The sequence below is a fragment of the Reichenbachiella sp. 5M10 genome (genome assembly GCF_002742335.1).
Taxonomy (GTDB): Bacteria; Bacteroidota; Bacteroidia; order Cytophagales; family Cyclobacteriaceae; genus Reichenbachiella.
Genome location: NZ_MDGR01000007.1, coordinates 2465658 through 2523328, shown reverse-complemented (window position 1 = coordinate 2523328; position 57671 = coordinate 2465658). Strand labels below are relative to the sequence as shown.

Here is a 57671-nt window from a genome sequence, read left to right as displayed (position 1 = left end):
GCTAAAAATGCCTACGACTATGCGAACGTCAAGACCATTGATAACCTGCACGCCGAACTGTGGCAGCACTATGATCGTGTGATTCAGGGGTACAGCCTCAGAGAAGACAATCACAAAGAAGAGCCTGTACGTGAAGTAGCGCTGAGTTATTGCAAAGATTCATAAGGTAGAAGAACTAGTTTTCTAGTTCTTCTACCTCCATGACCAATTCTTCCCATCTATTGTTTTTGCTTTCAAGGTCTTCTTGTAGCTTTTTGTAAGATTGATCGAGCTTGCTGAGCTTGTCGAGATCATTGAAGTGTTCTGGGTTAGCAAGGTCTGCTTCCAGTTCAATCTTTTTTTCTTCCAGTTTTTCGATGTTTGATTCGACAGTTTGGAGCTCTTTCTTGAGCTTGGACAACTGATTTTGATCGACGCTCTTTGTCTTTTTCTTTTTTTCTTTGGGAGTCTCTACTTTCTTAGGAGTGGGTTTGTGGGACTGTTGTTTTTGATTTTTGCTAGACCACCACATGTATTCGTCGTAGGTGCCTGGATACTCCTTGATCTGTTGGTCTTCGAGCCACCAAATTTTGTTGGCGACCTGACTGACGAAGTAGCGGTCGTGAGAGACTAGGATGAAGGATCCTTCGTATTGCTGGAGGGCCTGTATCAGGATGTTGACTGATTGGATATCAAGGTGATTGGTAGGCTCATCGAGTAGGAGGAAATTGGCTTCCGAAATCAATGTTTTGGCTAGTGCTACTCGAGACTTCTCTCCTCCTGAGAGTACTTTTATCTTTTTGAATACATCTTCGTCCGAAAACAAGAAACAACCCAAGACTCCTCGGAGTTCTTGTTCGGTCTTGCCTGATCCAAATTGCTTGAGTTCCTCGAGGATTTCGTTTTCAATGTTGAGAGATTCGAGTTGATGCTGTGCAAAGAAGGCAGGGTTGACGTTGAATCCCATCTTGGCTTCTCCTTCGACAGGATCATCACCATCGATGATGCGTAGCAGTGTGGATTTTCCTTTGCCATTGGCACCTATCAGTGCGATTTTGTCACCTCGCTCGATGTTGGCACTGGCGTTTTTGAGAATGTCAATGCCTGGATAGGATTTAGACACCTTGTTGATGGTGACGACATGCCTACCGGATTGCTTGCCGAAATTGAAGGCAAAATTGATGGCGACATTGTCTTCTATGATATCTTCGACTTTGTCCATGCGCTCCAGGGCTTTGACACGTGACTGTACTTGACGAGCCTTGCTTGCTTTGGAACGGAAGCGTTCGACAAAGCGTTCTGTTTGTTTGATGGCCTGCTGTTGGTTGAGAAATGCATTTTTTTGTAATTCATTGCGCATTTCTTTTTCCTCGAGGTAATTGGTGTAATTGCCAGGGTAAGCGGTCAGCTTTTGCTGGCTGACTTCTACGATGGTGTTGATGGTGTTGTTGAGGAACTCCCGGTCGTGAGAGACGACGATGACGGCTCCTTCGTAACTTTTCAGGTAGTTTTCTATCCATTGGATAGAGGGTAGATCAAGGTGGTTGGTTGGCTCATCAAGCATGAGGAGCGAAGGAGATTCTAGCAGGAGTTTGGCTAGAATCACACGCATTCTCCATCCTCCAGAAAATTCTTTGAGGGGTCGCTGGAGATCTTCGGTTTTGAAACCTATTCCTTCGAGTACTTCTTCTGCTTGGCTTTGCAAGGTGTACCCTCCTTTGGCCTCATATTCTTCTTGCAATCGGGCCAGTCGCTCTACGAGTTTGTCCTCGTAGTTGGTTTCCATTTGGTGTATTGTCTTGTCTATGTCATGTTGGATGTCGATCACATCCTGAAATGCCTCCATCACCACTGAGAGGATGGAATCTTCCGACTGGAAAGAAAGCATGTCTTGGTTCAGGAAACCAATGGTGCAGTCCTTGGATTTACTGATGTCACCACCGTCTTTCTTGAGCTGATTGGTGATGAGTTTCAATAAGGTGGACTTTCCTGTACCGTTGAGTCCAATCAACCCAATTTTGTCCTTGGGCTTGATGTGAAGTGATGCTTCGTGAAATAAGGCACGACTGCCCAAATAATATGATAAGTTATTGATTGAAATCATTCTGCAAATATGAAAAACCTACCTAATCTTTTCGTGTGTTTTGCGTTTCATTTTGAAATCCTTGAAGATTGGGCATAAAAAAAGCCTGACGAAACGCCAGGCTTATAAAAGTTATACCTTTGGTAATTCCTTATTTTATCTCTACAGTCTTGGTGACGCTGTATACGTCGTTGGATACTGTGTAGGAGTATTTGCCTGCTGGATAGTGAGACAAATCAAATGCCTTCGCATATTTTGCGCTATCTACATCTTTGTCCGAGTAGATCAATGTTCCGTATGCATCGTATATTTTTACTTTGACCAATTCTCCTTCGAGTTTGTCAAATGTCACAGCCACTTTAGACTCTGCCATAGCTGAAATCTGAACGTTGAGCTCAGGGCTTACAACTTTGTCTGCAGTCTTTGCAGCGAATGCTGAGCTAGACAATGCAACGAATAGGGACAGGGCGATTGTTTTAAGTGTCGTTTTCATGTGTGTAATGTTTTCGTGTTTTTGAATTTGATTACAATGCAATGATAGGGGAGTATGGGGAGGTACTAAAGCTGAAATCGGTGAGCTTCATATTTTTCTAGGTGAAGTGACAGATTTTTTATATCACCTGTTTTGCTCCCTATATTCCCTTCCTTCGTATATAAGGGGTTTGTTGACAAATTGGGGTTTAGATCCTATTAGATGATCTTAATCATGATTTTGGTAAGGGTAAACGAGTCCGTTGATGACCCAGTGTTGGTTTGCGAAAAGTCTGGATACAAAAAAGCCTGATGCGGAAGGCATCAGGCTTTGCGTTGATTTCTAAATTAGAATTACTTCAATTCTACAGTCTTAGTGACGCTGTATACACCGTTGGATACAGAGTAAGAGTACTTACCTGCTGGGTAAGCTGATAAGTTAAAGCTTTTGGCATATTTGGTATTGGCTACATCTTTGTCCGAGTAGATCAATGAACCGTATGCATCGTAAATTTTCACTTTGACGACTTCTCCTTCGAGCTTGCTGAATTTAACAGCTACTCTAGAATCAGCCATGGCTTGAATCTGTACTTTTAGCTCTGGGCTAAGTGCTTTTTCAGACTTCTCTCCTGCATATGCGAGGGATGACATTGCTACGAATAGCGTCAGGGCGATTGTTTTTACTGTTTGTTTCATAGTCGTAATTTTATCGTGTTTTGAAATTGATTACGATGCAATGATAGGCGAGGAACTCATGTTGCTAAAGCTGAAATCGGTGAGCTTCACTTTTTTTCTGGTGAAATGAAGGAATTTACATTTAGAGATAATTCTTAAAAGTGTGATTGGGAAGAGACAGGCTGGTTTTTTAGACGTGAGGTATCTTGTTCTGCATTGAGCGATTGGACGGGGGCGTTTGGCGATTAGTTTACCAAGAGGAAATTATTTGCTCTACATTTATGCCATGAGAAAATGTATTCTTTTTTTGATGCTAGGAGTGAGTGCGGCAGTGGCTCAAGGTTCAACTTCATGGAACCCTACCCACGCTTTTGCTATCGCTGCGCCAAGTGCAGCACGGGTAGATGATTTTGTCAAGTTCATGGAAGAGGAGCTAGGACCCAACGGAATCAATACATTGATTTTGCGTGTGGATTTCAATTACCGCTATCGCTCTTATCCGCAATTGAGAGATAAGAATGCACTGTCTAAGCAGCAAGTGAAGCAGCTAGTCGAGGCGGCTCGTCGGCAACAGATCGAGTTGATTCCGCAGATCAATTTATTGGGACATCAGTCTTGGGCGGGGACTACTCATGCTTTGTTGCGTGAATTTCCAGCATTTGATGAGACTCCTCATGTTGTGATGCCTGAGGAGTATGTTTGGCCCAATGAGGATAGTTTGTATTGCAAGAGCTACTGTTCGCTGCACCCCAAAGTCCATGAAGTCGTGTTTGCATTGGTCGATGAAATCATGGAGGTGTTTGAGGCAAGAGCATTTCATGCGGGGATGGACGAGGTGTTTTATATTGGAGATGCGCATTGTCCCCGTTGTGGTGGACAGGACAAAGCAAAGTTGTTTGCAGATGAAGTCCGTCGCATTCGAAACCACTTGTCGAGTAGAGATCAGACACTCTGGATATGGGGAGACCGCCTACTGGACGGTAGGACGACCGGTATGGGGATGTGGGAGGCTAGCGAGAATGGGACAGCTGCTGCCATCGATCATATCCCTCAAGATGTTGTCGTTTGCGATTGGCACTACAATGAGGCGATTGCTTCTCCGGCTTATTTCGCGATCAAAGGTTTTGATGTGGTGTCATGTTTTTGGAACAAACGTGACGTAGCGATAGCTCACATGCAGATGATGGAGGAGTTGCGATCCAATAGCAATGAGACCATGCGTTCACGTTTTAGAGGTACAATGCAAACGGTGTGGAGTCCTGCAGGGCGGTTTTTGGATGCGTACTATGGGGACAGTATGGATGAGTCCGCATTGGCTCAGGTCGCTAGTTTTCGAGCGATGGTGAGTTACCTAAGAGGCGCAGTGATTACTGCGGATTGATCCAAGACGATTTGCTGGGCGTAGGGTGTCGGTGCAGGAGGTATTTTGCTCTTGCTTTTTTCCATTCTTGGGTTTGCATATATAACCCGTGTAGATCCCCGGTAGTGTCAAAGGTCTCCTGAAGTTTGTCGGTTCCAAATTGCCCTACAAAGTACTCCAATGTAGGTTGGCCCAATTTCAACTCATCGATCCAACGGTACAAAGCTTGTTTGGCATGTTCTGCATGGTCATGATGTGTCGCTTTTTTGAATAGGTCAAAGTAATAGGCTTCTGAAGCACGGTAGGCTTTTTTGCGTTGACGGATCGTATGGATTATGCGGCGTATGGTTTTTGCCAATAGGTACAGAACCAGTATCCCCAGCACTGTGGCGAGGGCCAGTTGTTCTGGACTCAGTCCCATAAAGCTCCAAGGTTGTTCTTCCTCTTGCTGGGCAATGACTTCTTGCTCCTGCACCAGTAGGCTGTCACGTACACTCTTGAGAATACCCAAATCTGGGTTGGCAGCTACATCGATAGTGATGGCTTTTAGGGTTTTTTTGTAGAGACGCTTTCGGTAGGGGTGGAAGTACGTGAATACCATCTCTGGGAGAGTGACTTGGCCTTCCTCTTCGAAGAGGTAACGCATGCCGTCTGTTCTCGATGAACTGATAGAGGTCTTCCCTTTGTTGTTTTTGGTCAGGCTGCGGTCGGGATACATGCTTATATGACCGATACTGTCCCATGCGGTGGGAGGGATGAGTTCACCCACGGTACCATATACGGTACGTGATATTCTCCGCTCCAGTACGTCACCAACTTTTACTTGTTTTAGGTTGCCAGTCCAGTAGTCAGAGACATACATGCCGTTGGCCACTAGCCAGTCATTTTTGTCAAAGCCTGGGGGGACGGGCTTGATTTTGATGGTTCGTTCTTGAGTTTTGAGATGGTGCTTTACTCCGATGTAATCTCCGTCCTTTGGTGTTTCTACTTCGAGGGTTAAACTAGGGAATACAATGTCGCGCTCACTGTGAGGAAACACATGGTAGATCAGCTGTATGCCCGGATATGTCGTGCCACCTTCACTCAAGGAGACACTCACGGGTCTAAAGTATACGGTGTATGCTCCTTTTACTTGGATGTTTCCTGGGTCCAACCCACTAGTAAACCATGTCGATGTGTAGACGGTGATGCTGACCTCTATGGGTTCTCCTATGTAGGCAGAAGTACGATTGAGTTTTACTTGGCTCCAAAGTTTTTGGGCCAGGCCATCCTGCGGGGTTAGACATGCGATCAGTAGGGCTAGGAGTATGCCCAGCTGTAGGACGATCCTGCTTGCAGCGGTTTTGTTTCGCATCAGTTTACCACTTCGTCTCATTCGCCTTGGGTTTGATGTTTTGCTTCTTGATCTGGTACTCAAATTTTTTCCTGAGAAACTCACTCGGGTCATCATCGACTTTTTGCATGATGATTTTGGTACCATCTGGTTTTTGGATATCAATATCCATGTCTTTGGGGACTTGATCCAATTCTTTGCCTTTGTGGATATTGCTGGCGACCTCTTCTTCGAGACGTTTTTTTTCCATGTCTTTTTTGGTGGCTTCTTGTCCACCACCACTGAGGTCCTCCATGCTTTTGTTGCGTTCCATTTTGGCGATGGGCTTGTTGTCCTCTTCGGTAGCTGTACCTACACTCATCCCGTCCGTTCCGACTAGACGGCTTAGGGTTCGCTGATTGCGGAGTGCAGGTTGTAGGGTGGAGTCGATCTCTACGGCTTTGTTGAAGGCCATCCATGCAGCGACGGTGTCTCCGTTTTGGAAGTAGGCCAAGCCTAGGTTGTAAGCGGCTTGTGCTGTGGTGTCTTCATTGAAGGCTTTGATCGCTTGGTCATAATCTCCAGCTTTGTAGTAGGCGACCCCTTTGTGCATGAAGTCCGTGTAGCGGTCACCGGCATCTTCATACTCACCTGCATTGCTGAGTCGCTGTGCTTGGTAGTTAGGAGTGAACCATAGGTCGTCGAAGCTATTGACTTGACTGCATGATAATAGTAAAACAGGCAGGGTGTAGATGACCCAGCCCTTTCTAAACCAAAACAAGGCAAGAAGAGCCATAGGGAAAATGAAGAGCAAACCAGCGTCTCGCCAGTCGTCCTTTTTTTCTTTGGGTTGCTCGGTGAATTTGAGGTGTGCTTTGATTTTGTTGCTGATGACTTCTACATCGCTATCGTCTAGTGTCAGCGCATGTACTGTCACCCCGTCGAGAGAGCCTAGCTTGTTGAGTGCAGACTGATTGATTGAGGTATATACGGGGTGCCCGTTGGCATCTTTCATCGTGCCTCTGCCCCATGGTATAGGTATGGTGCTGCCAGAGGGTGTATTCATGGGGAGGATTTCTATTTTGTTGTTTTTGTCTTGTACAAAATCCTTGAGCATCGAGAACTGCTCATCGCTAAAGTCATCGGACAAGAGCACTACCGTACCGGGGGCATCAGTGACGGACAGTATGGTGTCAGCCAAGGTCAGTGCAGCTTGCAAGTCTGAGCCCGGATAGGGCATGACGCTAGGTTTTAGTGACTTGACATGGCTTTTGATGATTTCATAATCCCAAGACAAAGGGACAATCGTGTGTGCTGTGCCTGCAAACCCAATGAGAGCTGCTCGTGCTTGAGGGTTTTTGTTGAGTAAATCTTCGATTTTAAATTTGGCTCGTTCTAGGCGGGTGGGTTGGAGGTCTTGGGCCATCATACTCTGCGACAGGTCCAAAATCAGCACCATAGGAGTCTCTAAGATCCTTCCCGGCAATTTGATTTTCTTCCATGTCGGTCCAGCGAGGGCCAATACACCGAGACAGAGCATCAGTAGCAAGGCCAAGTTCATCCAGGCTTTGGTTCGTTGATTACCCTTTTGGATCACATAGGGACGTAGGTGTGGGGCGATGATAGATTTCCACTTGATTTCTTGTGCAAAGCTCACCAAACCGATGAGCAAGATCACAGCGATAGGAATCAGCAACCAGAGAAAAACGGGTCTGATGAAGTGGAACAACTCCCAGTCGATAGGAAATAACCCTTTAAGCATAAGCCTCCTTTCTGTCCCGTAGGACTTTGTACACACTGATCAATACGGATAGCAAGGTCGATAATATCAAGATGCCTAGAGCAGCACCTAGTGGATAAGGATAAAGCATCGTGATGGGTTTGTTTTCTGCTTCTTCAAACTCCATGGGCTGTAGTTTGTCTAGTTCTACATAGATCTCCTTCAATCGATCTTCGTCTTTTGCTAGGAAGTATTCACCGCCAGTCATGTCTGATATTTGCTGCAGTGTTTTTTCATCCAGATCCGATCCGCTCTGTCCTGGAGTACCGATTCCAAGCGAGTAGATCAATACAGAGTCCTTCTTGGCTGCAGCTGCCGCATCGAGAGGGAGGATGTCGTCCCCCGCATCGATCCCGTCAGTGAGCAGGAGCATGACTTTGGTTTTGATGGTGTCATTATCAAACATCTCCAGACCTTTGTTGATGGCCTTGCCGATGTGGGTCATTTGTCCAGCCATGCCTACATCTGCTTCGTCGAGCATCTGTTTTACGGTTGAAAGGTCAGGAGTGAAGGGGGCTTGAATGTAAGCATTCGTTCCAAAAAAGATGAGTCCCATGCGGTCGCCCTTTCGTTTTTCGATGAACCCACTCATGACGTCTTTGACTGCATCCCATCGACGTGCTTTCTTTCCATCGATGCGCCAGTCTGTTTTGGCCATGCTAAACGAGATGTCTGCTACTATGAGGAAACTGCGTGAGGTTTTGATTTTCATCTCAGGTTTGCCTACCAACTGCGGGTTGGCCATGGCGGCTACCAGTAGACACCAGCTCATCATCAAGATCAACCAGCTAAAAAAACCTCTGCGTTTGACGAAGGCTGATTTTTTTGGTTTTTGTCCTGTGTATTCGACGGCCTTGTGGTAGGTAGGCAAGAGCAGGGCTGCACTTCGCATGTGGAGGGAGGGCAGCAGCCAATATACCAGTAGTGGGACTGGAAGCAAAGCGAGTGCCCACGGAAATGCGATATGAAAATTATCTGGCATGGTTGCGGATCCATTTTTGTGCGTTGGACATGATTTTTTGTTGTAGCACTGTATCGACCGGTTGATCGGTGTATAGGGCTTTTTGGATGCTTTCTTCGTAGGTGACGAATTGAACTCCTTTGGCGGATTTTTCTAAAAACTGTAGCCAAGAGCGGCCACTTGCTGGACCTACCGCTTCTCTACCGAATACGGAGATAGCTACTCGTTTGAGGATGATCATGGTTTGTGAGAGCGGTGCGTTTTTCAGGGTCGATAGCTCGGCGAGTGCTTCGCGACGGTAGCGGTTCTTTACGTATTTTCGGATTTGAAGAATAATCAGGATACACGTAGCACATCCTAAGATGCAGGCCAAAATGAGCCATCCAATAGTCTCGAAAGTAAAGGCAATCGGAGCGGGTTCGTACAGCTGCTGTAGTACGACTTGTGTAGTGTCTTGCGTTTGCTGTACCGTGTCTTGGATGGTATGTACGGGTACTGATTTCATTTTTTCCTTCCGGCAAATACGTCCTTCAATTGTTCATCGAGCGAGTCCACGGTATTGATTGTAAATACAGGCACGTGGTGTTTCTTCATTTGGGTCTGAAAACTTTGGTAGTCTTCGTCAAACCCTGTGACAAAGTGCTGGTTGAGTGCTTTGTGTTTGCCATCTACAGTTACTTGTGTGTCACGGTTTCCCGCCACAAATTTGATATGGGGTATATCCCGTTCCATAGGGTCCATTACTTTGGCGAGGATCACATCGTTGTGTTGTGCGATTTGGGAGATAAACCGGGTCACCTCTGGGGAGTATTTTTTGAAATCACTGATGATGACTACTAGAAAATCGTGGGTGACGATATTTCGGACTTTGTGCATGGTGTCGCGCAGAGAGTCATCGAGCGTTCCCTCTGTGTGGTTCTTCAACTCATGGTTCTTTTCTACGATCTTGTCAAGAAAGCGCAAAATATTGCGCCGGTCTCTTTTGGGCTGGATGATGTCTACACCATCATCGCCGATCACTACTCCACCGACGCGATCTCCTTGCTTGAGTATTCGAAAAGCTGCCACAGCAGCTAGTTCGGCTGCTACGACTGATTTTGTTCTTTTTTGTGAACCAAAAAACATAGACTTAGATTGGTCTACGACTATGAGGGCGGGCTTTTCTTTCTCTTCGCTGAACACCCGGGTGTGAGTGACTTTGGTACGAGCGGTGACTTTCCAATCGATATTTCGGATGTCATCTCCCATCACATAGTTTCTGACTTCTTCGAAATCTAGTCCACGTCCACGTAGTTTGGACGAGTGTTTGCCTCCTAAGATGCTTTTTACTTTCTGTTTGTTTGCCAAAAGACTCATGATCTGAGCAAAACGCTCCATTTCCAGTAGTTCACGCAAGGAGGTGAAAACGTCTTTGGGGAGTTCGATATGTTGTTTTTGGCTTTTCATGGTTTTTGGCTTTGTCTCCTCACCGAGGTTGAGGCCGTTGAGGGGCTCACAGGACGAGTAGCAGGAGGTAGGAGGATGGTTTTATCCCACTACAGCGACTTGTTTTAGAATCTCGTCTAGTACTTGGTCTGCTGTGATGCCGTCTGCATTAGCTTCGTAGCTGAGTATGAGGCGGTGGCGAAGACAATCATGCACTACCGCTCGGACATCGTCTGGAGTCACGGCAGCATGGCCATGCATCCATGCATGAGTACGTGCGGCACGGTCCATGGCGATCGTGCCCCTTGGGCTGGCGCCAAAGTCTATCCAGGATTTGAGCGTATCGTTGTATTTGTCTGGGTAGCGTGTGGCAGAGATTAGGTCCACGATGTATTTTTCCATATTCTCAGAGATACTTACCTCTGCTATTTCTTTTCGAGCAGCAAATACGACATCAGGGGATATCCTTTCTTGTTTTTCCGTTTTGGATTGGTTCTGTTCGCTTCGGTTGAGACGCAGGATTTTAAGTTCGGAAGCATCGTCTGGGTAGCTGATGATTACATGCATCAAAAAGCGATCCATCTGAGCTTCAGGTAAGGGGTAGGTGCCTTCTTGCTCGACGGGGTTCTGAGTGGCCATGACCATGAAGAGAGGGTCCATCTGGTAGGTTTTGCCTGCCACAGACACTTGGCGTTCTTCCATGGCTTCCAATAGTGCTGATTGTACTTTGGCAGGAGATCGGTTGATTTCATCTGCTAGGATGAGGTTGCTGAAAATCGGTCCTTGCTGGAAAAGGAACTTCTCTTCGGATTCGGGTTGGTAGATCTCCGTACCGGTGATGTCCGAAGGCAGTAGATCTGGGGTGAACTGTATCCGGCTCAGCCCACAATCCAATTCTTTGGATAGCGTTTTGATGGCTCGCGTTTTGGCCAATCCAGGCAGTCCCTCGAGCAGCATGTTGCCATCTGCCAAAAGTACGAGAATGATGCGCTCTATGAGTGGGTCTTGGCCAATGATGGAGGCCGACATGCGCTGCTTAAGTTCTTGTATGGTTTCTAATGTTGTCATATCAGTTTAGATGTATTGCTAGCCACGAGATGCTGCTTCAAAAGATACTATGAAGTCGTATCGGTCAATATCGATGTGACACTAATATATAAAAAATGCCTCAGCATCTCAATCAAGAGATCGGGCTGAGGCATTTTGACTAGGTCATTTTATTGTGCGGATGGGTGAGAGGTGAGGCTCTGTACCACCTTGTCAATAGAGAGAGACGACCCTTGTACTGCAGGGTACTCTTTGAAAGTAGACAAGAACTGTCCGGCAATTTGCTGTGCAGGAACAAACAACCACATGTTTTCTCCATACCATCTGACATACATACGTGAATCAGGAGATACTTCGTATGGATCAGCTCTCAAATTGACGATGAGAGGCCAGCTTGGTGATTTACGGTAGGCTTCCGTGATGTCACCTTCCATTATGGTAAAGTGGAGTTTCCAATCACCGTAGCGAATTGCGTTCATGTTGCCACCAGCATCAAAGTAGAAAATCTCTTTTCTTGGTGCTTCGGCTACTTTGCCTTCGAAGAATGGCATCAAGTTGTATCCATCCAAATGGCTTTTGAAGGTCTTGCCATTCGCTTTATACCCTTTCAATAATTTTTCTTTTATTTTGGGTTCACCCGCTGCAGCTACCAAGGTAGGCATCATGTCCTCGTGAGAGAAGATGTCGTTGTAGATGGTGCCTGGCTTGATGACACCTGGCCAACGGATCGCACAGGGTACACGGAATCCACCTTCCCAAGTTGTTCCTTTTTCACCTCTAAACGGAGTACTACCACCGTCAGGCCAAGTCACTTTCTCTGCGCCATTGTCTGTGGCATACATGACGATTGTGTTTTCGTCAAGATCGAGCTCGTCGAGCAAGTCGAGGAGTCTACCTACAGAGAGGTCGTGCTCTGCCATGGCATCAGGATAGAGCCCAATACCAGTCACTCCTTCGCTTTCAGGCTTGAGGTGTGTCCATACGTGCGTACGTGTACTGTTGAACCAGCAGAAGAATGGTTTGTCATCTTCTTTGGCCTTTTTGATGAATTTGATGGCTGCTGCTTCGAATTCATCATCCACAGTTTCCATTCTTTTCTTTGTCAATGGTCCCGTATCTTGGATTTTGCCATCGGCAGAACTCTTGATTACCCCACGTGGGCCATATTTCTTTCTGAATTCTGGATCTTTTGGATAGTAGTATCCTTCTGGTTCTTCCTCGGCGTTGAGGTGGTACAGGTTGCCATAGAATTCGTCAAACCCGTGGTTGGTTGGCAAGTGTTCGTCTTGATCACCCAAGTGGTTTTTTCCAAATTGGCCAGATACATAACCTTGTGGCTTGAGCAATTCAGCAATTGTCGGCTGATCTGCTTGGATACCTTGCTTCGAACCAGGCATACCGATTGTCAATAGCCCAGTACGGAAAGGGTGTTGGCCTAAGATAAAGGCAGCACGTCCTGCAGTACAGGATTGCTGTGCGTACCAATCGGTAAACATGGCACCTTCCTTGGCAATACGGTCAATGTTTGGTGTTTTGTAGCCCATCATACCGTTGTTGTTGAAGCCTACATTGCCCCAACCGATATCATCCCCCCATATCACGAGGATGTTTGGTTTTTTCTTTTGAGCGAACGCCAAGGCGGGCAGCAAAAGAAACATCCATACCATTTTTAATTTGTGTTTCATACGTTTTGAATTTAAATAGGTGTTTACAGTATTATTTTCCTTCTCCTAAGTTCATAAATGAAGCCATGACTTCATCCAGGTTGAAAGAAGCGGGTTTTTGTCTTGGTGGATAATCCTGGAATGTTGAAATCATTTGTCCTGCATAGGCTTGTGATGAACCACCGAGCCATTGGATGTTGGCCTCCAACCATTCGTAATATGAATTGGAATTGTGTTGGGCTCGTTCGAAGGGGTCCATGCGCAGGTCAAAAACCAAAGGAATACGCAGCTGTACAAAGGGGTACATCCATACGCCAAATTTAGAAGATTGTTGTTCCATGAATACAAGCTTCCAACGGTCATACCTCATGGCTACCAACTGTCCGTCATCGTTCCAGTAGTAAAACTCTCTTCTGGGAAAGTTGGTCGCGCCATATTCGTCTTTGGTGATTTCTTTTTCGCCCGTGAGGTAGGGCAAGATGTTGTAGCCATCGAGGTGTACCTTGTACGTCTTGCCATTGGCTTTGTGGCCTTTGAGTAGTTTCTCCTTGATTTTTGGTTCTCCTACAGCAGCCATGAGGGTAGGTACCCAATCATTGCCTGCTACTATCTCATTGATGACTGTGCCTTCTGGGATTTTGCCTGGCCATTTGATGATGCAAGGGACTCTGTATCCGCCTTCCCAGTTGGTGTTTTTCTCTCCCCTAAACGGAGTGATGCCTCCGTCAGGCCACATGTTGAAGTGCGGGCCATTGTCAGTTGTATAGATGACGATGGTGTTTTCATCCAGTCCCATTTCTTCGAGCTTGTCCAAGAGCTGACCGATTTGATCGTCATGCTGCATCATGCCATCGGCATAGGTGTTGAGCCCTGATTTGTCTTCGTATTCGCTGGGTACATGCGTCACGTAGTGCATGCGCGTGGTGTTGAACCAGCAAAAGAAGGGTTTGTCGTCGTTGTTTTGTCTTTGGATAAAGTCAATGGCTGCATCCATAAACTCCTGATCAACCGTCTCCATGCGCTTTTTTGTCAAGGGTCCTGTGTCTTCTACTTTGCCGTCCGCGGTACTTTTGATGACCCCTCTAGGGCCAAATTTCTTTCTGAAGTCTGGGTTCTTCGGGTAATTCGGGTTTTCTGGTGTTTCTTCGGCATTGAGGTGGTATAGGTTTCCATAAAACTCATCAAAACCATGATTGGTAGGTAAGAATTCGTCGAGATCACCCAAGTGGTTTTTGCCAAACTGTCCTGTGGCATAGCCCATTGGCTTCAGCAATTCTGCCAAAGTAGGGTCTTCAGGTTGTATACCCAATGTAGACCCAGGGATGCCTACTTTGGTCATGCCTGTTCGTACGGGCATCTGACCCGTAATGAAGGCCGCACGTCCTGCCGTACAGGATTGTTCGGCATAGTAATCTGTAAAAATGGCTCCTTGTGCGGCGAGCTTGTCGATGTTGGGGGTTTGGTACCCCATCATGCCACGGTTGTTGTAGCTGAGGTTCCAATAGCCTATGTCATCTCCCATGATGACGAGGATGTTTGGCTTTTTCTTTTGTGCATAGACAAAGCTGGTCAGTAGGAGTACTGAAAGTAGTAGGTTGATTTTCTTCATGTCAATTGAACGGTATGGTACGGTAGCCTTAAATTAGAAATTTTATTTGTCTTTCACACAGCGAAACCCTAAATGTTCTTGCCCTGAGTCGTAGGCTGTCGCCATTCGGGCACTTGGTCGGTAGTTGCTGCAGTATTGTTCGCTGCACAAGAATGATCCGCCTTTGGTGACACGCTTGGGGACCAGTGGTTCTTGAGGGTCGTAACTTTTCGAAGGGCCTGAGGGGTTGATGCAGGCGGTGATGCCTGCCAATTTGTTTCGGTCATAGGTGTCTACCCTGTACCAGTCGCTGGTCCACTCCCAGACATTGCCGATCATGTCGTAGAGCCCGTAGCTGTTGGGCGCATAGCTTTTGACAGGGGCTGAGCCTTCAAATCCATCCAGTTTGGAGTTGCCATCTGGGAAGGTGCCTTGAAAGTAGTTGGCCAAATACTTGCCGTTGGGTGTGAGTTGGCTGCCCCAGGCATAGGGCTGGTCTTTTTCGCCACTCTGAGCGGCGATTTCCCATTCTGCTTCGGTAGGGAGTCTCTTGCCGGCCCATTGGGCGTATGCCTGTGCATCTGCAAAGGCGATATGTACCACGGGATGATCATCCTTGCCCTCGATGGTCGAGCCTGGACCATGGGGGTGCTTCCAGTCTGCTCCATGCTCCCATGCCCACCATTGGCTGATGTCATAGAGGTTGGAGGCAGCGGTAGGCTCGAAGATCAGCGAGCCGGGTGCCAATAAAGAGTCATCGGGTTTGGGAGTGCCAGGGGGCAATTGTTTCTTGATTTCTTCCCAATCTACCGGACGCTCTGCGATGGTGATGTATCCTGTTTCTTCTACGAATTTTCTGAATTGGGCATTGGTGACTTCTGCTTCGTCCATGTAGAACCCATCGACTTGCACTTCGTGTACGGGGCCTTCGGACTGTTTGGCTTGCTCACTTTCGTTTCCAATCTGGTAGATGCCTCCTGGGATCCATACCATGCCGTCGATGGACTCCTGACTGTCCGTAAGTAGGGAGGTGGAGGGGGTGTCTTGGGTAGCGGTTTGACCTGAGCTTTTGTCAGATTGACATTGATAAAAGACACTAGAGAGGAGAAGGAGCAATCCGTAATGGAGAGTGCGTGACAGATGTTTGTTCATACTACAGGTTCCTGATTCATAGAAAATAGATGGACTCATCTGAGTCCATCACTTGCACGAAACTAAATATTACTACCAATAGTATGTAAGCCTATGGGCTGTTTTATTTCATTTTTTGTAGTGTATGTACAAATGTGCCACTGCGAGGCTATTTCGAAGCGGTTGGGCGGTTGACAAGTAGAAACCCTCGCATGGGGTAGGGCTGTCAGCGGTTTAGCTGTTGGCGAATTCGGCTATTGTTTCGAGTTTCATGCGGTCGGTCAAGTTTTTGGCGTAGTGTACTTTTTTGACCATGCCTTTTTCGTCTAGGAGGAATTCGGCAGGGATCGTTTTGATGGATTCTTTGCCTTCCATCATGTGGACAGGTAGTCCTTTCATTTTGGCTTGTATGACTGTCTGAAAAAATGTAGTCGCGTGACTGATGGCAGACTTCATGCCGGATGATTCTATGCCGTACTTTGTGTACCAGACCTTCTCTGGGTCAGCGATGAGTGGGATGGGGTTGACGTCTATGTGGAACGCATGGCTTTTGAGCACCTTGGCTTCCGATTCGAAAAAGAATATCATTTCTAGGCCTAGGGCTTTGAATTCAGCGTGCCTTTTTTGCAAGCGATGTACACGGATGTTGCAAAAGGGGCAACCAGCATGTCTGAAAAACGCCACGAGCACTTTCTTGCCACGGTAGTCTTTGAGGTTGACCCTGCGGTCAAAAATATCGATGAGGTCAAAATTGGGGGAGGGCGTGTTGATGGTTAGTGTAAGGCTTTCGGACATGAAGATTGTGATTGTTATGGTTGATATACGAGGCTGAAGTTAGCGGTGGATTTGCAAATAGCCATGTTTTTTTCAACCCATCACTTGCGACGAGTTGGTGACGGTAGGGATTGTGCGATGTCTGAGGTAGCTCGTGTGTTTTCAGTCTCTAGGGGTTTTGTGGATTACTCGTGCATGTGGACGGCTGTCAGTTCTTTGATCATCGCTTGTAGGCTGTTGTTTCGTCGCACTGCGACATAGTTGCCTTTGCCTTCTTTGGCGAGGTGTTCTAGATCTTTGGTGTTGGGTATACGGCTGCCAAATCCAAATACCGTCAATGCTATGCCTTCCTTTGTTCCCGATTTGATGAGCCGGTGGGTCTCCTTGGAGATGTCAAAATCACCGTCAGTCGCCAGTATTATGCGGTTGTTGCCTTGGGGGATGTATTCGGAGTGGGCCAACTGATAGGCCAGTTGGATGCCTTTTTGGGCGTTTGTCTTCCCTTTGGAGCTGAGAGAATTGAGAGTGGCGATAGCGTCTTGGTCCGTGAAGGGTACATTGGTGAGCACCGCATGGGCATCGTCCGAATACACCACCACGGACAAACGGTCATACTCCCTCATGGCCGTGGAGAGCTGCTGAACGGACTCCTTGATCAAGGGGAGCTTGGTCGGGTGATTCATGCTGCCAGACACATCCAGGAGGAGTACCATGTGGTTGTAGGCATAGCCTTCCATGGAGATGAGGGTGTTGGTGGGATGGGGTGGTGTGGGAGCTTTGGATTCCGGGTAGCTCACGCGATAGAGACCTTGTTCTTTGGTCGTCTGGAGCAAGTAGGACGGGCTCTCGGTCATGTCTGCTTGCGCACTGAGTCGAGCAAACTGGTTGTAGTGTTCTACGGCTTGGTTGAACTCCACCACGATGTTTTCATAGGCGGGGGGAGCATAGGCAGTGACCCGTCTAGCGCCGTGGTATGCGTCTATCATCCTGTGGAGCTGGCGGATGACTTGATCGTACCTGGCTGGGGCACTGTTGCCGTTGGTGGGGCCGAGATCACGGATGTTGCCGAGGTTGCCGTCTCGGTTTTGAGCCAGAGTGCGGAGCATATGGTTTAGTTGAGTCGTATCGAGGGGGTGTGATTCAGTGTACACGCCTGCTCGGGTTTGGATGAGGTAGCCCCTCGCTGTATCGAGTGCGGATTTTAGTCCTTGTGCGCTGTTGATCCATGCAGTGTTTGATTCGCCGATTGGGGAGTGTTGGCTATGGATTTGTATGGCCATGTCTTCCATTTTCGTCGAAAGACGACCATACTCCTGTCCCATATGATCGAGTTGAGCGAGTAGCTCATAGACACGGTGACGTAATATGGTGTCGGATAGGCTAGGCTGGCTGCTGGTGATGTCGTGTAGAGTGATGCAGACTTTGTTTTGCCCGAGCTGTAGCTCCCAGAGCGAATCAAAGAGGGTGGAGAATGTATCCCTGTAGTCTTGTGGAATGTCTGTTTGCGTACTTTTGGCCCTTTGGTATTGGGCAGTAGGGAGTGCGACTGCTTTCGCAGAAAAGGAACTGAACTTGCTCACCTCGCTCATGGAGGCTACTTTCTCATCGAGTCGTTGGTTGTAGTAGAAGTAGGTCCGTTGTCTGCGGTAGGTCGACCGTACGCAGAGGTTGATGACATCTAGGTGCAGGTTGAGGGCTTGGGCAATCGCCACGGGCGAGTCATCGGGTAGATGGTCGCTGCTCTGTAGTGGGGAGGGCTGTGCAGTGACACATGTCAAGATCAGTATCAATGACGAAAGAAGGTGTTTCCAAAAGGGGTGGGGCATAGGTATCGGTTGATGCATGACGATGATGAAGGTAGAAGCTTGGACGTGAATCGTCCAAGCTTCTACCGCTAGGTCAAAGGTATCTATTTCCCCGGATGGGAAGAATAAAAAGGGCGAAAGAAGCCTGCATCGTGGTGGGGTCTGAGTCCTATGGTGAGAGCCCGTTTGGTGCTAGGTCAGTAGTGTGGCCAGTTCATTTTGAGTACTGAGTCCCTTGTCGGCATTGTACCACTTTTGTAGCTCTTTGGAGAGTTCTTCGTAGGCGGGGCGCTCTGCTTCGGGGAGGGCTTTGTAGTCCATGACTTTTTGCTGTGCCACGGCAGGTCTGGGACCCCATACGGCGAGTTCAGACCAGTTTTGGTCCAGTATCGCGAGGATAGGGATGGAGGTCGATCCGTTGGTTTTGTAGTATTCCATGAGTTCGGGATTGGAGTCTCTCAGTACGATGTGTAGGGAGATGTTGGGGTTTTGGTCTGCTATCCGAGCGATGACCGGCACTGTTTGTGAGGCATCTCCACACCACGATTCGCTGATCAGTACCCAGTGTTGGGGACTCTGAATCGCCGTGATTGCTTGAGTGATGTCGGAGTTCAATTCGACTTTTTTGTAGATGCGCTGCATGCGCGCCAAGCCCAGTACGGAGTAATCGTAGTAGGATTTTTTGTCTGGAAAACTAGTCGCTTTCTCCTCGGTGTGCAGTAGCTCGATGCGGGCGATGTATTGCTCGAAAGTATAGGCATCTGCTACTGCGGCTTGGATTGTTTCTTCTTTGGTCATGATATTGTTTTATAATCGCTGTTTTGCGGTTGCTCTTACCCAACGCATCTGATTGGGATTTGGTTCCGTGAAGGTAGGGATATTGTGGAAGGGGGGAGCTCCTCGTGGAATGGAGTGATTGCAGGGTGACGTGGGATGAGTAGGTGCCGACAAGGAGCGAGGACCTATACTCCTATTTGCTGTGATGAAGCTCGCTTGGAATTGGTTAGAGTCGGCTTGTCCAAACTGCGGGGCATGGACCACTAGAGATATTGTAGGGGTATTCCGTTTGGTCCTAATCATGGCCAGATCTCACGGCGGATGTAGACAATGCTCACTGGGACAACAATATGGGACTTTTAGAGGGCTTTAAGATCTTTTGGCTAACGGACAGATCAAGTCTAATTTCACTCTTGACATTCGACTAAAAATCTAGCACCCATCTCATAGGGGGTTGTGATATTCGAAGGGATTTGCCTGTGGCCTTGGGAAATATCGACAGGAAATACTAGCTTGGCGTCACCAAGCCGGTCAGCAGTCGGCTTCCTGCAGCATAGTTCGAGAAGAGAAAAACATTTTTTTAAACGTTTATAAACACGTACAAACGGATTTATTATACATCTGATGCAGTGCGGATATAGTGCACTGTGCACTATACACAAATGTTGTGATCAATAAATAAACCATAGAATATGTTTCAACAGCGAAAAGATAATTATAAGAAAATAGAAGAAAAACGAGGGTCGAAGCTTTTAGTTTACGTAACAAGTGACAGACCGAATATTGGTGCTCAAATATCTTCTGATATTCTAAGTCCATTTACTGAACATCTCGATAAGATTGGAGACGTGGATAAAATAAGCCTTTTAATTTACACAAGAGGTGGCAATACTTTGGCTGCATGGTCCCTAGTTAACCTGATAAGAAGCTTTTGTAAAGAATTAGAAGTAATAATACCTTTCAATTGTCACAGTGCTGGAACATTGATTTCCTTAGGGTCTAACAAGATTATCATGACAAAGCAAGCTACCCTAGGACCGATTGATCCAAGCGTAAATGGACCTTTAAATCCTTCGATACCAGGTTCTCCGGATCCCAACTCAAAAGTCCCTGTGAGTGTAGAATTTGTTGATTCATATTTACAAATGGCCCAAAAAGAACTAGGTATAAAGGATGAACAAGGATTGTCGAATATTCTCATTGATTTAACAAAGCACATACATCCTCTCACCTTAGGACAGGTTTATAAGTCAAAATCACAAATTCAAATGTTGGCAAAAAAACTTCTGGCCCACCATGAAGTTGAAGAGCAAAACGAGGATGAGATTATAAAATTTTTATGTTCCGAAAGTGGATCTCATGATTATACCATAAATAGAAAAGAAGCCAAGAACTTAGGCCTCAATATAGAGAAACCTTCAATGGAACTTTATCGAATAATAAAAGATATCTATGATGACATTGAAAAAGAACTTCAGATGAGATCCCCTTTTGACCCAAATATTTTACTTGGTACTTCAAATCAAAATAGCTATCAATTAAGAAGGGCATTGATTGAGAGCATCGACTATGGGACTGATGTTTTTCTTAGTGAAGGAACTATAATTCGACAAGTAGTTCAGCAACAAGGAGGACAAAGAGCAATAATTCAGGACAATCGGACGTTCGAAGGATGGAAAAGAGAGAATTCTAATTAATTTTATAACTTAGAAGCATGTATTCAAGCACAGGTTACTCAACTACAAGTACAGGATTTGACACCACAGGTACAAAACTTGTTCAAAATGAAACTTCATCAATAAAAGGAACACTAATTGATGATTTGAAAAATGGGATATTGGTTGAACAGCAACTTATCGTTCAAGATTTTATAGAACCAATTAAAAGACCAGAAGAGAAAAAAGATCATAACAGAGTATAAAAGCAATGGCATAAAAATATAGTGGGATTCATTGTCCTAATAATGTTATTTGGTGGCGACTATAATCAATTATGGTCACCACTGCTTTTATACAAACGTTATATGTAAGCGAGTATTTGAAAAAGTTCTATGTTAAATAAATCCTTAATAATTTTAACTTTGATTCTTCTATTTGCTGAATCTACTTTTGCTCAAATTCAAACTAAGGAACAGGCAATTGAGTCAATCAACTGGGTAATAGACAACCCACAACTAGATAGCGACAGTGAACTAGAAAAGAAACTAGCAGACCTTTTGCGATGGCAGATGAGCAGGAACCCACATGTAGAAATGAACGTTGGTGGGATGTCCGAAATCCAAAACACCGCTAGCAACAAAAAACTATTTAGAGCAATAATCTCGATTTACACTTGTAGCACATTCATCAATGAAGATTATAGTAAGACTGAATCGGCAGTGTATGCAATAAACAATGTTCTTACATATTACAAAAATGCCTTGGAAATTGATGACACGCTAAGAATCGAAATACTGGACGAATACATCTCATATTCAGATTCAGAACTCAAGGGTAAGATGAAAAAACTAAGCTCTTACAAATAAAAATCCCCTAACATAGTGTAGGCACGAATGCCCTTACATTCTTGCCGAATCAATGCCAGAAACAGCACCGCCACTTCGCTCAGCAATCAATAGAATACCGAGGAATGGTCATCCGTGACTCAAGCGCTCACGACTAACAGGGACTTAAGAAAATAACTTTTGCAGTTGGAGGCGGTTTGGCTCTTTTGGTGCACAAACAAGCTCTATGGATACGAGAGATGAATGGTCGTTAGCGGTAATGAAATCAAGGCATCAATTGAGCATCACCAAGAAAAAAACAACGGACCTTATATCAGCCTACAACAAAGGTATATTCGCCTACAAGTACCAGTCTGGTTTTGCGGAGTTTTGCTTGGCAATTTTGCAATGAACGTAAAACAAAACAGATGAAAATTACACTTTCAGGCTCATTGGGTCACATAGGGAAACCCTTAGCGGAAGCGCTAGTAAGTAAAGGTCATAGCGTAACAGTTATAAGCAGTAATGCGGATAGACAAAAGGGGATTGAAGCCATCGGTGCTAGATCAGCTATTGGTACTATAAGAAACGCTGACTTTATCGCCTCGGCATTTTCGGGTGCAGATGCAGTTTTTTGTATGGTGCCTCCGGCAAACTATTTTAATCAAAACCTTAACTTACTTGATTATTACAGAACATTAGGAAATAACTATGCAAAGGCCATTTCACAAGCAGGGGTAAAAAATGTGGTCAATTTAAGTAGCATCGGAGCTCATATGAAGGAAGGCAATGGCATACTACAAGGCACCTATCATGTAGAACACATCCTTAATGGACTGCCTTCGGATGTTGCCATAACCCACATTCGCCCTACCGAATTCTATTACAATTTGTTGCCTCAAACCCAATCCGCTAAGGCCAATGGGTTTTTGGCGTCAAACATTGAGGCTGAAGTGACTAATTCGTGGGTTTCGCCCAAGGATATTGCAAGCGTTATTGCTGAAGAAATTACAACACCATCATCAAGTCGCAAAGTACGTTATGTAGCTAGTGATGAACTTACTTACAATGAATTGGTCTCTAGTTTAGGTGAAGCGATAGGAAAGCCTGACTTGAAATGGGTAACGATAACGGATGAACAAATGAAAGATGCTTTGGAATCTGCAGGTATGCAACCAGCTATTGCCGCGGGTATGGCGGAAATGTATGCGTCTATAAACAGTGGGGTACTGTACGAACATTATAAACTGCACAAACCCGAAACGATGGGCAAAGTCAAAATAAAAGATTTTTCTGCAGATTTTGCTAAAGCATATCAACAACTATAGAAATAGAATGATGAAAAACATACCTCCCCATCATATCAAGACCATTAGCGAATATCATCGCTTCCGAGGTTTGCCCAAACCAGAACATCCATTGATGAGCGTTGTTAATTTTGATGAAGTAGATCGTTTATTTACGGATAAGCAAACGAGTTGGGTATTTGATTTTTACTCAATTGCGCTAAAAAGAAACCTTGGTGCCAGTATAAAATATAAATATGGTCAGCAAGAATACGATTTTGATGAAGGTGTCATGTTTTTCATTGCTCCTAAGCAAGTCTTTTCTGTAGAAACAGAAGGAGAGTACAAACTTTCGGGATGGATGCTGCTCATTCATCCCGATTTTTTGTGGCAAAGCTCGTTGAGAAAGAACATCAAGCAATACGACTTTTTTAGTTATGCGGCCAATGAAGCCCTACACCTTTCGGATAAAGAAGAGACCCAGATCATAAATATTTTTCAAAGCATTCAGCAGGAATATAATGCCAATATTGATAAGTTTAGTCAGCCACTTATCGTGTCCCAATTGGAGGTGTTGCTGAATTATGCAGACCGCTTTTATCACCGTCAGTTTATTACCAGAAAGATCACTAGTCACTCGATATTGGCTCGATTGGAAGAAATATTAGAGGATTGTTTTAGTCAGGGATCTCTAATGGAGAAAGGGATACCTACAGTTCAAAGTGTTGCCAATGAACTCAACGTGACTCCAAATTATTTGAGTGATCTATTGAAGACTATAACAGGGCAAAGCACCCAACAGCATATTCACGAAAAATTGATTGAGAAAGCCAAAGAAAAATTATCAATCACCAACTTATCAGTAAGTGAAATTGCTTATGACTTGGGTTTTGCACATTCACAGTCATTCAGTCAATTGTTTAAAACCAAGACAAATCTATCCCCCGTGGAATATAGACGGTCGTTTAACTGAACGTGGACCAAAGAAGCAAAATACACACCGCTAAAATCGGCTATACATAATACGAGGCGATAGTGCTATAAGGATAATAAGTGCAATAAATAAGCAGGTAGTGATGTGCTACAAAATCCCGCACTATGCGTATCCGGATCGTTGACGGTAATATCACCTGTAGGGGTGAAAGGGAAATGTAGAAGGGCGACCGATGGACAAGGCAGACACTCAGGCTAAAAGCCCTATAACGAAAAACGGTCTCACTGCTGCGAGACCGTTTCATGGTCTGATACTAAACATTGCTGTTGATTTAAGTGAACTTATGGGGCAGGCGCTACATCGCTGGCCGTACTTACTTTCTCATACTTTAGCGTTTTGGCCAAATTCTTGAGCCTTGCGCCGGGTCTGAATCTGATGCGAGCCTGTTTGATCCTGTCGCTGCGATACTCCTCTGGACGCTCTACCCCTTCGCTACTCAGGGTCAAAAACAAAGTGCCTAGATTGCTCAGCCTCACTTGTCTACCAAATGCAAGCTGCATCTCGATCACCTCCAGCAAGGTACCGATCGCACCTAGCACTGTGCCGTAGTTCAAACTGGATACTTTGCTGATGATACCGACCAGTTCCTCAAAACTGACATCATCGCCATTGATGATTCGTGCATAATACTTCTTGGGGAGGGTAACATCATTTGGGTTGATACGCTCCGTGACTTTATACTGTACTGACATAATTGATAAAATTTAAAAGGGTGAAAAAATAAAACTGTGATTAAGAATCCTGACGGAGCGCTCTGTGTGGGATTTGTCTTATTGAAGACAAGTATGATGCCAAAAGGAAGGCTGGTTTTGCTAAAAAACGTTAAAAAATCACAGCTTTTTCATCACTCCAAACCCGTCAAAAATGGGCTTTTGAGCAGGATTTATGCGCTTTGAGCAAAAACTAAGCTTACCTGAGCCTGAAGGTAAGCTTACCAAAGCCCCAACCTAAGCTTACCGCAGGGTGAACCTAAGCTTACCTCGACCCTGAGGTAAGGCAACATAGGAGCCGAACTAAGCTTAGGTTGGACAGCTCAGGTCTCATCCCCCTCCCAATCCCAAATACAGCACCCACCTCATCGCATGAGGTGATATTCGAAGGGGTTTGCCTGTAGCCTTGGGAAATATCGACAGGAAATACTAGCTTGGCCTCACCAAGCCGATCAGCAGTCGGCTTCCCGCAGCATAAGTTCGAGAAATAAGTACACGATCAAGGGAAGCTTGCTATAAGCTTTGAACCCTTCGCCTGAGGCATTACTCAGAATCCGAATAGCCCTTCTGTAGGTTTTTGGAGCAAGTAGGTCTCAACCTAGGATTGTTGTTTGGTCACTAGACTATCACTATCTTCGAAGTGTGCAGCCATCTCTATCCTGTGAGCTATTCACTCTATTGAGAGCTGTCACTACGTAGAAAAATAAAGAACAGTATAAAAGACATAGTAGATATAAAGTGCACTGTGCACTTTACACAAATGTTAGGGCATATTGCGTCAGAAATGAAGAATTCCATAAACCTAATCTTTTGCATTCTCTTAATTTCATGTTCAACTCATGAACCAGCCTATCATAAAGGACTGACCAAAGTTTGGCAAAGTGATCAACTTCGATGGAACGCAAGCTCCTTAACACTTTATGACGGTAATTTATTTGGATCAACTCTAGACAAGACGATCTTCAGGCTTGATTTTAAGACGGGAAATTTAATTTGGAAAAGTCAATCATCAACAAGTTATGCTGGACAAAAACCACTCGTTTCGGATAGTCAAATTTTCATTGGAGGATCAGATGTTCTTAACTCATATGATCATGATGGGAACCTTATCTGGTCAAATAAAGTAGGCAATAAGATTGGACATTCAATAATTGAGTTCGATTCTCTAATATTCGCATCCTTAACAGGGAAAGGTCTTAATGCATTCAATAAAAGCGAAGGAAAGAATGCTTGGAAAATTGAACCAGAATATCAAATGCTTTCAACAAGTGACCCTGTGATTCTGGATAGTGTTATCATATTAGGCAACTTTGACTATTCACTTGAAAACAACCTGGATCATACAATTGCTATCAATGCCAAGAACGGGGAAACAATTTGGGCTAGACAAAATAAACACTATATAACAGGAACAGGTTTATTTCTAAAGGACAAGGTATACATCTGCTATGATTCTTCATATGCCAAGGGGATAGTTAGAGCACTTGATGTAAGAAACGGATCAACTCTCTGGGAAGTCGCATCTCAACCTGAGTGTCTCTATAAGCCAATAGCTTTCAATAGCAATCTTCTGATTCCATCTTACGATAGAGGCTTAGACTATTTGGATTTAGAAAGTGGTGAATTGATTTGGAGTTTGAATAGAGATGACCTGATCCCAGCAACTGAACTAGTTGAGTTCAAAAACAAAGTCTATTATGGAAGTGTAAACAGAAAACTGATCTCTGTTGACTCATCAGGTAACTCCTACGAAGTATCTGAATTTGAGTACGGATTAGGAGACCCAATGATTTTTAAGGACGAACTATACATCCCAGATGGAATTGGTAATATGTTCAAAGTGAATAACATGCCCTAACAAATGCTATGAATGAATGGGGTTTTATCGGTCAGGATATTTTGGTGGGGATTGGAAAGTCCGCCACAAGTTTTAAATTTAAATCAAGGCTTGGCTATGTGCGAGACGAAAGGTTAGTGCTGTCTAATCCCCACTCATCATAGCTTATCGTTGTGTGTCATTGGTGCCACTATGAAAAAGCTGAACTTCTCAACTCTTTTCGCTCTTCAATTTCTTCTAATTGGAGTGGTCATCGGAATCTTTATCTCGATGAACGCAACAAGTGAGGACTATCGGTTCTTCTATATTTACTCAGGAACGTCTGGATTCATAACAGCCTGGTTAACCTCATATTTTCTTATAGAACGCCCTAACAAACCAGCTGCCGCTCGATTTGTGCTAACAACTGTAATAGTTGGACTTTTCAGCCATTGGTTATGTTGGTATTTAATAGACATTGAGCTCAACATTCGCTATTACCTCTTAAACGAATATTTTTACGAACCTCCCATGAACCTTTTAACCTCATTGTATGGGGCATTCGCCTTTTGTCTATGGAGTTGGATGTTTTTTGGCTGGGCAACTGGTCTTGGAGCTGCTGTAACTCTCTATTCAACCAAAGTAATCAAACGACGAACGAACAAACTGGTGTAAACGACACACAACAGACGCTGATCGGGCATATGTCTAAGTGCTTTCTGGCTTGTTTCGGTGCAACTCGACCGTGAATCTGCCGCTGAGAAAAGACAGTGCCTTCTACCGTCTTTTGCTCGCAGGATTTTTAGACTTTCGGAACGCAGTGGTATTTGAAACCGTTGTGAGCTTCGGCAGATTCACTATTTTAGTGCTATTAGCCAGTGGGGCGCACTCAGCGCCATACACGGGCGTTAGCGGTAATAAGAGAAAAACCAAGCTGTAATCTTGAATTTAAATACGTTTATCATTGATTTGAAAACTTTCTAAATCTGTATGCCTTGTAGCTTTGTGAAAAACAAAAATCATGGATACACAGAAAGTTTGGTTCATCACAGGAGCGTCTAAAGGGATGGGACTTGAAATCACAAAAGCAGTTTTGAGTAATGGCGATAAAGTCATCGCAACTTCTCGAAATACGGACACCCTTATAGAAAAAATTGAGGAACACGAAGGAAATTTGCTTCCAATAAAGCTGGACATCACCAATGAAAAAGAGGTTGAACATGCGATTTCAAAAGGCATAGATGAATTTGGACAAATAGATGTTGTGGTCAATAATGCAGGGTATAACCTGTTGGGTAATATCGAAGAAATAAGTGATGCCGAGTTTAGAAAAACAATGGATGTCAATGTTTTTGCAATGACCCATATCATCCGAAATGTTTTGCCACACCTACGCAAGCAAAAATCGGGGCATATCATCAATACTGCGTCTATGATGGGTTATATGAGTTATCCCGCTAACGGAAGCTATAGTGCATCTAAATATGCGGTTATTGGACTGTCAGAGGCTCTTGCTCAAGAAGTCGCTCCTTTTGGCATAAAAGTATCCATCCTTGCACCGGGAACATTTCGTACAAATTTTATGAATGAGGACACGCTCAATGTTGCGCAAAATAAAATTGAGGCCTACAATTTAGATAAACAGGTAGAACAGTTTACAGGCTATGACGGTAAACAATTAGGTAATCCTAAAAAATTGGCAGAGGTAGTTGTGAAACTTGCAGAAATGCCCAATCCTCCCTTGCATCTTCCACTAGGTTCTGATAGTTACAATGCCATTTTGGAGGTTCGTAAAAACGAAAAAGGAGAAATGGAACAATGGAAAGCCTTATCTTCATCAACTGATTTTGAACAAAAATAGTGTGAAAAAAGCTGCTCCATATAAAATTGAGTCAATATCTGAACTTCATAGATTATTCAATTTGCCAAAACCAATTCATACTTTGATAAGCGTGATTGATTTTGAGCATTTGAAATTCGATTCCAATGAAATTTGGAGCAGCTTTTATTATGATTTCTATTGTGTAGCTATTAAAAAAGAGGCTTCAGGCAAGTTTAGGTACGGGCAAGGTCATTATGATTTTGATGAAGGCGTGATGAGTTTTACCAAGCCAGGTCAAATCTTTTCTGTCACGAATCCTGCGGATGACCCCGTGTCAGGGTATATGATGGTTTTTAAACCTGACCTTATACGGCATTATGAATTAGGTAAGATTATAGGTAATTATGGATTCTTTTCCTATTCCACCGCAGAAGCGCTTCACCTTTCTGAAAAGGAGGACAATATCATTATGTCCCTGATGCGTCAAATGCAGGATGAACTAAAAAATAGCATTGACCATTATAGTCAGGATTTAATAGTATCGCACATTGACTTGCTTCTCAATTACGCAAAGCGTTTTCACAATAGGCAGTTTTTGACACGAAGTTCTGTGAATACGGACATTGTAGTAAAAATGGAAGAAATAATGGATGTGTACCTAAAAAGTGATGCTGCACTATCGGGTGTTCCAACGGTCAACTATTTTGCAGAAAAACTCAATATCTCTCCCAATTATTTGAGTGATTTATTGAAAAATACAACCGGCAGAAATGCGCAATCCCATATTCAAGAGTCCATAGTTGAAAGAGCGAAAGAACTGCTCTCCACAACTAATTTAAGCATAAAGGAAATCGCTTATGATTTGGGGTTTGAATACCCTCAATCATTCAGTACCATGTTTAAAAAAAACACACAACAAACACCATTGCAATTCAGAGCTTCATTTAATTGAAAAACTACTCCCCCTAATAAAGTAGCCTATAAAAAATAACGGTTCAATTGCTTAATCCAAAGTGATTTTCATAAATTCATCATCAGTATCGAACCGAAAGTCCGTGCGTAAAAACCGCTACTTTTCATATACACGACTGTTACCTTCCACTACAGATGAAACTTAAACGCGTAATTTGTATGCTATTAATGTCATTATTTGGAGAGGCTCAATATAGTTAAGCCTAACTCAGACTCATCCATTTAGGTTTTGTTATGTCGAGTTGGCTCATCCATTTAGTTTTCTAGTCTCTAGCTTCGGCCTGTAAATTAATTCTGGCGACACTTTAGCTTTTTGTGATTCTGGTACTACCTTTAGATACATATGTACTACGAATAGAAACCATTCCAAAAACCAATCAAAATGCCTGTGCCTTCTCTCTCCAAAGCTTTTCTTTTATTGATATGTTTCAATGCTTTTTTCTTTTCTTCTGAGGCTCAAGTGGCCGATGCAGCAGTGGATGCGCAGACGGCTTCTTTCCTTGAGGGGTTTCGAGCTGGTTTCTCACAGGCATTTCGAAACGAAGACATTGATGCACTTCTCAAAGCTTCTTCGGAAGAGGCAAGGTTAATGCCTGAGTTTCAACGGACTGTTTTGGGCAAGAAGAATAGCTCCGACTACTACCAAGCTTTTTTTGACAAGTTTGACATTCAGTCCTACCAAAGAGAGGCAATTGAGATTCTAAGTATTGATAATGTACTCATTGAATTGGGGTATTTCAATCTGGAAATGACAGATCCGCAGCTACGCAAATTCGAGTTGGCAGGCAAATACCAGGATGTCTGGCAGAGGGCAAGCAACGGAGAGATGAAACTAATCTCGCAAGCGTGGAACTACAATCATGCTGTGGATTTTGCAGATCAGTTGCGTTTTGAGGATGTGCCGGCTGTAATCATGGCCTATCAACCACACCTTCCTGTCAACAGTGACATCACACTGGAGTTGGCGGCACTCAATTTGCTGATGGTGGAGACAATCCCACAAAAAGATGCCAAGCTGTGGGCTCAGTTTTTTACCGAGGATGGGATGTTCATTTATAGCAACAATCCGATTTATGAAGGGAAAGAAGAGCTGGATACCTATCTCGACCAACACGTCAATGAACTGCCCGTTTTTGAAAAGCTCCAAAATAGAACGGACAAAATCATCGAACTACATGGGTATGTCCTTGAGTATGGAAGCCACATTGCGGTTTGGCGAATGAATGAGTATTCGGGGGTGAACACAGGCAAGACACTTAAAATATGGCGTAGACAGAACAATGGGGCACTCAAAATTTTTCGTCAAATGGCCATGTATGACTGAGGTCCGATGGAAGGGGTAGAACCCCGATTTGACGATGTGGCTTTGGGGAGCAATTGTCTTGGATTCGGCCTGCACCTAACCACCGAGAAGCGACAAGTCCGACACCTAGTGACTTGTCACAGGGAGTGTGCTCAACTGAAACTTTTGAGAGCTCTTCATGTAGGTACGACTTAAAAAAGGATAGGCGATCCAACTATTGTCGATGACAACATGTATCATTCATAGCCTGGTTCGTATTGGGCCTATGGTTTTTTGTATATTTAGGTTTTTTGCTAAACCAAGTGTCAACGCACAAGATCTACTACTTTTCTTGTGGGGTGACCACAATGTGTAAATAATGAATTCATACCCATTCAATGAAACTCCGATACGTGTTAAAAAGGGGGAGATTTTGCAGATGGCGGGAAAAAGCCAAGCTCAATCTTATGCTGTTGTCAAAGGGTTGCTGAGAAGTTATATGATCGACCAAAAAGGCAAGGAACATATTTTTATGTTTGCACCCGAAGGTTGGATTATTGGTGATGTACATGCTGCATCAAGCCAAACCAGTACGAGGTTGTTTATAGATGTGCTGGAAGATTCAGAAATAGTGCCCATTCGACGGTCTATAGATGAGTTGTCACTTGAAGATCTAAAATACGGGTTGGTAAAAGCACTTAAGCGAGTCGGTGTTTTGCAAAACCGTGTGATTATGCAAATGAGTTCTTCTGCTTGGGAAAGATACCAATACTTCATAGATGTATATCCAGACCTACTATCGAGAGTTCCTCAAAAAATGATTGCTTCTTATTTGGGCATCACACCGCAGGCATTGAGCAGAATAAGGGGTGAATGGGCAAGATCTTGAATCAAATTTCATTTATTAACCTAGGTGAATGTTTAGAGAATGTTTTCTCAGGATGTTTGTATACTTAACACAACAAATAGGAAAATATGAGCAAACTAATTCTAAGTATTTTGGGCCTCTTTTTAGGCATACAAACAATATCGAGTCAACATACCATCAATGGAATCAAGTCGAGTGTAAAGTTTGAGATTTCAAATTTTGGGTTCAATACAGTAGAAGGGACTTTTACGGGTATGAAAGGATCTGTTTCGTTTGATTCTAAAGCACCATCAAATGGATCATTTGATGTATGTATTGAGGCCAATACCGTGAATACCGATAATCAAAAAAGAGATGAACACCTTAGGAGTGAAGATTTCTTTTATGTAGAAAAGTTCCCTGTAATTTGTTTCAGATCAAAGAAGATAGCGAAGAAGCCTGAAGGCTATCTAGTATCTGGGACTTTGACTATGCGGGGGATATCCCACGAAGTTGAAATACCTTTTGGTTTCACAGAGGGTGTTTTTAAAGGGGCTTTGACATTGGATAGAACAGACTATAAGGTAGGGGATGATGGCAGCATTATAGTAGGGGAAGAAGTAACACTAGAAATTGTTTGTGCAGTAAATTGAGTCAACGATGAGTTGGTCTACTCTTCGCAATAATGTAGGAAGCATTGAAAAAGCATGACTCGACCACTTATCTCTGGGGCAACGGGACTTTCCCTTGTACATTCCCCATATCATGGATATGTACAAAGGTTACAACCGAATAGAGGGTTTGTGTGTCTATGTGGGTGAAAACTCTAAAATAAATTCAATCCATGAGATACGTAGTTATAATCACACTGATGGGAGCTCTGCTATCAGCTTGCCATGAAGAAGAACCAACAACAATCTGTTGTTTTGAACCAGCAGGTGCTGCCCACTATTATATCAATAATCAAACATCATCGGAAATAACCTTTTCTTTCGTAACCTCCGAAGAATTAGGCAGTCAATTGATTGACTCACTTCCTCCCATAGCTTCCCGCATATCTGTGAAGATATTGGAAGATGGAATAATTGGAGTTAATCCCCAGCCCTCTAATTCGTTGAAATCATTGTCAATCGTGCGAACTGATAACGGATTGGGTTATCAAATCTCTCGTATTGATGATGATTCTTGGGAGACAACGAGTAGAGATTTTGAAGCAGGGGAGTATGGGTTGACAAACTATCAGCTCACTATCAATGATTCTGATTTCTAAATTGAGAGCATGGCAAACGAAGGCATGTGTCTCTCTGTTTTGGGACTTATGGTTTACTTATGCTTCGGACAGCTTGCCAAACCCATGCAGGTTTCTGTCATGAGCAAACGGCGAACGCATCGGACCGATGCCTCACCCAAACCAGCCACGGGTTGCCCCTGTGGCTAGGCAGGAGATTGTTATACAATCACATCGTACTTGATGTGCTCATAGGTGTCTAGTTTTTTGATGAGTTCGTCATCGGGGCTGACCTTGATCTTGCGCGACATGAGGTTGACCTTCATGCCTTCTTCTGGATCAAAGATATTGACTTTGAGTAGGCCGTCTCCTTCGTGGGCTGCAGTCAGCTCGTTGATATCCTTGATCAGTTCGTCGGAGATGTCCTGCAGTCTCAGGTTGAGGGTGATGCCTTTGGTCTTCTCCGCACGAATGTCCGTGAGCAGGGAGATCGAGTTGATTTTGAATTCCAAATCTGGTCCTTGCCACTTGAGTTTGATTGCGCCTTGGAGGTAGAGAAACCATCCTACTTCGAAGTACTCCTTGAACTTGACATAGTCCTCCGAAAACAAGAAGAAGGTGTAGGTATCGGTGTAGTCTTGGATCTCCAGTGTGCCAAAAGGTTTGCCGTTTTTGGTTTGCCGGTGCCCTACGGCGGTGACCATGCCTGCCATGCGGATGTTGGCGCCTTTCTTTTGTAGTTCGGCCATGTTGTTGAGCTCACCTACGCTGGTGTTGCAGAACTTATCGATCTCGAACTTGAACTGATCCAAGGGGTGTCCCGATATGTATAGCCCGACGACTTCTTTTTCCAGTCGGAGCTGTTCTAGGTTCGTAAACGGCTCTACATCTGCGACGGTAGGGATGGGTTCGGACACGCCTGAGTCTCCACCGAAGAGGGATGCCTGTGCACTGGCCGCCTGTGCTTCCATGCGGTTGGCATATTTGACGACCTTGTCGATGAGGTTGGTTTCATTGCCCACTGCTGCGAGGTACTGCCGTCTGTGGTAGGATTCGAAGCAGTCAAATGCTCCGGCCTGTGCCATGACTTCCAGTGTTTTTTTGTTGACCTGACGCAGGTTGACACGGATGGCCAAGTCGAATATGTCTTTGTAGAGCCCGTTGGCCTCACGCTCTTCGATGAGCGCCTTCACTGCTGCATCACCGGCACCTTTCATCGCTGCGAGTCCAAATCGTACCTGCCCTTGGTCGTTTACATTGAACTTCGTGATGGATTCGTTGACATCCGGTCCGAGTACTTCGAGTCCCATGCGCTGGCATTCTTCCATGAAGAAACTCACCTGTTTGATGTCGTTCATGTTGTTGGATAGCACAGCCGCCATGTATTCGGCAGGGTAGTTGGCTTTGAGGTAGGCCGTTTGGTAGGCCACCCATGCGTAGCACGTGGAGTGAGACTTGTTGAAAGCGTAGGAAGCAAAGGCTTCCCAGTCCTTCCAAACTTTTTCGAGTATTTTGGCATCATGCCCTTTGGCGGAAGCCTGTTCGATGAACTTGGGCTTCATCTTGTCCAGTACCGCCATTTGCTTTTTACCCATGGCCTTACGCAGTACATCGGCTTCCCCCTTGGTGAAGTCCGCGAGCTTTTGGGAGAGTCTCATCACCTGCTCTTGGTAGACTGTGATTCCGTAGGTTTCCTCTAGGTACTCTTGCATGTCGTCCAGATCATACTGGATCTCTTCATCGCCATGCTTACGCTTGATAAATGAGGGGATGTACTCGATCGGTCCCGGACGATAGAGTGCGTTCATTGCAATCAGATCGGCAAATACAGTAGGTTTCAATTCCCGCATGTATTTCTGCATACCAGGAGATTCATATTGGAATATCCCGACGGTTTCTCCACGCTGGAAGAGTTCGTAGGTCGCTTGATCGTCGATGGGGAACTCATCAGGATCGAGCGTGATGTCGTGTCGTTGCTTGACCAGACGGCAAGCATCTTTGATCAAGGTGAGGGTTTTGAGACCCAAAAAATCCATCTTGAGTAGGCCGGCATCTTCTACGACGGAGTTGTCAAACTGCGTACAGTACATCTCCGAATCCTTGGCCAGTGCTACAGGGACGAACTTGGTGATGTCGTCTGGTGTGATGATGACCCCACAGGCATGAATCCCCGTGTTTCGCACCGATCCTTCGAGCATTTTGGCTTGGTTGACGACCTTAGATTCTGGCGTAGATTCTGTCGCGATACGTTTCAGTTCGTTGGCTTGTGTGATCGCTTCGGGGTTGTTTTTGAGTTTGTCCGCTAGGTCTTTGTCGCTGAGGCTAAATAGCTTCTTGAGTTTGATGTCCGGGACCAATTTGGCGAGTCTGTCGGCATCTGCCAAATTGAGCTCCAGTACACGTGAGGTGTCTCGGATGGCTGACTTGGCTGCCATCGTACCGTAGGTGATGATCTGGGCGACTTGGTTTGCCCCGTATTTGTTGATTACATAGTCAATCACGCTCTGACGACCCTCATCGTCAAAGTCAATATCAATATCGGGCATGGACACCCTTTCTGGATTCAAGAAACGCTCAAAAAGTAGATCGTACTTGATCGGGTCTACGTTGGTGATCCCGATGCAGTAGGCGACTGCTGATCCAGCGGCTGATCCACGACCTGGGCCTACCGATACGCCCATGTCACGCGCCGCTTGGCAAAAGTCCTGTACAATCAGGAAGTAGCCAGGGTATCCGGTGTTTCGGATGACATCCAGCTCAAAGTCTAGGCGCTCTTCGATGTCTGGGGTGATCTCGTCGTAGCGCTTTTTGGCTCCTTCGTAGGTGAGATGGCGCAGCAGATTGTTTTCGCCCAGTTTGAGGGATGCGTCGGCTTTGTCTCGTTCGTCTTGAAACTCCTCCGGTATGTCAAAGGCAGGGAGGAGAATGTCGCGCTCGAGTACGTAGCTCTCGATTTTGTCTACGATCTCGTTGGTGGTACTGATGGCATCTGGTAGATCTGCAAAGAGTTTTTTCATCTCTGCCGGTGACTTGATGTAGAATTCGTCGTTGGGGAAGCCGTAGCGGAACTCTCTGCCTCGTTTGCCAATGTAGCGTTTGGGTTTGGATTGCTGTTCGCCATCTTTGACGCAGAGCAGGATGTCATGGGCATTGGCCTGTGACTTGTCGGTGTAGTAGGTGTTGTTGGAGGCGAAGTACTTGACGCCATGTTTCTCAGCGAAGCGCAGCAATACTTGGTTGACGACTTCTTCTTCTTCCACACCGTGACGCGTCAGTTCGACATAGAAGTCCTCTCCAAACAGTTCCTTGTACCAGAGGAACACTTCTTCTGCTTGTTCTTCGCCGATGTTTAGGATCGTAAATGGAATCTCCCCCCAAAGCCCACCCGTCGTTGCGATGATGTCTTCCTTGTATTGCTCGATGACGGACTTGTCTATACGAGGCACATAGTAGAATCCCTCGACGAAGGCAATGGAGGCCATCTTGGCGAGGTTGTGGTAGCCTTTTTTGTTCTTGGCGATGAGTACCTGTTGGTAGCCGTTGTTTTGTTTGCTCTTCGAAGTGCGATCATCGGTGACGTTGAACTCACAACCTAGGATAGGTTTGATATCAGCAGCCAGCGCTGCACGCACGAAATGGAAAGCCGCCATCATGTTTCCATGGTCTGTCAGGGCAATGGCAGGCATGTTGTGTTGTTTGGCTGTCTGTACGATGGAGTCTACTTCGGAGACCGCTTGTAGTACAGAGTACTGTGAGTGCACGTGCAGGTGTGAGAAGGGGAGATCCTCGAGCGCCTTGATTTCTTCGGCGGTCGCTTTGGGAGGCATCTCTACTGTTTGTTCTTCTGCTGCAGCGGCGAAGTTGGCTGCATCGAGGGTAGGTGCCTCGTAGGTGATTTGTTCCTTGGCTGTGTCGTCTAGTGGTGGGATGACTCCCTCCGTGATCAGACCAAAGAAACACTTGGCTGTTGCATCCACATCGTATGCCGCGTCATGGGCGTCATCGAATCCTACGCCGAAGAGTTTGGTGTGTAGCTCGGTCAGTGTAGGCCATTTGAACCGTCCGCCTCGACCGCCTGGGATGGCGACATAGTCGGTGGATTCATCTTTGGTGTCGATGGCCTTGATGTCCGCGAGATCATTGTTTCTTTCTTTGCGCAGGTACTCTGCACCGACGATGTTGTTGTCAAACTCGACGTTGTGCCCGACAACCGATTGGGTGCGCTGGAGGTCTGCACTGAACTTGCTGAGGACTTCATTGAGATCGTGTCCTTCTGCTTCGGCACGTTCTGTGGAGATGCCGTGGACTTTTTGGGCGTTGAAGGGAATCGTGTAGCCTTCTGGTTTGACGATGTAGTTGTGTGCTGAGATAAGCGAACCGTCGTTGGCGTGGAGTTGCCAAGCCAGCTGCACGAGTCTAGGCCAGTTGTCAAAATCTTCTAAGGGGGCGTTGTAATCCTTAGGTAAGCCAGTAGTCTCGGTATCAAATATCAGGTACATACTATCGCGTTGAAAGTTGAAAGAGCAAACTTGAAAGTCGTTTAAACCTTAAGCTTTATGCTTTGAAAAGTGCGCCTTAAAAGTAGCGATTTATCGAGTTGGAAAGGAGGAGAGGGGGACGAAGTTTTCCACAAGGAGGGAAAGAAGACTTGGGTGGTCTTTTGTTGCGAATTTTGGTAGGAGGGTAAACAAAAAAAGCCACTCATTAATGAGTGGCTTCAGGTATTTTAATATCGATCTAAACTATATGTTGTCAGATGCGGCTTTTGCTCCGATGAACTCCCTGTTCAATCGAGCGATGTGCTCTTGTCCGATTTCCTTTGGACACACAGCAGAACAAGCACCAGTATTGGTACAGTTACCAAAGCCTTCTTCTTCCATCTGTGCGACCATTCTTTCGACGCGTGTGTGTCTCTCGGTTTGTCCCTGTGGCAACAAGGCCAGTTGAGAAACCTTCGCCGCAGTGAATAGCATAGCAGAAGCGTTTTTGCACGCAGCAACACAAGCACCACAACCGATACACTGGGCAGCATCCATGGCCTGATCAGCGATCGTTTTAGGGATCGCAATTTCATTGGCATCTGGCACACCTCCAGTGTTGACATTGACATAGCCACCCGCTTGGATGATTCGATCAAACGAGCTTCTGTCTACCACCAAATCTTTGTGCACTGGGAAAGCAGAGGCTCTCCAAGGCTCGATCACGATGATGTCACCATCCTTGAACGATCTCATGTGTAGCTGACACGTAGTTACAGCATCCTTTGGACCGTGTGGTTTGCCGTTGATATACAGCGAGCACATGCCACAGATGCCTTCTCTACAGTCGTGATCGAAATGTACAGGGTCTTTGCCTTCTCTCGATAGGTCTTCGTTCAACACGTCAAGCATTTCAAGAAATGACATGTCTGGGGATACGTCCGAAACATCGTATGATTCGAAAGCACCTTTGTCGTTAGCGTTTTTCTGTCTCCAGATTTTTAATTTCAGATTCATGTCAATTCTTATTTATAGCTTCTTTGAGTCAATTTAACATTTTCGAATTTAAGCTCTTCCTTGTGTAGCTTGGCATCTTTGCCTTCGCCTTGGTATTCCCAAGCCGCTACATAAGCAAATTCATCATCGATACGGAGTGCTTCTCCCTCTGGTGTTTGAGATTCCTCTCTGAAGTGACCACCACATGACTCTCTTCTGTTGAAGGCATCATCGATCATCAATTCACCGAGTTCGATGAAGTCTGCTACTCTGTTGGCTTTTTCGAGAGACATGTTCATCTCTTCATTTTCTCCGAGTACTTTGACATTTTTCCAGAACTCTTCACGCAGAGCCTTGATCTTTTCCTTGGCGAGTTTCAGCCCTTCCGCATTTCTGGCCATACCACAGTGTTCCCACATGATGTGTCCGAGCTCTTTGTGGAAGTCATCTACGGTTTTGGTTCCGTTGATGCTGAGGAGTTTTTGAATCCTGTCTTTGACTTCTTTTTCTGCCGTTTGGAATGCCTCATGATCCGTAGGGATCTTGTCGTACGGCATGTTGGCGAGGTAGTCACCAATCGTATACGGCAAGACGAAGTATCCATCTGCTAGCCCTTGCATCAAGGCACTTGCTCCGAGGCGGTTTGCTCCGTGATCTGAGAAGTTGGCCTCACCTGCAGCATATAGCCCAGGGACAGAAGTCATCAAATTGTAATCCACCCATAGACCACCCATGGTGTAGTGTACGGCTGGATAGATCATCATCGGCATCTCGTAGGGGTTGTCACCCGTGATTTGCTGATACATGTCAAACAAGTTGCCGTATTTTCCTTTGATGGTTTCTAGTCCGTCTCTTTTGATCGCGTCAGAGAAATCTAGGAATACCGCTAAGCCTGTTGCGCCGACACCTTTGCCTGCATCACACATTTGCTTGGCATTTCGAGAAGCCACATCACGAGGGACGAGGTTACCAAATGCAGGGTATTTTCTTTCCAAGTAGTAATCTCTGTCTTCTTCAGCGATTTTGGCAGCATCTGCTGCTTTCAATCCTTTGACTGCCTCTTTAGGTACCCAGATACGTCCGTCGTTTCTGAGTGACTCTGACATGAGGGTCAGTTTGGACTGGTGGTCGCCAGATACAGGGATACATGTCGGGTGAATCTGCGTGTAACATGGGTTGCCAAAGAACGCCCCTTTCTTGTGTGCTCTCCAAGCAGCTGTCACGTTCGAACCCATGGCATTGGTAGAGAGGAAGAATACGTTACCGTATCCGCCAGTCGCCAATACTACGGCATGTGCTGAGTGTGATTCGATCTCGCCTGTGATGAGGTTTCTGGTGACGATACCTCTGGCCTGACCGTCGATGATCACTACGTCGAGCATTTCTGTTCTTGCGTAGAGTTTTACTTTGCCCGTAGCGACTTGTCTGCTGAGTGCAGAGTAGGCACCGAGTAGCAACTGCTGTCCCGTTTGGCCTCTCGCGTAGAAGGTACGCGATACTTGCGCCCCTCCAAACGATCGGTTGTCCAGTAGCCCACCATAGTCACGGGCAAAGGGCACACCTTGCGCGACACACTGGTCGATGATGTTGACAGATACTTCTGCGAGACGGTGGATATTGGCTTCTCTACCTCTGTAGTCACCGCCTTTGATGGTGTCATAGAAGAGACGGAAGACCGAATCTCCATCGTTTTGATAGTTTTTTGCTGCGTTGATACCTCCTTGCGCCGCGATACTGTGTGCACGACGAGGGCTATCTTGAAAGCAAAACGACTTGACATTGTAGCCCAGTTCGCCAAACGAAGCGGCAGCTGACGCGCCTGCTAGTCCAGTCCCTACTACGATGATGTCGTATTTTCTTTTGTTGGCTGGGTTGACCAGTTTGCTTTTGAATTTGTGGCTAGTCCACTTATCTGCTAACGGTCCCTCAGGTATTTTTGAATCTAAAGCCATTTCTTTAATTTCTTAGTTTTCTTAATTCTTTAAATTATCCTTTCAGGTACATGACAATCGGAATGATTGCGAAACCAGCGGCTACCAAAATAGAGTAGAGCACGCCGAGTTTTTTGATGAAAGGGGTGTATTTCTTGTGATTCAAACCCAAAGTCTGAAACGCACTAGAAAACCCGTGTGACAAGTGAAAGCCTAAGAAGACCATGCAAATGACATAGAAACCTACGTAGAGCGGTTGTGAAAACGCGAACGAGATCACTTCGTACCCGTTGGGGTAAGTGACGCCATCGTACACTACGTCTGCCAACGAACCGTTTTTGAACTTGTACCAAAAGCCTGCGAGGTGAGCGATGATAAAGACCAAAATGATGATTCCGAGGAGTGCCATGTTTTTAGAGGCCCAGCTACTTTTGGAATCTTGGGTACTGACAGCATACTTTACTTTCCTGGCAGACTTGTTTTGTCTGGTCAGGATGATCCCATCGATGATGTGTACCAGTATGAAAAAGAAGTTTCCATACGAGACGAACTTGATCAACGGATTGTGCGCCATGTTGTACGCATACATGTTAAAGGCTTTGCCTCCATCACCAGCGAGCAACTGTAGGTTTCCTGCGAGGTGAATCACCAGGAAAAGAATTAGAAATAATCCAGTCAACGACATCAGCAATTTTTTGCCTACCGTGCTGGAAATCGATTGTGTAAACCAACTCATGATTTAGTTTTTGATATTTGAATAAGTAATTTGTGTAAAGATATATTCGGGGGGCTAATCTGACAATCAGAAGGGGTATTTAGATTGGGTATAAATAGGCGTATCGAATGCAGTGTCTTGTTTGTCAGGGATATAAGTTTTGACAATTCCCGTAGGTAGAAGATTAAGAAGTCGAATTGTTACATTTTGCATAGATTCTGAATCCTAGACGAATCAATCCACTTATATTTGATATTCAATCCGTGTATATTTGAAGGAATGGATACTGTCCGAATAGAACCCTGTCAGATGTGCACCAAAAATCCGTGTTGGGAATGAACAAATACCTCAAGATTCAATCAATTGTTAGCCTCGGGATATTGCTGTTGCTCAGTAGAGGGACATTTGCTACGCACATTCGAGCAGGGGAAATCATCGCTGAGCGAATATCTACTTCTACGTTGACGTATCGTTTTTCTGTGATTGGATATACAGATACTGGATCCAATGTGGTGTTTGGTGGAGGAGACATAGATTTCGGGGACGGGGTAGTGCTCAATCTCATGGAGCATTCGGAGAGCAATCGTACCATTGTGTTGGAGGACGAAGTGGCTTACAATGTTTTTACGATTGTGCATACATTTCAAGGAGCTGGCCGGTATACCATTCGCTACAACGAACAAAATAGAAATGCTGGAGTAGTCAACATGTCCAATTCGGTGGACACTCCTTTTTACATACAGACCGAGTTGCTGATAGATCCACTTTTTGGGAGAAATGACACTCCCGTGTTTTTGATTCCTCCTGTGGATAAAGGAGCCGAAGGGGCCATCTTCTTACACAACCCGGGTGCCTATGATCCAGATGGAGACAGCTTGTCCTACCACATGGTTGTTCCGCAGCAGTTTTTTGACCGACCGGTCAACGATTACAAAGACCCAAATGATCCTTCCTTTTATAGTAATTATTTGGAAGGGAATCAAGAAGGGGATGGTCCGCCGACGTTTAAGATTGATTCGATCAATGGCAATTTGGAGTGGGATGCGCCGGGGACGAAAGGGGAGTACAACATCGCTTTTGTGGTCAAGGAATGGCGAGAGTACGAAGGACAATGGTTCAATCTTGGTGCAGTGACACGAGACATGCAGATCATCATCGAAGAGACAGACAACAAACCACCAGAAATCATCCAGCCCATGGAGTTATGTGTCGAAGCGGGGGAGTTGATAGTAGAGACAATCGTAGCAACGGATCCAGATGGTGACAATGTGATCATGGAGGCATTTGGTGGTCCGTTTGAATGGGCGATCAGCCCCGCAACCTACACGCCCCAGCCGCCTACTGTCCAGGCAGTGCCTGCGAGCATTGATTTTCGATGGCAGACAGAATGTGCACACATACGTGAGAGACCCTACGAGATACAGATCAAAGCCAAGGATCAACCACCTCTAGGGGCGAAATTGGTGGATTTTAAAACTTGGTCGATTCGCGTCGTGGCTCCAGCCCCGACGGGGTTGACTACTACGAAGTTATCTGGTAGACGGATCGAACTCAACTGGGATACATACAATTGTGGGGATGCACATCAAGTAGAGATCTGGAGACGTGTGGATAGCTACGATTTCATGCCGGATGATTGTGTGGTAGGATTACCCGCTAATGCAGGATATGAACTCATCAAAGTACTAGAAGATAGTACCCAAACGGTCAAAAATCTAACAAGCTATATCGATGGTGACGATGGATTAGGGTTGGCTCCTGGTGCCAACTATTGCTACCGATTGGTGATGAAGTTTCCTCCGCCAGAGGGGGGAGAAAGCTACGCCTCCAACGAGGCCTGTGCCCAAATAGGAGTGGAGGCACCAGTCACACTCAACGTAGATGTAATCGAGACGAGTGAAACGACCGGTAAAATCTATGTGAGATGGGAAGAACCCTTTGACCTGGACCCTGTATTGTTTCCAGGACCTTATACTTACGATGTGGTGCGATTTGAAGGGAAGTCAGGGATGCTGAGTGGTGATACGATTGCGCACAATATTCCTGATCTTGAGCTCACAGATACGGGCTTGGATACAGAGAACTTATCCTATCATTACCTCATTCATGTCTATCAAAGTGACGGTACGTACATTGACTTTTCGTTTCCAGCGTCCTCGGTTCGTTTGGATGCGCTCTCAGAGGTTCAAAGTATCACTCTCAAGTGGTCGGCCATCGTGCCTTGGTCCAATGTCATGGATTCTTTGCCCTATCATCGCGTATGGAGAGACAATGTTGACGATTTCTTCCCGGATCAATTGATTCTCATTGATTCGGCTAAGGTGACAGAGGAGGGATTTACGTATGTAGATGATGGATCGCACAATGGTGTAGCCCTCAGTGATGAGACAGTGTACAGCTACTATGTGGAGACTAAGGGTACTTATGGCAACCCTTCGTTGAGCAGCTATGACCCCTTGCTCAATAAGTCACAGATCTTGTCAGCCCAGCCGAACGATACCATTCCTCCATGTACACCGGTAGATTTTTCATTCGATCCAGATTTTGATTGTGCGACTTTCTTATCGACAAGAGGCTGTGGGTACGATACTTTTTTCAATCTGCTGGAGTGGGACCAAGATGGCGCTTCGTCTTGTGACAATGACATCAGCAGTTACAATATTTATTTCTCCTCTACGGATGATGTGGATTCATTGCCATTTCTAGACAATGTTCAAGGGATGCAGTATCTACATGATAGTTTGTCCTCATTTAAGGGCTGCTATCAAATTGCTGCAGTGGATCGGTCGGGCAATGTCAGTGCGCGGAGTGAACGAATATGCCGTGACAACTGTCCATTCATCAAAATGCCGAATACATTTACTCCAAATGGAGACGGGTTCAATGATTATTTTACGCCATTTTATGATGAGAAGATGGCGAGTGACCAAGGTACGAGCGAAGGAGGAGGGGGAGGGATCTCTGGCTTCTCCAATGCCGATTGTCCACGTTTTGTGTTGCAGGTAAAGTTTACGGTCTTTGACCGAACGGGCGGAGTACTGTATACGTATGATTCGGAGGACCAATCTCCAGAGGATACACGAGCGACGCTTATCGACTGGGATGGGAAGACAGATAGTGGGAGAGAATTAGAGTCAGGAGTGTATTATTATGGGTTGGAGGTCGTTTTTGATGTGTTGGACCCAGATGATGCCAAGAAAAATTACAAAGGGTGGGTCAAAATATTGAGATAGATCAATTGAATCACGTGTTGCTCTACGACGGAGTTTGCAAGTTTTGCAATAGCTCCGTGAATTTTGTGCTAGAGCACGAAAAGAACGATCAACTCAAGTTTGCTCAGCTTCAGTCCCCACTAGGAGTGCGTATACTCGAAGCGTACGGTTATCCGAAAGACTATGCGGAGAGTATCTTGTATCTGTCTGCAGGACAACTCCAATCAAAATCCAAGGCGGCTCTTCGTATTTCTGGATATCTTAGAAGGCCTTGGTCTTGGCTGCAGGTGTTTGGGGTTTTGCCTGGAGGACTTACCGATTGTATGTATGGCATCATTGCCCGAAATCGCTACAAGTGGTTTGGCAAAGCGGATGCGTGCATCCTGCCACCGCCAAACCATAGGGAGAGGTTTTTAGAATGAGTGAATTGCTGTAAGTTTGCGCTCTGAAATTAATCAAGAAGTAAATGAAAGCATATGTATTCCCTGGACAGGGGGCTCAATTTTCGGGAATGGGCAAAGACTTGTATGAAAGTTCCGCTCAAGCGAAATCTTATTTTGATACTGCCAATGAAATTCTCGGTTTCGATATTACCAAAGTGATGTTTGAAGGTAGTGCGGACGAATTGAAAGAAACAAAAGTGACACAGCCTGCTGTTTTTATTCATTCTGCAGTGACTGCCTTGGTTCATGATGATTTTGCGCCTGATATGGTAGCGGGGCACTCATTGGGTGAGTTTTCTGCTTTGGTAGCCAACAAGGCACTAGGTTTTGAGGATGCTTTGAAGCTGGTGTCTCAGCGTGCACTAGCGATGCAAAAGGCTTGTGAGATGAACCCGTCGACGATGGCGGCTATCCTCGGACTAGACGATGCAGTGGTAGAGGAGATATGTGAGTCAATAGAAGGAGTCGTACCAGCCAACTACAATTGCCCAGGGCAACTTGTGATTTCTGGAACCAACGAAGGGATCGCTGCTGCGTGTGAAAAAATGAAGGAAGCAGGCGCTAAGCGTGCCTTGCCATTGCCCGTGGGAGGGGCCTTTCATAGTCCGCTGATGGAGCCTGCTCGTGAGGAGTTGGCCGCTGCGATCGAAGCGACTACTTTTAGTTCTCCGATATGTCCTGTCTATCAAAATTATGACGCCAAAGCGCATAGCGATATCATTGAGATCAAGAGCAATTTGATCTCTCAATTGACTGCACCGGTACGCTGGACACAGTCTGTACAAGAGATGGTAGCCGCTGGAGCAAGTCAGTTCGTAGAGTGTGGCCCGGGCAAAGTATTGCAAGGCTTGGTGAAGAAGATTCACCGTGAGGCAGAAGTTAGTGGCTTGTAAGAGAAAGGATTTTTAGAGCAAGTGACGCACTTGTTTGTATGGTTAAAAGAGGGGGACAGTATACTGTCCCCCTCTTTTTTTTGCTTGTCGATGATACATAGGTATGTACTTAGCTGTTCATGAGACTTTCGATCTCATCCGCATGTACAGGGATGTTTTTCATCAGGTTCTTTTGACCAGTTTCAGTGATGAGGATGTTGTCCTCGATTCGAACACCGATGCCTTCTTCCCGGACGTAGATGCCTGGCTCTACTGTGAGGACCATTCCTGGCTCGAACTTCTTGTAGATACTTGCTACATCGTGGACATTGATACCGAGGTGGTGAGACGTGCCATGCATGAAATACCTCTTGTACGCAGGGTTGTTTGGATCTTGTTTTTCTACATCGGATTTACGGAGTAGGCCCAATGCGATCAATTCGCTTTCCATGAGTTTGCCGACTTCTTTGTGGTATTCGGGGATGGCATTGCCCGGCACTAGCATTTCCGTAGCGGCATTTTTGACACGTAGGACGGCATTGTAAATGTCTTTTTGTCGTTTACTGAATTTTCCATTCACGGGGATTGTACGAGACATGTCTGCATTGTAGTTGGCATATTCGGCTCCTACATCAAAGAGGATCAAATCACCATCCTTGCATTGCTTGTTGTTTTCGACATAGTGTAGTACACAGGAGTTGGCTCCAGAAGCGATGATGGGTTCGTACCCAAATCCAGTTGCACGGTTTCGCAAAAACTCATAAATGTACTCAGCCTCGATTTCGTATTCCCAGACGCCAGGTTTTGTGAATTCCAATATTCTTCGAAACCCTTTTTCAGTGATGTCACAAGCGTGTTGGATTTGCTTGATTTCTTCGGGTTCTTTGATGCATCGAAGGTCAGTCAAGAGAGGGGCAATGCGCTCGTAGCGGTGAAGTGGATAGACGGCCTTGCACCACTTGGTGAAACGTGCCGTTCGGGTTTCTACCGAGGAGGCATTTCGGATGTGCTCATTGCTGTCGAGATAGATGTTTTCGGTCTCTGCCAGGATGGTGTTGAGCGTGCTTTCGAAGGAGTCGAGCCAAAGAATGTGTTGTACACCTGAAGCTTCAATGGCCTCTTCTTTGGTGTATTTATGACCTTCCCAGATGGCTATATCTTCGTTCGTTCGACGTAGAAAGAGTATCTCTCGCATCGATTCGTTGGGAAAGTCCGGAGCGATCAGTAGTATGGACTCTTCTTGATCTATGCTGGATAGGTAGAAGAGATTGGCGTCTTGTTTGAAAGGAAGCGTACCGTCTGCTGTGGTAGGCATGATGTCGCTAGAGTTAAGTATAGCGACAGAATTTGGTTTGAGCCTTTGGCTAAATTTCGCCCTGTTTTTGACGAATAGGTCCTTATTTATCGGGTGATATTTCATCGTATGAAGTGTTGTTTTAATGCGGAAGTAAAAATAAGATTTAATGCGTGGATTCGGATGGAAAATCGACTTAATGATATGGAGAATATGATCTAGTCCCACCGAAATTTCGCTAATTTTGCCCCCTTAAATCAAGTAGGAACAACGTGGAGTACGAACTGGTAGAATTGTCCAATAAAATAAGAGTGGTGCACAAGCAGGTACCGCACACCAAGGTGGCACATTGTGCGATCATGCTGGACATAGGAAGTAGGGATGAAAAAGCAGGGCAAGAAGGGATTGCGCACTTCTGGGAGCACATGGCGTTTAAAGGGACCAACAAACGGAGAGCTTACCACATCATCAATCGTCTCGAATCACTGGGGGGAGAACTCAATGCCTACACCACGAAGGAGAAGATCTGTTTTTATGCGACGATTTTGGACAAGCACCTCGACAAGTCTGTGGAGTTGTTGACTGATATTACATTCAATTCGATTTTTCCTGAAGCGCAAATCACCAAAGAACGTCAAGTGATCCTCGAAGAGATGTCGATGTATCTCGATGACCCAGAGGATGCCATTCAAGATCAGTTGGATCAGCAGGTGTTTAAGGGGCATGCTTTGGGGGAGAATATTCTTGGGACACGTGAGAGTGTCAACCGTTTTGCTACGGAGGATTTTCACACGTTCTTGCAAGATAATATGGATACCTCTCGTATTGTTTTGTCTTCGATGGGTAGCTATTCGATGACTCAATTGCTCAAAGCAGTCAGAAAATACCTAGAAGCAATCCCGATGCTCAGTCAGCCTAGGGTTCGTCAGCGTGTCAATGGTTTTGCCCCTTCAATATTGACAGAGTCTCGGGACATCACCCAAGCGCACATTGGCTTAGGTACGCGCGCATTCAATATCTACTCGGACAATCGGGTGCCATTTTTTGTACTCAACAATATCCTGGGAGGCAACAGCATGACCTCCAAACTCAACTTGTCACTGCGTGAAAAATATGGATTGGTCTATCATGCAGAGAGTAATTTTCAGGCTTTTTCCGATACGGGTATGTTTTCACTCTTTTACGCGACCGAACCCAGCAAAGTCAAAAAGTCATTGGAGATCGTATATCGAGAGATGGAAAGACTCAAAATGGACCTTTTGGGAGTCAAACAGTTGCAGACAGCCAAAGACCAAATCAAGGGACAATTGGCGATTTCAGAGGAAAACAACCAGAATTATATGTTGATGATGGCCAAGAGTATTCTGAATTTCAATAAGATTGAATCCTTAGATGCTGTGTTTGCTAAAATTGATTCTGTGAGTGCTGTTCTGCTCCAAGAACTAGCCAACGAAATACTGGATCGTGACAAGATGTGTCAACTGACATACATCCCCAACAAATAGGGTTATTGTCCAGGAATCATTTTTGTATGTGCTGTTTTTTTAGCAACTTCATGAGATCAAGATCATGAGGGAAGTACTACGATGAATTACTGGCTTATCAAAACAGAACCGAACACGTACTCTTGGGATGACTTTGTCAAACGAGGAAGGGATCATTGGGACGGGGTACGTAATTATGCAGCGCGCAAACATATGATGGAAATGCAACGAGGGGATTTGGCGTTGTTTTACCACAGCGTCAAAGAAAAATCCATCGTCGGAATCGCAAAAGTAGTCAAGGAACACTATCCTGATCCGACGACTGATGATCAGCGATGGGTGGTGGTGGATTTGGTGCCAGAGCGTGCATTGGATGTGCCTGTTTCGCTGGATACTGTCAAAAACGATGTGCGATTGTCCCAGATGGTGCTGGTACACAATGCTCGACTCTCTGTACAGCCTGTGACCCCTCAAGAGTTTGAGGTCATTTCTACATTAGGAAGTAAATAATATGAGCAAACTAAAGTGTGGCTTGATAGGTTGTTGGTTGTTGCTGTCTTTTTCGTTGATGGCACAAGAGCAAACAGAGGAAGATTCGTCTTTCTTGTCGCAAAGCAAGCGGGTGGAGTATGAGGTCAATAATTTTGACGTCAGCATGGAGATTGTCAAGGCAGATGAAGAGGGACTGATGCTCGTGAAAGAGACCAGCGTACGTACGGATGGAGGGTTCGTGTGGGAGCTGAGTTATCTGGATACCGCTTTAGTCGAACAGTGGCATGTGAACATCACGGTGAAGTATGGGATGACTTTTATGGGACACGATTTCAATGGAGAGTCTTTCTTTTTGCTGTTTTCGAAAGGAGAGTATAAGTTGGATGAACTCTATGTCATAAAGGTAGAAAAAGAGAATGGTCATGCCACTGATTTTCATGTCAATACGGTGCTCCCTCTCACTTTGACTCATTTCGAGGTGATCGATCAGGCCTTGATTTTTGGTGGAGATTCTAACAATCGTCCGGTAGTACTGTTTTACGAATTGGAGAGTAACAAGCCAACCGTACTGCCTGGGATCTACAACAACAAAACTGAAATAGTAGATATCCTCATCAACGACGATGCGGGGATATTTACGGTGGTAGTCAATGAAAAATCCCAAGGAAGGGATGTTACTATTTCACTCAAGCTTTTTTCTAAGCAAGGCAAATCGTTGCATACAAGCACACTCAAAACCGTGTATGAGAAGAGCTTAATCGATGGAGTACCTACAGATTTTGATTATGGGATTCAGTATGTGGCAGGGACCTATTCGGCACGAAACTCGGAAATATCCAAAGGAATCTACATCGCCAAGCTCGTGTATGGCGAGCAAGAGTTCATCAAATTCCATAGCTACGGAGAGTTGGACAATTTCTTCGGCTACCTCAATGACAAGCAGGAGCAGCGGATGAAAAGCAAAATTGAAAAAAGAAAGGGGAGTGGTAAGGATATGAATCTCAACTACCGCTTGATGGTTCATGATATTGTGCAACGAGAAGACGAGTTTATATTGATAGGAGAAGCGTATATACCGAAGTATTCTAGTACTACAAGTGTGCAGGGGAGTATGATTAATCCTTATGTGCAAAATGGACAACAGCCCTCATATGCCCAACCCAAACTCCTCGGGTACAACTATACCCATGCCATCGTGGTGGGCTTTAGTGCCGAGGGGGATGTGATTTGGGACAATAGTTTTGAGATCAACGATGTGCAGGTGTTTCCGTTGATTGAGAACGTGCAAGTGAAAGTGGATCCTAACAAGATCGTACTGATGTATTCCTCAGACAACAGTTTGAAAACAAAGATTATACAAGGAGATAGTGTCCTCGAGGGGAAAAGTATGAATGATATCAAACTCAAATATGAGAGTGATGAAGTCAAGGAGAGTATCTCTGGAATGGAAGGTATCAAATGGTGGTATGGCAAGTGTTTTTATGCGTATGGTATGCAGAAAATTAAGAATCCATCCGATGATGGCGTGAAATTGAATAGGAAGGTCTTCTATATCAATAAGGTAGGATATTAAATGAAAGGTCAATTGAATCTTATGGACAAATGCTTTTCATTCTGATTTAGGTCTCTCTATATTTGCTTAATTATAAGCTCATGCAGAAAAGACTCCTACTTAATAACAAACACTTAAGTATCACGATTTCCCGCCTTTGTCATCAGCTTATTGAAAATCATCAAGCTTTTGAAAATACAGTTTTGATTGGCCTTCAGCCAAAAGGAGTGTATTTGGCCGAAAGAATAAAATCCAAGCTGGAAGAGATCATCCAAAAGCCTATTGAGATAGGGTATTTGGATATTACCTTTTACCGAGATGATTTCAGAAGGCGCGAGGAACCGTTGACTCCCAACGAGACGAAAATTCCCTTTATCATAGAGGATAAAAACGTGATTTTGATTGATGATGTACTCTATACGGGTAGGTCAGTCAAGTCTGCCATGGATGCTATGAGTGCCTTTGGACGTCCAGCCAAGGTGGAGTTTCTGGCCCTGATCGATCGGATTCATAGTAGACATATTCCAGTAGAAGCCAATTATATTGGCAAGCAAGTCAATACGGTTTTTTCACAAAAGGTATTGGTGGAACTCACCGAACAAGGCAAGAAAGAAGATAAAATTTGGTTGATTGATAAATCTAAATCATGAGTCAGTTAAGTAGCAAACATTTATTGGGTATCAAGGATTTGACCAGAGAGGATATCCAATTGATATTCGAAACTGCAGACAATTTCAAGGACGTCATCAATCGACCGATCAAGAAAGTACCTTCGCTGCGGGACATTACCATTGCCAACGTTTTCTTTGAGAACTCTACACGGACTAAATTGTCTTTCGAATTGGCAGAAAAGCGACTCTCTGCGGATGTGATTAATTTTTCTGCATCGGGTAGTTCGGTCAAAAAGGGAGAGACGCTACTCGATACGGTCAACAACATCTTAGCGATGAAAGTAGATATGATCGTGATGAGGCATAGCTCTCCAGGGGCGCCCCACTTTCTTTCCAATCACATCAATGCCAACATTGTCAATGCGGGTGATGGGACGCATGAGCACCCCACGCAAGCTTTGTTGGATACTTATTCGATGCGCGAACGCGTTGGAGATTTGGAGGGAAAGAATGTCGCAATCATTGGAGATATCATTCATTCTCGAGTGGCTCTGTCCAATATCTTTGCTTTGCAGAAGCTAGGTGCCAATGTCATGATCTGTGGGCCAGCTACGCTGGTGCCCAAGTATATTTCTTCCTTTGGTGTCAAAGTTGTTTCAGACGTGCGTCAAGCTTTAGAATGGTGCGATATAGCCAATGTATTGAGGATACAATTGGAGAGACAACAAATCAAGTATTTTCCTTCTTTGAGAGAGTATTCACTGTATTTTGGGGTGAATAAACAGCTCTTGGATAGTTTGAACAAGGAAATTGTCATCATGCACCCAGGTCCAATCAATAGGGGAGTGGAATTGACGAGTGATGTAGCTGATTCTCATCACTCTATTATTTTGGATCAAGTCGAAAATGGTGTAGCAACGAGAATGGCTGTTTTGTATCTCTTGGCAAGTGTAGCCTGAGTCAACTTACAGTTGACTCAATCCATTGTTGATGAGAAATTCCCCGTACAATACTTGAAAATCTTCTACGTCAGGGTCGTTTGCAATGATCTCCTCGTATTGAGTGATGGCATCTAGCAATAGACCATGCTCTTCATAAAACGACGCAAGAATTAATTTGCTCAATGGAGAATCATAAGGGATTTCTGCTTTGATTGCATCAAGCTCTTCTTGAAGATCAATTTGATCTTCTACAGGTAGTCTTTCAATTCCGTAGCTTGGGGAGAATAGCTCTTCGTTTCCTTTGACGGTCACTTGTACTGTGATCAGCTGTTCTTCAGCTAAGTTTTCATCATTGAAGTTGATGCTGAGGTATGTTTTGTCCGTCTCAGCAGTAAATATCTCTTCGTCAAAAATGTTCTTGATGGTGATGAAGTAGTAGGCACTGTCACCCACGGAGTTCCAACGTAGCGTGGCTTCTGGGTTGTACACCTGCACAGACTGAGGAATCATCAATTCGATCGCGGTACTGTTGGCTCTGTGGACTGCTCTAGTTAGATTGCCATTCACATCTTGTGTAGCATCTGCTTTGTTGAGAACAAATTTTGCATAGCGATTTGAAGCGCTGTTGTCTGATTTGGTCAATTTTGCTTGTAGATCCTCAATAGTGATATTGCCAGGTTCTTTTACTTCTACAGTTTGTCCAGATTTGTGCATCAAACCGACGTAGGGGTTTTGTCCTACAATCAGTGCATCACCTTCATTCAATTTGATTCCTGTACGCAGAAATACCGGAGCTGTGGTATTGGTAGTTTGTACCTTGTTGGCCCCTTTGTTGGCCAGTACGCGAAACTCAAACGTCTGAGCCATAGACTGTGCCGACAGAAGTACAATACAGGTGAATAGAATACTGATGCGTGTTTTCATCGTGGTTGAAATTTAAACGAGTGTTGTTTGAGATTAGCTCGCTATTAAAATTAGACTACTTATAGTTAAGGACAAAAAAAACCGCATCCGAAGATGCGGTTAAATTCATTAATTTTTCTGTAAGTCCTTATTGTAGACCATTCTTGATTAAGAAATCGTCATAGATCATTTTGAAGTCATCTACTTCTGGAGCTTCTTGGATGGCTTCTTCATATTCTGTAACTGCATCCAAAATCAAGTTGTTTTCTTCATAGAATGAAGCAAAGATCAGCTTGTTGAGTGGAGAATCATCCGAAATCTCTGCTCTCAACTCTTCGAGGTTTTCATTGATAGCTGCTGCATCGTCTGCAGAGATTCTTTTGATCCCATAATCCCCAGATACAATGTCGCTCTGCTCTTTGACTTTGACTGTCAAGATAACCAAACGCTCATTGGCTAGATTTTCGTTATCAAAGTCTACTGCCAAGCTAGTCTTTTGTGTCTCAGCTTTGAAGATTTCTTCGTCAAAGATGTTCTTGATACTAACTATATAAGCTGGGTTTTCTACTCCTGGAGCTTCGGTCCAACGAATGATGGCTTGAGGATTCAATATATCTACTGAACTCGGGAGCATGACTTTGAGGGCACTACTTGATGTAGCACGCTCTACAGCTCCTGTAGCTTTCATGTTTTGACGATAGTTTCGGTTTACATCACCGTCCCCTTCGTTCATTTTATTCATCACAAACTGTGCGTATTTGTTTGCTACGTCGTTTTGTGATTTAGCAAGTTTGGATTCCAAATCCGTGATTTTAGTCACGCCTGAGTTCCTTACTTCTATGGTTCTACCTGTTTTGTGCATGAGTCCAATATAAGCTCCATCAGCCGCTATCAGTTCGTCACCACTCATCAATGTCGCTCCAGTTTTTAGAGGGACAATCTCTCCGTTTACTCCCTTTTTTACTTGATTGGCACCCTTACTAGCCAATACGCGAAAGACGAAACCTTGTCCATAGCTGACGTTGACTAGAAAGAATATCAAAAGAGTTGAAAATATTAGTTTAGTTCTCATGATATAAAATATTAATGAATTACAAATTTATAGTTTTCCTATTCGAGTTAAATCCTTTCTCCCTTCTTTTGTGAAAAGATTCTTGACTACTCCAAAATATACTTCTAGGGCATCCCCTGCGATCAATACACCTACAATCATCCACGTGGTGTCTATTTTGTAATCGTAGACCGTAAATAGGATCAATCCTAGACTAAATAACGTAGAAGCTTCAATTAATTGTATAAGTTTTGTCAAACCATCATACCAAGAGGGCATCGTATGGTAGATGAAAGCAAACAGCACGATGTTGAGATAGAGCAAGAAGATGGCGATGAGAGCTTCTAGGTTGTCGTTCATTTCATCAATGTAGTTGGCTTCCAATATCATTGAAATGGCATTGGCATGGACGACACCTCCAAACATGTCTGCGTGTCCTTTGCCTGCATAGTGAGCATTGAGAGGAGTGAAATATTTGTCTTCAAGTGCTTTTCTATCTCCTAGCTCAGAGCCTAAGAAACAGAACAATACACATTTGTCTTTGATCAATTCAGGAGCAAATTGCCCTTCGTATACTTGGTACCAGTCGAGCGCGAAGTAGGTGATGGGGGACTCGGTAGCTCCATAGTCAAAAATATTGCCTTTGTAGTTGATGACCTCTACATCTTTGTCTCTTGCGAGAAATTGGTTGGTTTTGGCCGAGTCTAGATAAGAGGCAAGCTTGACGGACAAGGCATACTCTTTTTCTCCATTGACCACTTCTCTTGGTGCAAAAGAGCGACATACTTTGATGTCATCTTGATCAGCGGCACCAGTGATGAAGTTGGCGAAAGCCGTCTCTCCAAATTGACTAAACAAGGGGTGGGAAGTTGCCAATGAATCGAACCCATTGTTTTCATTGGGCTCGAGGAGTTTGCTGACTGTTACGAGATTTTCTACCTGCGAAAAAGCCTGTGCCAAGGCAATATCACCTAGAGTGTCTTCTTTGAGGTTGTAAAAAAACATATCCATGCCAATCACAGCGGGTTCGGCCATGTTGATGATGTTGACTAGGTCTGCAATGCCTTTTCTATTGAGGTCGCCTACGTTGACGATAATGATGTTTTCTTCAGCAAGCTGATCTTCGTTGATTTGAGAAAAAACGATGTCCGTACTCTCCATGTCCGCAAAGGCATCTCCAATTGGATCAAAGATGTCGAAGACCTTGAAAGCAAAGAGTTGGTTGACAGCAAGTCCAAGAACAAGGATGAATACGAGTGCGTAAATGGTGTCTAGCCAGAATTTCTTAAACATTAGGGTTTGGTTTTATGTCGTGTCCGTATATCTATCTCATTGAGCAATAGTAACCGACGGGTGTAAAATTAGGTGAAAGGTGGATATAAGCGTACTCATCCAAGATATACTCGACGAATGATACCTATACAAGCCATAAACATAGCGATTCTATAGAAAAGAAAAAATTGTAGCTACTTAATTGTGCAGAAGATCAGTGAGATCAATGAGAGAAAATCTACATGGATATTGGGCAATAGGCTATAAAACCAATCGAAGGTCAGCGAACTCAAAGTGGGTGGTTTGGGTTTGGTCGTCGACGGTATATTCATACGTGTGATTGGTGATCTCGTGTACCTGATAGGAAATCGTGTTTTGAAAGATCGGTCCATCGAATACAAAAGAGTGGTATTCGCCATTTTCCCCACATGGGTCCACTGTGTCAGGGAGGTTTTCGATCAGGTCATGCGTGAGTACATGACCACAGAGACTCCTAGGGAAGAGTTCTTGTTTGGTGCAACACAGCACGGTTTTGAATCCGAGATTCAATACATCAAGGATCATTTGAGAGGTGTTTTCCTGCCATAGCGGGTATACCCCTATCATGTCATGATTCGCAAAGAGATTGTCACGATAGATTTTGAGGTCTTGGAGGAAGAGATCGCCAGAAGCAATGTGGTAAATATTCTTTTTTTTGAGGCTGTGGTAGTACTTGGCGAGGACTTTTTCGTAGCTGGCATTGGTTTGATCCGCCGGTATGGATAGGAAGACCAGAGGGAGGCCCAGTGCATCGGCTTGCGCTTGAATGAGGTCTTTCGACACGCCGTGCATGGAAACGCGGTGAGTTTGGACGGAGAGGGCTGTGTGTAGTTCTACGACCATATACTCAGGATCGGCTAGCAGGCGATAGAGCATGTAGGCAGAGTCTTTGCCTCCACTCCAACTTACAGATATGCGTGTTTTTTTCATCGTCGATTGGTGTAGCAGATAGTGGTTAGGTTTTGATTGAGGGTGACTTTGGTGACGCTACCATAGTCTACTTGTAGTTTAAAGCTATCCTGTAGGTCTAGGTTGAGCAGCTGAGCGAGTAGGGCTCGGATTACTCCTGCGTGACAAACGAGAACGACTGTTTCGTAAGGAGAGGTGGTGATTTCATTCCATGCCAGAGTTACACGGTCTGCGAGCTGTTGATAACTTTCACCTTGGGGTGGCCCATGGTCAACGTAATTCTTCATCCAGAGAGTGAGTTGGTCGTTTTGGATTTGGTCCCAGAGTTTGAGTTCCCAGTCACCAAAATTCAGCTCGAGAAGCCGTGAGTCGGTGACCACTTGTTCGGCAAGTTCATAGGCTAATGTTTTGCAGCGGAGAAGAGGACTGGTGTAGCACTGGTCTATTGTATCTGGCAATAGCGAAGACGTATGCGCCATTTCGGCTTGGTAACCTTTGGCAAGGGGGACGTTGGACTGTCCGTAGCAAGTGTCTTTGCCGATGTCCGGGGTGGTGTGTCGTACTAGATATATTTCCATAGGGCAATCAAACTCAAATATATGACGACTTCAGCGACTTGCTGTACTGCACCCAGACAATCTCCTGTGTACCCACCTATCCATTTGTTGAAATAGCGTGAAAAGTACATTTTAACAAAAGTCACTGAGATCATTATGGCAAGTATTTCTATTTTCCAAAAGAAAACTAGAGGAAGTATGCCTAGGATATTGGCAGTGACGAAGCTGCCAAGCCCCATTTGTTTGGCGATCGGTTTGGCCTTGGCATCTTCGTTTTCGCGGACGTATTGTCCTGTATAGATGACCCATACCGAAGTAGTGCGACTCAGTGAATGTCCTAGCCATAGAGCAAATACTATATCGAGAGTATCTCTCTGTGTGGTGATTTCTACAAGGGCGAGGTACTTGAGTAGGAGCAACAACGTGATACCGATCACTCCATAAGCTCCAAGGACTGAGTCCTTCATGATGGAGAGAATTTTTTCTTTGGTCCAGCCTCCTCCAAATCCATCACAGACGTCAGCAAAACCATCTTCGTGGAATGCACCAGTCAATAAAATGCCTGCAATCATGGAGAATAGGATAGCGATATTGCTAGGCACTGCGTAACTCGCGCCTAAGTATACAGCAGCGGTCACGGCTCCCACGATCCACCCGACGAGGGGAAAGTAGCGTGTGGCTCGGTTGAGTTGATCAGCGGAGTGATCCACCCATTTGGGACAGGGGATGCGGGTGTAAAACATCACCGCAGTGAGGAAGGTGTGGAGCTCTTTCTTGATCATGATTTTTGAGAGATGGAGGCCGACTCGAAACTGGCCATGTCTTGTAGAAACGCTACACTGGAAGCTACGATTGGGTAGGCGAGGGCACAACCAGTTCCTTCACCCAGTCGCATGTTGAGTTGGAGGATGGTTTCTTGCCCGAGGTGATCGAGAAGTTTCTGGTGCCCTTGTTCGTTGGATTGATGACAGCAGAGTGCATAACCTGAGATTTCAGGGTATAGTTGGCAAGCAGTCAGATAGACGGATGAAGCGATGAAGCCATCAATGAGGAGAGTCATACGGTATTCGGCGGCTTGTAGCATTGCACCGAGCATCATGGCCATTTCGAGACCTGCGACACTTCGAAAGAAGTGCAGCGGGTCATGGATTTTGGGTTGATGTTTTTCGAACACTTGGTGGATGACTTTGGTTTTGTGTTGTAGTCCCGCAGAATCTACTCCTGTGCCCTTGCCGATGCATTCGCTGAGTGGGTAGTCTGTAAATGCGGCCATGAGTAGGCTAGCTGCTGAGGTATTGCCAATGCCCATCTCACCAAAGCCCATGATGTTGCATCCGGTTCGGTAGCGGCCTTCCACTAGTTTTGAACCTGCGGAAAGGGCCTGGTCTAGTTCTTCGGTAGTAATTGCCTCTTGGTGGAGGCTGTTGGCAGTACCAAAGGCGATTTTTCGGTCAATGAGGTCAGGGTGGTAGGGGAAGGTGTGGTTGACTCCTGCATCGATGACTTGAAGGTGAATATCATGCTGTAGACAAAAGACATTGATCGCTGCTCCACCTGATAAGAAATTAAGGACCATTTGGTGGGTGACTTCTGGAGGGAAGGCGCTGATACCTTCTTCGGTGAGCCCATGATCACCAGCGAACACCAG

50 protein-coding genes (2 of these 50 cut by a window edge) are annotated in these 57671 nt (G+C 45.0%); 22 read left to right on the top strand and 28 right to left on the bottom strand.

Going from position 1 to position 57671, the window contains the following annotated elements; all coding sequences use genetic code 11:
* Window positions 1-165, top strand: the 3' end of a protein-coding gene (locus tag BFP72_RS10125) for a glycosyltransferase family 1 protein (RefSeq protein ID WP_099599025.1). The gene continues 1062 nt to the left of window position 1, outside the view; 165 of the gene's 1227 nt are visible here — the last part of the coding sequence; its start codon lies off the left edge, out of view; the stop codon is at window positions 163-165.
* Between the two features lie 10 nt (window positions 166-175).
* Here the strand turns inward: BFP72_RS10125 and BFP72_RS10120 are convergent, their stop codons facing one another.
* The 3 genes from BFP72_RS10120 to BFP72_RS10110 form a co-directional block, all read right to left on the bottom strand.
* Window positions 176-2083 carry an ABC-F family ATP-binding cassette domain-containing protein gene (locus BFP72_RS10120; protein ID WP_099599024.1) on the bottom strand — a complete coding sequence of 636 codons (1908 nt, stop codon included), beginning with the start codon at window positions 2081-2083 and terminating at the stop codon, window positions 176-178.
* A gap of 130 nt (window positions 2084-2213) precedes the next feature.
* Entirely contained in the window at window positions 2214-2555 is a 342-nt protein-coding gene (locus BFP72_RS10115; protein ID WP_099599023.1) for a T9SS type A sorting domain-containing protein, read from the bottom strand.
* A gap of 332 nt (window positions 2556-2887) precedes the next feature.
* The gene (locus tag BFP72_RS10110) at window positions 2888-3229 is read right to left on the bottom strand and encodes a T9SS type A sorting domain-containing protein (protein ID WP_099599022.1); all 342 of its coding nucleotides are present in this window, start codon (window positions 3227-3229) and stop codon (window positions 2888-2890) included.
* A 265-nt stretch (window positions 3230-3494) separates the two neighbouring features.
* Between BFP72_RS10110 and BFP72_RS10105 the strand changes: the two genes are divergently transcribed.
* Window positions 3495-4589 (top strand): family 20 glycosylhydrolase, encoded by a 1095-nt coding sequence (locus BFP72_RS10105; protein ID WP_221406503.1) that lies wholly within the window; start codon window positions 3495-3497, stop codon window positions 4587-4589.
* On the opposite strand, the gene BFP72_RS10100 is transcribed toward BFP72_RS10105, so the two are convergent.
* The 12 genes from BFP72_RS10100 to BFP72_RS10045 form a co-directional block, all read right to left on the bottom strand.
* On the bottom strand, window positions 4576-5943 hold the full coding sequence (locus BFP72_RS10100) for a BatD family protein (RefSeq protein ID WP_158233369.1): 1368 nt from the start codon (window positions 5941-5943) through the stop codon (window positions 4576-4578). The genes BFP72_RS10105 and BFP72_RS10100 overlap by 14 nt on opposite strands.
* Window positions 5927-7642, bottom strand: coding sequence for a VWA domain-containing protein (locus BFP72_RS10095; protein WP_099599020.1), 1716 nt, complete (start codon window positions 7640-7642; stop codon window positions 5927-5929). Before BFP72_RS10095 ends, BFP72_RS10100 begins: the two co-directional genes overlap by 17 nt.
* On the bottom strand, window positions 7635-8642 hold the full coding sequence (locus tag BFP72_RS10090; RefSeq protein ID WP_099599019.1) for a VWA domain-containing protein: 1008 nt from the start codon (window positions 8640-8642) through the stop codon (window positions 7635-7637). The genes BFP72_RS10095 and BFP72_RS10090 overlap by 8 nt, the downstream gene beginning before the upstream one ends.
* On the bottom strand, window positions 8632-9126 hold the full coding sequence (locus BFP72_RS10085) for a DUF4381 domain-containing protein (protein ID WP_099599018.1): 495 nt from the start codon (window positions 9124-9126) through the stop codon (window positions 8632-8634). The genes BFP72_RS10090 and BFP72_RS10085 overlap by 11 nt, the downstream gene beginning before the upstream one ends.
* Window positions 9123-10067 (bottom strand): DUF58 domain-containing protein, encoded by a 945-nt coding sequence (locus BFP72_RS10080; RefSeq protein WP_099599017.1) that lies wholly within the window; start codon window positions 10065-10067, stop codon window positions 9123-9125. Before BFP72_RS10080 ends, BFP72_RS10085 begins: the two co-directional genes overlap by 4 nt.
* Before the next feature lie 81 nt (window positions 10068-10148).
* Window positions 10149-11114: a MoxR family ATPase gene (locus tag BFP72_RS10075; RefSeq protein ID WP_185123725.1), complete on the bottom strand. Its 966-nt coding sequence runs from the start codon at window positions 11112-11114 to the stop codon at window positions 10149-10151.
* A 149-nt stretch (window positions 11115-11263) separates the two neighbouring features.
* Window positions 11264-12778, bottom strand: a complete 1515-nt coding sequence (locus BFP72_RS10070; RefSeq protein WP_099599015.1) for an arylsulfatase — start codon at window positions 12776-12778, stop codon at window positions 11264-11266.
* 31 nt (window positions 12779-12809) lie between these two features.
* Window positions 12810-14366: an arylsulfatase gene (locus BFP72_RS10065; RefSeq protein WP_099599014.1), complete on the bottom strand. Its 1557-nt coding sequence runs from the start codon at window positions 14364-14366 to the stop codon at window positions 12810-12812.
* Window positions 14367-14408: 42 nt separating this feature from the next.
* Complete coding sequence (locus BFP72_RS10060) at window positions 14409-15497, bottom strand: formylglycine-generating enzyme family protein (protein ID WP_099599013.1); 1089 nt, start codon at window positions 15495-15497, stop codon at window positions 14409-14411.
* A gap of 213 nt (window positions 15498-15710) precedes the next feature.
* On the bottom strand, window positions 15711-16271 hold the full coding sequence (locus BFP72_RS10055) for a peroxiredoxin-like family protein (protein ID WP_099599012.1): 561 nt from the start codon (window positions 16269-16271) through the stop codon (window positions 15711-15713).
* 164 nt (window positions 16272-16435) lie between these two features.
* Window positions 16436-18076: a VWA domain-containing protein gene (locus BFP72_RS10050; RefSeq protein WP_158233368.1), complete on the bottom strand. Its 1641-nt coding sequence runs from the start codon at window positions 18074-18076 to the stop codon at window positions 16436-16438.
* Window positions 18077-18247: 171 nt separating this feature from the next.
* Window positions 18248-18853 carry a thioredoxin family protein gene (locus BFP72_RS10045; protein WP_099599010.1) on the bottom strand — a complete coding sequence of 202 codons (606 nt, stop codon included), beginning with the start codon at window positions 18851-18853 and terminating at the stop codon, window positions 18248-18250.
* A 671-nt stretch (window positions 18854-19524) separates the two neighbouring features.
* On the opposite strand from BFP72_RS10045, the gene BFP72_RS10040 reads away from it, so the two are divergent.
* The 5 genes from BFP72_RS10040 to BFP72_RS10020 all read left to right on the top strand — a co-directional run bounded on the left by BFP72_RS10040 (window position 19525) and on the right by BFP72_RS10020 (window position 23573).
* Window positions 19525-20529 carry a serine protease gene (locus tag BFP72_RS10040; protein ID WP_099599009.1) on the top strand — a complete coding sequence of 335 codons (1005 nt, stop codon included), beginning with the start codon at window positions 19525-19527 and terminating at the stop codon, window positions 20527-20529.
* Between the two features lie 17 nt (window positions 20530-20546).
* Complete coding sequence (locus BFP72_RS10035) at window positions 20547-20753, top strand: hypothetical protein (protein WP_099599008.1); 207 nt, start codon at window positions 20547-20549, stop codon at window positions 20751-20753.
* 159 nt (window positions 20754-20912) lie between these two features.
* Entirely contained in the window at window positions 20913-21356 is a 444-nt protein-coding gene (locus tag BFP72_RS10030; RefSeq protein ID WP_143520023.1) for a hypothetical protein, read from the top strand.
* A 386-nt stretch (window positions 21357-21742) separates the two neighbouring features.
* On the top strand, window positions 21743-22642 hold the full coding sequence (locus tag BFP72_RS10025) for an NAD(P)H-binding protein (RefSeq protein ID WP_099599006.1): 900 nt from the start codon (window positions 21743-21745) through the stop codon (window positions 22640-22642).
* Window positions 22643-22652: 10 nt separating this feature from the next.
* Window positions 22653-23573 (top strand): AraC family transcriptional regulator, encoded by a 921-nt coding sequence (locus BFP72_RS10020; protein ID WP_099600749.1) that lies wholly within the window; start codon window positions 22653-22655, stop codon window positions 23571-23573.
* A gap of 302 nt (window positions 23574-23875) precedes the next feature.
* On the opposite strand, the gene BFP72_RS10015 is transcribed toward BFP72_RS10020, so the two are convergent.
* Window positions 23876-24286 (bottom strand): HU family DNA-binding protein, encoded by a 411-nt coding sequence (locus BFP72_RS10015; RefSeq protein ID WP_099599005.1) that lies wholly within the window; start codon window positions 24284-24286, stop codon window positions 23876-23878.
* 802 nt (window positions 24287-25088) lie between these two features.
* Here BFP72_RS10015 and BFP72_RS10010 point away from each other — a divergent pair.
* From BFP72_RS10010 to BFP72_RS18985, 7 genes are all read left to right on the top strand, one after another.
* Window positions 25089-26162 (top strand): PQQ-binding-like beta-propeller repeat protein, encoded by a 1074-nt coding sequence (locus BFP72_RS10010; protein WP_158233367.1) that lies wholly within the window; start codon window positions 25089-25091, stop codon window positions 26160-26162.
* 979 nt (window positions 26163-27141) lie between these two features.
* Complete coding sequence (locus tag BFP72_RS10000) at window positions 27142-27981, top strand: SDR family NAD(P)-dependent oxidoreductase (protein WP_099599002.1); 840 nt, start codon at window positions 27142-27144, stop codon at window positions 27979-27981.
* A gap of 1 nt (window position 27982) precedes the next feature.
* On the top strand, window positions 27983-28894 hold the full coding sequence (locus tag BFP72_RS09995; RefSeq protein WP_099599001.1) for an AraC family transcriptional regulator: 912 nt from the start codon (window positions 27983-27985) through the stop codon (window positions 28892-28894).
* A gap of 402 nt (window positions 28895-29296) precedes the next feature.
* Window positions 29297-30238 (top strand): DUF4440 domain-containing protein, encoded by a 942-nt coding sequence (locus BFP72_RS09990; RefSeq protein ID WP_099599000.1) that lies wholly within the window; start codon window positions 29297-29299, stop codon window positions 30236-30238.
* 337 nt (window positions 30239-30575) lie between these two features.
* Window positions 30576-31085 carry a Crp/Fnr family transcriptional regulator gene (locus BFP72_RS09985; protein ID WP_099598999.1) on the top strand — a complete coding sequence of 170 codons (510 nt, stop codon included), beginning with the start codon at window positions 30576-30578 and terminating at the stop codon, window positions 31083-31085.
* A gap of 86 nt (window positions 31086-31171) precedes the next feature.
* On the top strand, window positions 31172-31696 hold the full coding sequence (locus BFP72_RS09980; protein WP_099598998.1) for a YceI family protein: 525 nt from the start codon (window positions 31172-31174) through the stop codon (window positions 31694-31696).
* 191 nt (window positions 31697-31887) lie between these two features.
* Complete coding sequence (locus tag BFP72_RS18985; protein WP_143520022.1) at window positions 31888-32313, top strand: hypothetical protein; 426 nt, start codon at window positions 31888-31890, stop codon at window positions 32311-32313.
* Between the two features lie 179 nt (window positions 32314-32492).
* Here the strand turns inward: BFP72_RS18985 and dnaE are convergent, their stop codons facing one another.
* The 4 genes from dnaE to BFP72_RS09960 form a co-directional block, all read right to left on the bottom strand.
* A complete protein-coding gene (gene dnaE, locus BFP72_RS09975; protein WP_099598997.1) occupies window positions 32493-36770 on the bottom strand; it encodes a DNA polymerase III subunit alpha in 4278 nt (1425 codons plus the stop codon).
* Between the two features lie 243 nt (window positions 36771-37013).
* A complete protein-coding gene (locus BFP72_RS09970; RefSeq protein ID WP_099598996.1) occupies window positions 37014-37766 on the bottom strand; it encodes a succinate dehydrogenase/fumarate reductase iron-sulfur subunit in 753 nt (250 codons plus the stop codon).
* A gap of 8 nt (window positions 37767-37774) precedes the next feature.
* Window positions 37775-39697, bottom strand: coding sequence for a fumarate reductase/succinate dehydrogenase flavoprotein subunit (locus BFP72_RS09965; RefSeq protein WP_099598995.1), 1923 nt, complete (start codon window positions 39695-39697; stop codon window positions 37775-37777).
* A 34-nt stretch (window positions 39698-39731) separates the two neighbouring features.
* Window positions 39732-40412, bottom strand: a complete 681-nt coding sequence (locus BFP72_RS09960; RefSeq protein ID WP_099598994.1) for a succinate dehydrogenase cytochrome b subunit — start codon at window positions 40410-40412, stop codon at window positions 39732-39734.
* Between the two features lie 314 nt (window positions 40413-40726).
* On the opposite strand from BFP72_RS09960, the gene BFP72_RS09955 reads away from it, so the two are divergent.
* The 3 genes from BFP72_RS09955 to fabD are packed head-to-tail and all read left to right on the top strand — an operon-like array spanning window position 40727 to window position 44939.
* Window positions 40727-43624, top strand: a complete 2898-nt coding sequence (locus tag BFP72_RS09955) for a gliding motility-associated C-terminal domain-containing protein (protein WP_099598993.1) — start codon at window positions 40727-40729, stop codon at window positions 43622-43624.
* The gene (locus BFP72_RS09950; protein WP_099598992.1) at window positions 43603-44025 is read left to right on the top strand and encodes a thiol-disulfide oxidoreductase DCC family protein; all 423 of its coding nucleotides are present in this window, start codon (window positions 43603-43605) and stop codon (window positions 44023-44025) included. Before BFP72_RS09955 ends, BFP72_RS09950 begins: the two co-directional genes overlap by 22 nt.
* Before the next feature lie 44 nt (window positions 44026-44069).
* On the top strand, window positions 44070-44939 hold the full coding sequence (gene fabD, locus BFP72_RS09945; protein ID WP_099598991.1) for an ACP S-malonyltransferase: 870 nt from the start codon (window positions 44070-44072) through the stop codon (window positions 44937-44939).
* 109 nt (window positions 44940-45048) lie between these two features.
* On the opposite strand, the gene BFP72_RS09940 is transcribed toward fabD, so the two are convergent.
* Window positions 45049-46338: an aminopeptidase P family protein gene (locus tag BFP72_RS09940; protein ID WP_099598990.1), complete on the bottom strand. Its 1290-nt coding sequence runs from the start codon at window positions 46336-46338 to the stop codon at window positions 45049-45051.
* A gap of 146 nt (window positions 46339-46484) precedes the next feature.
* Between BFP72_RS09940 and BFP72_RS09935 the strand changes: the two genes are divergently transcribed.
* From BFP72_RS09935 to BFP72_RS09915, 5 genes are all read left to right on the top strand, one after another.
* Window positions 46485-47717: a pitrilysin family protein gene (locus tag BFP72_RS09935; protein WP_099598989.1), complete on the top strand. Its 1233-nt coding sequence runs from the start codon at window positions 46485-46487 to the stop codon at window positions 47715-47717.
* 81 nt (window positions 47718-47798) lie between these two features.
* Window positions 47799-48206 carry an EVE domain-containing protein gene (locus BFP72_RS09930; RefSeq protein WP_099598988.1) on the top strand — a complete coding sequence of 136 codons (408 nt, stop codon included), beginning with the start codon at window positions 47799-47801 and terminating at the stop codon, window positions 48204-48206.
* Window position 48207: 1 nt separating this feature from the next.
* On the top strand, window positions 48208-49761 hold the full coding sequence (locus tag BFP72_RS09925) for a hypothetical protein (protein WP_099598987.1): 1554 nt from the start codon (window positions 48208-48210) through the stop codon (window positions 49759-49761).
* Window positions 49762-49841: 80 nt separating this feature from the next.
* Entirely contained in the window at window positions 49842-50390 is a 549-nt protein-coding gene (gene pyrR, locus BFP72_RS09920) for a bifunctional pyr operon transcriptional regulator/uracil phosphoribosyltransferase PyrR (protein WP_099598986.1), read from the top strand.
* Window positions 50387-51310 (top strand): aspartate carbamoyltransferase catalytic subunit, encoded by a 924-nt coding sequence (locus BFP72_RS09915; protein WP_099598985.1) that lies wholly within the window; start codon window positions 50387-50389, stop codon window positions 51308-51310. The genes pyrR and BFP72_RS09915 overlap by 4 nt, the downstream gene beginning before the upstream one ends.
* 6 nt (window positions 51311-51316) lie before the next feature.
* Here BFP72_RS09915 and BFP72_RS09910 read toward each other — a convergent pair whose 3' ends face one another.
* From BFP72_RS09910 to cobT, 7 genes are all read right to left on the bottom strand, one after another.
* Window positions 51317-52216, bottom strand: a complete 900-nt coding sequence (locus tag BFP72_RS09910; RefSeq protein WP_143520021.1) for a hypothetical protein — start codon at window positions 52214-52216, stop codon at window positions 51317-51319.
* 127 nt (window positions 52217-52343) lie between these two features.
* Window positions 52344-53267 carry a hypothetical protein gene (locus tag BFP72_RS09905; RefSeq protein ID WP_143520020.1) on the bottom strand — a complete coding sequence of 308 codons (924 nt, stop codon included), beginning with the start codon at window positions 53265-53267 and terminating at the stop codon, window positions 52344-52346.
* A 27-nt stretch (window positions 53268-53294) separates the two neighbouring features.
* Window positions 53295-54539, bottom strand: coding sequence for a CHASE2 domain-containing protein (locus BFP72_RS09900; protein WP_099598982.1), 1245 nt, complete (start codon window positions 54537-54539; stop codon window positions 53295-53297).
* Between the two features lie 240 nt (window positions 54540-54779).
* Window positions 54780-55487 (bottom strand): ATP-binding protein, encoded by a 708-nt coding sequence (locus BFP72_RS09895; RefSeq protein ID WP_099598981.1) that lies wholly within the window; start codon window positions 55485-55487, stop codon window positions 54780-54782.
* Entirely contained in the window at window positions 55484-56044 is a 561-nt protein-coding gene (gene cobC, locus BFP72_RS09890; protein ID WP_099598980.1) for an alpha-ribazole phosphatase, read from the bottom strand. Before cobC ends, BFP72_RS09895 begins: the two co-directional genes overlap by 4 nt.
* The gene (locus BFP72_RS09885; protein WP_221406502.1) at window positions 56029-56805 is read right to left on the bottom strand and encodes an adenosylcobinamide-GDP ribazoletransferase; all 777 of its coding nucleotides are present in this window, start codon (window positions 56803-56805) and stop codon (window positions 56029-56031) included. Before BFP72_RS09885 ends, cobC begins: the two co-directional genes overlap by 16 nt.
* Window positions 56802-57671, bottom strand: partial view of a nicotinate-nucleotide--dimethylbenzimidazole phosphoribosyltransferase gene (gene cobT, locus BFP72_RS09880; RefSeq protein ID WP_099598979.1) — the 3' portion only. It continues 171 nt past the right edge of the window; the window shows 870 of its 1041 coding nt (coding positions 172-1041); its start codon lies off the right edge, out of view — the gene reads right to left on this strand; the stop codon is at window positions 56802-56804. Before cobT ends, BFP72_RS09885 begins: the two co-directional genes overlap by 4 nt.

What these genes read in the sequence shown, in the direction of transcription:
- BFP72_RS09965 (WP_099598995.1), bottom strand. Translation starts at nt 39,697, where the DNA reads ATGGCTTTAGATTCAAAAATACCTGAGGGACCGTTAGCAGATAAGTGG.
- BFP72_RS10055 (WP_099599012.1), bottom strand. Translation starts at nt 16,271, where the DNA reads ATGTCCGAAAGCCTTACACTAACCATCAACACGCCCTCCCCCAATTTT.
- BFP72_RS09915 (WP_099598985.1), top strand. Translation starts at nt 50,387, where the DNA reads ATGAGTCAGTTAAGTAGCAAACATTTATTGGGTATCAAGGATTTGACC.
- BFP72_RS09910 (WP_143520021.1), bottom strand. Translation starts at nt 52,216, where the DNA reads ATGAAAACACGCATCAGTATTCTATTCACCTGTATTGTACTTCTGTCG.
- BFP72_RS10115 (WP_099599023.1), bottom strand. Translation starts at nt 2,555, where the DNA reads ATGAAAACGACACTTAAAACAATCGCCCTGTCCCTATTCGTTGCATTG.
- BFP72_RS09925 (WP_099598987.1), top strand. Translation starts at nt 48,208, where the DNA reads ATGAGCAAACTAAAGTGTGGCTTGATAGGTTGTTGGTTGTTGCTGTCT.
- BFP72_RS09960 (WP_099598994.1), bottom strand. Translation starts at nt 40,412, where the DNA reads ATGAGTTGGTTTACACAATCGATTTCCAGCACGGTAGGCAAAAAATTG.
- BFP72_RS10085 (WP_099599018.1), bottom strand. Translation starts at nt 9,126, where the DNA reads ATGAAATCAGTACCCGTACATACCATCCAAGACACGGTACAGCAAACG.
- BFP72_RS10015 (WP_099599005.1), bottom strand. Translation starts at nt 24,286, where the DNA reads ATGTCAGTACAGTATAAAGTCACGGAGCGTATCAACCCAAATGATGTT.
- BFP72_RS09885 (WP_221406502.1), bottom strand. Translation starts at nt 56,805, where the DNA reads ATGATCAAGAAAGAGCTCCACACCTTCCTCACTGCGGTGATGTTTTAC.
- BFP72_RS10025 (WP_099599006.1), top strand. Translation starts at nt 21,743, where the DNA reads ATGAAAATTACACTTTCAGGCTCATTGGGTCACATAGGGAAACCCTTA.
- BFP72_RS09905 (WP_143520020.1), bottom strand. Translation starts at nt 53,267, where the DNA reads ATGAGAACTAAACTAATATTTTCAACTCTTTTGATATTCTTTCTAGTC.
- BFP72_RS10060 (WP_099599013.1), bottom strand. Translation starts at nt 15,497, where the DNA reads ATGAACAAACATCTGTCACGCACTCTCCATTACGGATTGCTCCTTCTC.
- BFP72_RS09895 (WP_099598981.1), bottom strand. Translation starts at nt 55,487, where the DNA reads ATGAAAAAAACACGCATATCTGTAAGTTGGAGTGGAGGCAAAGACTCT.
- BFP72_RS10080 (WP_099599017.1), bottom strand. Translation starts at nt 10,067, where the DNA reads ATGAAAAGCCAAAAACAACATATCGAACTCCCCAAAGACGTTTTCACC.
- BFP72_RS10070 (WP_099599015.1), bottom strand. Translation starts at nt 12,778, where the DNA reads ATGAAACACAAATTAAAAATGGTATGGATGTTTCTTTTGCTGCCCGCC.
- BFP72_RS09970 (WP_099598996.1), bottom strand. Translation starts at nt 37,766, where the DNA reads ATGAATCTGAAATTAAAAATCTGGAGACAGAAAAACGCTAACGACAAA.
- BFP72_RS18985 (WP_143520022.1), top strand. Translation starts at nt 31,888, where the DNA reads ATGAGATACGTAGTTATAATCACACTGATGGGAGCTCTGCTATCAGCT.
- pyrR (WP_099598986.1), top strand. Translation starts at nt 49,842, where the DNA reads ATGCAGAAAAGACTCCTACTTAATAACAAACACTTAAGTATCACGATT.
- BFP72_RS10050 (WP_158233368.1), bottom strand. Translation starts at nt 18,076, where the DNA reads ATGCCCCACCCCTTTTGGAAACACCTTCTTTCGTCATTGATACTGATC.
- BFP72_RS10000 (WP_099599002.1), top strand. Translation starts at nt 27,142, where the DNA reads ATGGATACACAGAAAGTTTGGTTCATCACAGGAGCGTCTAAAGGGATG.
- BFP72_RS10090 (WP_099599019.1), bottom strand. Translation starts at nt 8,642, where the DNA reads ATGCCAGATAATTTTCATATCGCATTTCCGTGGGCACTCGCTTTGCTT.
- BFP72_RS09990 (WP_099599000.1), top strand. Translation starts at nt 29,297, where the DNA reads ATGCCTGTGCCTTCTCTCTCCAAAGCTTTTCTTTTATTGATATGTTTC.
- BFP72_RS10095 (WP_099599020.1), bottom strand. Translation starts at nt 7,642, where the DNA reads ATGCTTAAAGGGTTATTTCCTATCGACTGGGAGTTGTTCCACTTCATC.
- BFP72_RS09980 (WP_099598998.1), top strand. Translation starts at nt 31,172, where the DNA reads ATGAGCAAACTAATTCTAAGTATTTTGGGCCTCTTTTTAGGCATACAA.
- BFP72_RS10045 (WP_099599010.1), bottom strand. Translation starts at nt 18,853, where the DNA reads ATGACCAAAGAAGAAACAATCCAAGCCGCAGTAGCAGATGCCTATACT.
- BFP72_RS10040 (WP_099599009.1), top strand. Translation starts at nt 19,525, where the DNA reads ATGTTTCAACAGCGAAAAGATAATTATAAGAAAATAGAAGAAAAACGA.
- BFP72_RS10020 (WP_099600749.1), top strand. Translation starts at nt 22,653, where the DNA reads ATGAAAAACATACCTCCCCATCATATCAAGACCATTAGCGAATATCAT.
- BFP72_RS09900 (WP_099598982.1), bottom strand. Translation starts at nt 54,539, where the DNA reads ATGTTTAAGAAATTCTGGCTAGACACCATTTACGCACTCGTATTCATC.
- BFP72_RS10110 (WP_099599022.1), bottom strand. Translation starts at nt 3,229, where the DNA reads ATGAAACAAACAGTAAAAACAATCGCCCTGACGCTATTCGTAGCAATG.
- fabD (WP_099598991.1), top strand. Translation starts at nt 44,070, where the DNA reads ATGAAAGCATATGTATTCCCTGGACAGGGGGCTCAATTTTCGGGAATG.
- cobC (WP_099598980.1), bottom strand. Translation starts at nt 56,044, where the DNA reads ATGGAAATATATCTAGTACGACACACCACCCCGGACATCGGCAAAGAC.
- BFP72_RS09930 (WP_099598988.1), top strand. Translation starts at nt 47,799, where the DNA reads ATGAATTACTGGCTTATCAAAACAGAACCGAACACGTACTCTTGGGAT.
- dnaE (WP_099598997.1), bottom strand. Translation starts at nt 36,770, where the DNA reads ATGTACCTGATATTTGATACCGAGACTACTGGCTTACCTAAGGATTAC.
- BFP72_RS10075 (WP_185123725.1), bottom strand. Translation starts at nt 11,114, where the DNA reads ATGACAACATTAGAAACCATACAAGAACTTAAGCAGCGCATGTCGGCC.
- BFP72_RS10065 (WP_099599014.1), bottom strand. Translation starts at nt 14,366, where the DNA reads ATGAAGAAAATCAACCTACTACTTTCAGTACTCCTACTGACCAGCTTT.
- BFP72_RS10035 (WP_099599008.1), top strand. Translation starts at nt 20,547, where the DNA reads ATGTATTCAAGCACAGGTTACTCAACTACAAGTACAGGATTTGACACC.
- BFP72_RS09985 (WP_099598999.1), top strand. Translation starts at nt 30,576, where the DNA reads ATGAATTCATACCCATTCAATGAAACTCCGATACGTGTTAAAAAGGGG.
- BFP72_RS10010 (WP_158233367.1), top strand. Translation starts at nt 25,089, where the DNA reads ATGAAGAATTCCATAAACCTAATCTTTTGCATTCTCTTAATTTCATGT.
- BFP72_RS10105 (WP_221406503.1), top strand. Translation starts at nt 3,495, where the DNA reads ATGAGAAAATGTATTCTTTTTTTGATGCTAGGAGTGAGTGCGGCAGTG.
- BFP72_RS09955 (WP_099598993.1), top strand. Translation starts at nt 40,727, where the DNA reads ATGAACAAATACCTCAAGATTCAATCAATTGTTAGCCTCGGGATATTG.
- BFP72_RS10120 (WP_099599024.1), bottom strand. Translation starts at nt 2,083, where the DNA reads ATGATTTCAATCAATAACTTATCATATTATTTGGGCAGTCGTGCCTTA.
- BFP72_RS10100 (WP_158233369.1), bottom strand. Translation starts at nt 5,943, where the DNA reads ATGAGACGAAGTGGTAAACTGATGCGAAACAAAACCGCTGCAAGCAGG.
- BFP72_RS09940 (WP_099598990.1), bottom strand. Translation starts at nt 46,338, where the DNA reads ATGAAATATCACCCGATAAATAAGGACCTATTCGTCAAAAACAGGGCG.